The following is a 57,671-nucleotide window of genomic DNA, read 5'->3' as shown; positions in this document are numbered from 1 at the left end:
CAGCCGGCGCGCTTGACTACGAGTCGAGTCCAGCGGCGCACGGCGACAGGCTAGCACGTCACGAGAGGCGCAGCCGAGAACCTTGCTCACGGACGTGCGCGGCGGAACCGCAGCCGAGGTCCAGCTGCCGCTGCCGCTCGGCCACGAACGCCCGGCCGAGGCCGGTGCGATCCGAAGTGGACAGTGTGCGCCGGAGCTCGTTCAGCAACCCGCGTTCCTCCGCGCGGATATGCGCGTCCACCGAATTCTCCAGCGCTGCCAACGCCTTCTCGGAGTCAGCGGATTCCAGAACGGCCAGCAGCTCGTCCGCGAGCCCGCTCTCCGTCGCATCGGGACGGACGATCCGCTCCGTCGCGGTCGCATGGGCGACCAAGGACGCCGAGAGCTCCGCGATCAGCGCCGGACGGTCGGCCTCGTCGTTGCGGAGGTCGCGGAACAGCTGTTCGATCCGGCGGTGATCGGCCAGGACGACCTCCACCAGGTCGGAGCCCGGGGGAGCGGCCGTCGGGCCGGGACGCATCCAGCCGAACGTCAGCTCCACGGCCTGACGCCAGTGCGAGTATTCACTGTCGCGGCGGGCGGGGTCCATCGTCGGCAGCCACTGCCCGGCGCGGTGCCAGTTCCGCCGCAGACCCTCCAGGTCCGGCCAGTACCCGACCGACAATCCGGCCGCGTACGCCGCGCCCAGCGACACCGTCTCGGCGACCATCGGGCGCACCACCGGCACGTCGAGGACGTCGGCGACGAACTGCATCAGCAGGTTGTCGGCGGTCATCCCGCCGTCCACCTTGAGCGTCGAGAGCGCGAGCCCGGAGTCGGCGTTCATCGCGTCGACCACCTCGCGGGTCTGCCAGCCCGTCGCCTCCAGGACGGCCCTGGCCAGATGCCCCCTGGTGATGTACGACGTCAGCCCGGCGATCACGCCGCGCGCCTCGCTGTGCCAATGCGGCGCGAACAGACCGGAGAAGGCGGGCACGATGTAGCAGCCGCCGTTGTCCTCGACCGTCCTCGCCAGCGTCTCGATCTCGGGCGCGCTGCCGATCAGTTCGAGCCCGTCGCGGAACCACTGCACCAGCGAGCCGGTGACCGCGATCGACCCTTCGAGCGCGTACACGGCGGGCTCGTCGCCGATCTTGAACCCGACGGTGGTCAGCATGCCGTGCGCCGAGAGCACCGGCGTCGGTCCGGTGTTGAGCAGCAGGAAGCTGCCGGTTCCGTACGTGCACTTCGCCTCGCCGGGCGCGAAGCAGGTCTGGCCGAACAGCGCCGCCTGCTGATCGCCGAGCGCCGCAGCGATCCGGATGCCGGGGACCACCCGCGACGTCGTCCCGTACACCTCGGTCGACGGGCGGATCTCCGGCAGCATCGCGCGCGGGACGTCGAAGAACTCCAGCAGTTCGTCGTCCCACGACAGCGTGCGCAGGTTCATCAGCATGGTGCGTGAGGCGTTGGTGACGTCGGTGACGTGGACGCCGCCCTCGGGGCCGCCGGTCAGGTTCCAGATCAGCCAGCTCTCCACCGTCCCGAACAGGACGTCGCCGCGTTCGGCGCGTTCCCGCAGGCCAGGGGTGCGTTCCAGCATCCACCGGATCCGCGGCGCGGAGAAGTACGTGGCCAGCGGCAGCCCGCACAGCCGCCGGACGCGGTCGGCGCCCGGCTCGCGGGCGAGGTGTTCGAGCATCGCGTCGGTGCGGGTGTCCTGCCAGACGATCGCTCGCCCGACCGGGTTGCCGGTGTGCCGGTCCCACAGCACCGTCGTCTCGCGCTGGTTCGCGATGCCGAGCCCGACCACCTGGCCGGCTTCGACACCGGCGTCGGCCAGCGCCTGCGGCACGATCCGGCCGACGTTGCGCCAGATCTCCGTCGCGTCGTGTTCGACCCAGCCCGGCCGCGGGAAATGCTGCTGGTGTTCGCGCTGCGCGACCGACACCAGCCTGCCGCGCGCGTCGAACAGGATGCACCGCGTCGAGGTGGTGCCCTGGTCGATCGACATCACGTAGCGCTGGACCACGCGCGCACCTCCATCACCATCGGGACGCGCCGAGATCGCGGGAGACCGCCCGTGCCGCGTCGCGCACGTGACCGAGCAGCCGCGGGATCGGGCTGCCGTCGGCTTCACAGATCCGTTCCGCCGCGCCGGAGACCCCGATCGCGCCGACCACGATGCCGCCGTGGCCGCGGATCGGCGCGGCTATCCCGGCCTCGCCGGTGATCATCTCGCCGTTCTCGCTCGCCCAGCCCGCCTCGCGCACCTTGCCGCAGGCGCGTTTGATCGCGGTCTGGGTGACCAGGGTCCGGCGGGTGTAGGCCTCCGGTCCGCCGGTGCGCAACGATGCCACGAGACCGGTGTCGTAGGCCAGAAGGACTTTTCCGAGCGCCGTCGCGTGCAACGGCAGAAGCGTGCCGACGTCGAGCGTCTGCAGGCTGTCGTCGGGCCGGAACACGTGGTGCACCACCAGGACCCGGCCCTCCAGCGGCGCGCCGATGCGGACGGCCTCGCCGCTGCGCGCGGCCAGCGCGTCGGCCCAGTTGATCGCGCGGGAGCGGAGTTCGTTGACGTCGAGGTAGCTCGTGCCGAGGTGCAGGAGCGCCGCGCCCAGTTGGTATTTCCCGGTGTCGCGGTCTTGTTCGACAAAGCCGACCCCTTGCAGGGTACGGAGGATCCCGTGTGCCGTTCCCTTGGCGAGTTCGAGGGAATCGGCGATCTCGCCGACCCCGAGACGGCCGGAACCGCGCGCCAGCAACCGCAGGATCGCGGCGGCGCGCTCGATGGACTGGATCGGACCGGGCACGGCCCAACCGTAGCCCGACCGGCCCTGATTCGACAATGTCGAACATCGTCTCCGGGCGTTCGACAATGCCGACCGGTGTCCGTTGACCCCGCGTTTCCACGAACTTAACTTCGGCCTCAACAGGGCAACGGTGTCCTTTGTGGAGGAAGCAATGGTGCGAAACCTCAAGGCTCGCGGACTGGCGGGCGAACTGGCGGCGGAGTTCGTCGGGACGATGATCCTCATCCTGTTCGGCTGCGGGGTGGTGGCCCAAGTCGTCGCCGCGGGCATCGGGGACCACGACAGCATCGCGTGGGCGTGGGGAATCGGTGTCACGCTGGGTGTCTACGTGGCTTCACGGATCAGCGGCGCGCATCTGAACCCCGCCATCACCGTGGCGCTCGCGGTGTTCAAGGGCTTCTCGTGGCGCAAGGTCGCCCCGTATGCCTTGGCGCAGACCGCCGGCGCGTTCCTCGCCGCGCTGCTGGTGCGCTGGAACTACACCGAGGTGCTCAACGCCGCGGACCCCGGCCTGACGATCAAGACGCAGGGCGTCTTCTCCACTCTTCCGGGTAACGGAACCCTGCCGGTGGGTGACTGGGGCGCCTTCCGGGACCAGATCATCGGTACCGCGATCCTGGCACTGGTGATCTTCGCCATCACCGACCTGCGCAACACCGCGCCCGCCGCGAACCTCGCCCCCGTCGTCGTCGGCTTCCTGGTGGTCGCGATCGGCATGGCCTGGGGCACCAACGCCGGCTACGCGATCAACCCCGCCCGCGACTTCGGTCCGCGGCTGATGTCCTGGCTCACCGGCTACGACACCGCGTTCACCGATCAATACGGCTATCCGTACTGGTGGATCCCGATCGTGGCGCCGGTGATCGGCGCGGTCATCGGCGGGGCGATCTACAAGTTCTTCATCGAGCGTTACCTGCCCGCCGAACCGGCACCGGAAGCCTTGCCCGCCAAGGACATCGAGCGCGTTTCCTGAAGGAGAGAAACCATGCCTGACTACATCGGCGCCGTCGACCAGGGCACCACCAGCACGCGTTTCATGATCTTCGACCACGGCGGCAACGAGATCGCCCGCCACCAGCTCGAGCACGAGCAGATCCTCCCCAAGCCGGGCTGGGTCGAGCACGACGCCACCGAGATCTGGGAGCGGACCCGCTCGGTCATCGCCACCGCGCTCAACAAGGCGAAGCTGACCGCCGCCGACCTCGCGTCGCTCGGCATCACCAACCAGCGTGAGACCACCGTCGTGTGGAACCGCCGCACTGGGCGGCCGTACTGCAACGCCATCGTGTGGCAGGACACGCGCACCGACCGGATCGCCTCGGCGCTCGAACGCGAGGGCAAGGGCGACGTCATCCGGCGGAAGGCCGGTCTGCCGCCCGCCACCTACTTCTCCGGCGGCAAGCTGCAGTGGATCCTGGAGAACGTCGAGGGCGTCCGCGAAGACGCCGAAAAGGGTGACGCGCTCTTCGGCACCACCGACAGCTGGCTCATCTGGAACCTCACCGGCGGGCCCGACGGCGGCGTGCACGTGACGGATCCGACCAACGCGTCGCGCACCATGCTCATGGACCTGGAAACGCTGGAGTGGGACGACGAACTGCTGTCGTTCTTCGGTGTCCCCAAGCAGATGCTGCCGTCGATCGCGCCGTCGTCGAACAACGGCCGCTTCGGCGTGACCCGCGCGGACGGCCCCCTCGGCGGCGAGGTCGCGATCACCGGCGTGCTCGGTGACCAGCAGGCGGCGACCGTCGGCCAGGTGTGCTTCCGCCCCGGCGAGGCCAAGAACACCTACGGCACCGGCAACTTCCTGCTCCTCAACACCGGGCACGAGGTCGTGCGGTCGAAGCACGGGCTGCTCACGACGCTGGCCTACCAGTTCGGTGACGAGAAGCCGGTGTACGCGCTGGAGGGCTCCATCGCCGTCACGGGTTCCGCCGTGCAGTGGCTGCGCGACCAGCTGGGCATCATCAGCGGCGCGTCCCAGAGCGAGAGCCTCGCGCGTCAGGTCGAGGACAACGGCGGCGTCTACTTCGTCCCCGCGTTCTCCGGGCTTTTCGCCCCGTACTGGCGTTCCGACGCCCGCGGCGCGATCGTCGGCCTCACCCGCGCCACCACCAACGCGCATCTGGCGCGGGCGACCCTCGAAGCGATCTGCTACCAGACCCGCGACGTCGTCGAGGCCATGCAGAACGACTCCGGCGTCACGCTCGACGTGTTGCGTGTGGACGGTGGCGTGACCGCCAACGAACTCTGCATGCAGCTGCAGGCCGACATCCTCGGCGTGCCGGTGTCGAAGCCGGTCGTCGCGGAGACCACCGCGCTCGGCGCAGCTTACGCGGCCGGGCTCGCCGTCGGATTCTGGAAGAGCACCGACGAGCTGGAACAGAACTGGAACGAGGACAAGCGCTGGGAGCCGTCGTGGACGGACGAACAGCGCGCCGAGGGCTACGCGGGCTGGCAGAAGGCCGTCGGCCGCACGCTCGACTGGGTCGAGGTCGAGTGAGCCCGATGAACAGGAGGAACAAGGTGACACCCGTACCGCTTTCCCCGGTCTACCGTGCCGAGACGCTGCGCAAGCTCGCTCGTGAGGAGATCGACGTGCTCGTCGTCGGCGGGGGAGTGACCGGTGCCGGCGTCGCACTCGACGCGGCTTCTCGCGGGCTCTCCGTCGCGCTCGTCGAGGCCCGCGACTTCGCCGCCGGAACGTCGAGCCGGTCGTCGAAGCTGATCCACGGTGGGCTGCGCTATCTGGAGAACCTGGACTTCAAGCTGGTCCGTGAGGCGTTGAAGGAACGCAGCCTGCTCCTGCAGACCCTCGCACCGCACCTGGTCCGGCCCGTGAAGTTCCTGGTGCCGCTCAAGCATCGCGTCTGGGAACGTGGCTACATCGGCGCGGGTGTCACGCTTTACGACACCCTCGGCGGAGCGCGAGCCCTGCCGCGGCACCGGCATCTGTCGAAGCGCGGCGCGGGCAAGGTCGCTCCCGGCCTCGCGGACGACGCCCTGATCGGCGCCATCCAGTACTACGACGCCCAGGTCGACGACGCCCGCCACACGATGACCATCGCGCGGACCGCGGCCGAGCAAGGTGCTTCCGTCCTCACACGGGCGCGGGTGACCTCGCTGATCCGCGACGGCGAACGTGTCGTCGGGGCCAAGGTCGTCGACCGCGAGAGCGGCGCGGAGATCGAGGTCCGGGCGAAGACGGTCGTCGCGGCGACCGGCGTGTGGAGCGACGACATGGCGGAAGCGGCGGGCATCCCCGCGCCGTTCACCGTGCGCGCTTCGAAGGGCATCCACCTGGTGGTGCCGCGCGAGAAGATCGACCTGGACACCGGGCTGATCCTGCGCACCGAGAAGAGCGTGCTGTTCGTCATCCCGTGGGGACGGCACTGGATCGTCGGCACCACCGACACCGAATGGGACCTCGACCGCGAGCACCCGGCGGCCAGCCAGGCGGACGTCGACTACGTGCTCGACCACCTCAACGCCGTCCTTCGCACGCCAATCACCGCCGATGACATCGAAGGCGTGTACGCGGGACTTCGGCCGCTGCTGGCCGCGAAGGCGACGTCAACCACGAAGCTGTCGCGGGAGCATGCCGTCGCGCATCCGGTGCCGGGTCTGGTGATCGTGGCCGGCGGCAAGTACACGACATACCGGGTGATGGCCGCCGACGCGGTCGACGTCGCGGTGGAGGACCTCGGCCGCCCCGCGCCGTCGTCGTGGACCGAGCGGCTGCCGATCGTCGGCGCGACCGGCTATCACGAGATGTGGGGCGCGCGGCATTCGCTCGTGCAGCGCACGGGGTTGCCGATCGCCCGCATCGAGCATCTCCTCCAGCGCTACGGCACCGCGATCGAGGACATCCTGGAGTCGATCTCGGAGCGTCCCGAACTGGGCGAAGCGATCCCGGGCACCGCGGAGTACCTGAAGGCGGAGGTCGTTTACGCGGTCTCGCACGAGGGCGCGCTGCACCTGGAGGACGTCCTGACGCGGCGCACCCGGATCTCCATCGAGGAGCGGGATCGCGGCGTGACCGCGGCGCCGGTGGTGGCGGAGCTGATGGCGCCGCTGCTGGGCTGGGACTCGCACAAGCAGGAGCGCGAGGTGGCCAACTACCTCGCGCGTGTCGAGGCGGAACGGTCCGCGCAGGCCCAGCCGGACGACGAGGCGGCGAACGCCAGCCGTCTCGCGGCTCCGGCGCTGCTGCCCAGCTGATCGCGGGCTTGAAGCGCGTGAAGGCCCCCTTCCCTCGGCTCAGCCGCGGGAAGGGGGCCTTCACGTCTACTTGAGCCAGTCGAGATAGCGGGTCTCGGCGATACGGGCGCCGTCCTTAGTGGTGAGCACGTCACCCTTGACGGCGGCGAACATGCCCGCCGTGTCGTCGACGGTCACCGGACGCGTGTCCCCCTTGGCGGACAAGGTGATCCGGCCCAGCTCGGCCAGCGGGTAGACGTCCGGGCCGCCGACGTCGAGGGTGCCGTTCAACGGCTTCCCCGCCGAGACCTCGGAAACCGCGGCGGCGACGTCGGCCGCGGCGATCGGCTGGATCGGCGTGCTGGGCAGGCGGACGGCGGTCTCGTCCGAGGTCCAGGACAACACCGCGTCGACGAATTCCATGAACTGGGTGGCGCGGACGATCGAGTAGGGGACACCGCTCTGCTTGAGGATGTCCTCCTGCAGGGTCTTCGCCCGGTAGTAGTCGAGCTGCGGCACCTGGTCGACGCCGACGATCGACAGGATCACGAAATGCCCGGTGCCCGCCTTCTTCGCGGCCGCCACGAGGTTGTCCATCGACGTCCGGAAGAACGCGGGGGAGGCGTCGTCGAAAGTCGGCGAGTTCGTGAGGTTGACGACCACGTCGGCGCCGTCGAGCGCGCTGTCCAGGCCCTGGCCGGTGAGCAGGTCGACCCCGGTGGACGGCGAATGCGGCACCGCCTCGTGCCCGGCCTCGTTCAGGTTGCGCACGACCTGCGAGCCGATCAGTCCGGTCCCGCCGATGATCGCGAATTTCATGACCCAGTGCCCTTCGTCGGTGGCGCCCGCAAACCCGGACACCGAATGTCCGAGATATTACTCGGATAGATTGTGTCCGAGTCAAGAGGCGGGTTAGAGTCATCCGGGTGAAGATGTCCGGTGGGGTCGAGTGGGCCCTGCACTGCTGTGTCGTGTTGACCTCCGTCGACGAGCCCGCGCCCGCCGCGCGCCTGGCGCAGCTACACGACGTCTCGCCGAGCTACCTCGCGAAGCAGCTCCAGGCGCTTTCCCGGGCCGATCTCATCCGGTCGGTGCAGGGGAAGGCCGGCGGCTACGTCCTCACCAGGCCGCCTTCGGAGATCACGGTGCTCGACGTCGTCGAGGCCATCGACGGACCCGGCCCGGCCTTCGTCTGCACCGAGATCCGGCAGCGCGGCCCGATGGCGACGCCGCCCGAGGCGTGCACGACACCGTGCGCCATCAGCCGTGCGATGGCGAACGCCGAGGTTCAGTGGCGGGCGGCGTTGCGTGCCGTCACCATCGCGGATCTGGCCGACGACGTCCGGGGCGACTACGGTCCGGGCGCGCTCGCGGGGATCGGCGCGTGGTTCAAGGCCGCCGAGGGGTAGCGAGGTCGCGGGTCCGGGGCATCAGCGCGGTCGCGATCATGGTCGCCACCACCAGCACGGCCGCGAGTGCGAACGCCCGCACCACGGAATGACCGTGCAGGAAGACGGTGCCGAACACCGCGATGCCCAGCGTCGCACCGATTTGCTGCACCGCGTTCAGCAGGCCCGCCGCGGAGCCGGTCTCTTGTGGACGGACGACGGACAGCGCCGCGGTGAAGAACGGCACCGTGAACAGCCCCAGGCCGAGTCCGCCGATCCCGAGTGCGATCGGCAGTGTGCCACCGAGAGCCAGCAGGATTCCCGCGAGAAGCAGTGCCAGTCCGGCGAAGGCGACACGCGATCCGTGCCGGGGAACGAGCCATTTGCCCGCCACCCACGAGGAAATCGCCAGCCCGCCCGACCACGGCAGCAGTGTCAGCCCGGACGCGAGTACGCCGAGACCCTCGTCGAGTTGCTGGTGCAGGACCACCACGAGCATCAGCCCGTTCATCACGGCGAAGAACAGGGTCGACGCCGCCAGTGCCGCGGGGAAACCGCGGTGTTCGAACAGACTCGGCTCGACCAGCGGATGACGTCGGTTCCGCTGATGGAACCCGAACAGCACGAGCACCGCGGCGCCCGCGCCGAAGAGCGCCCAGTTCCACCTGTCGAGCAACGGGTACACCACGAGTCCCATGCCGAGCGAAGCGAGCAAGGTGCCCTGCACATCCAGCCGGACCGGATGCTCGGCGCGGTCTTCCGGCAGCAGCCGTCCCGCCATGAGCACCGCGAGCGAGATCGGCACGTTCACCAGGAACGCCGCCCGCCACGACACCAGATCCGTCAGCAGGGCGCCGAGCAACGGCCCGCTCACGGCGGACAGGCCGACCACCGGCCCGTTCCAGCCCAGCGCCGACGCCAGCGCCGGACCGGAGAACATGGCCTTGATCAACCCGAAGGTCTGCGGGATCACCAGCGCCGCCGCCATACCCTGGACCGCTCGCGCGCCGATGAGCACGCCCGTGCCCGGTGCGAGCGCGCAGCACAATGAGGCCAGAGCGAACATCGCGACACCGCACAGGAACACGCGGCGGCGGCCCAGAAGGTCGCCGAGTCTGCCGCCGGTGATGAGGAGCATCGCGAACGGCAGCGTGTACGCGGCGCCGAACCAGGGGATGGCGGAAGCGGGGCCGCCGAGGTCGGCGTGGATCGCCGGGCCGGCGACCTGGGTGATCGTCGCGTCCAGCACGTTCATCGCCTCCGCCGCGAGCAGTGTGGCGAGCGGAACCGATCCGGTCTTCGTCAGTTGCATGAACAGGATCGTGCGGCGAAGATGACTTTTGTTCCCTGAACCCTGGATCGAATGGACGAAATATTCCATGCTCGACGACATCGACCGCGCTTTGATCCACGCGCTGCAGATCGACGCCCGTGCGCCGTTCAGCCGGATCGGGGCGGTCCTCGGTGTCTCGACCCAGACCGCCGCCCGGCGCTATCAGCGGCTCCGGGCCGAATCCGGGTTACGCGTGGTGGGCCTGCCCGATCCCGACCGGACGGGGCTGACGCAGTGGCTCGTCCGGCTGAGCGCGCAGCCTGCCGCCGCACGGACGCTCGCTCGTTCGCTGGCCCGGCGGCCGGACACGTCGTGGGTCAAGCTCACCTCCGGCGGCACGGAGATCGTGGCGATCGCGCACACGCCGCGGCACGCGCAGAGCGCCATGCTGTTGCACGACATCCCGCGCGCCGCGAGCGTCACGGCGGTTTCCGCGCATTTCATCCTGCACACCTACCTCGGCGGCCCGACGGCGTGGCGCGGCCGGGTCGCCGCGCTGACCGAGGAGCAGCAGGAAGCGTTGCGGCCGCCGGAATCCGTCGGCGAGGAGAGCCCGCTGACGGCGGCTGATCACGCGTTGATCGCCGCCCTCCGCCACGACGGCCGGGCGAGTGTCGCGGACCTGGCCGCGGCGGCGGGCCTCGCCCCGGCGACGGCAGCACGCCGCCTGGCGGATCTGCGCGCGCGAGGCGCGCTCTTCTTCGACGTCGAGATCAGCGCGGCCTTGTACGGCGTGACCACCCAGGCGTTCCTGTGGATGGCCGTCGCGCCGGCGGATCTCGACGAGGTGGCGACGACGCTGGCCACTCACGAGGAGCTGGCCGTCGTCGTCGCCACGACCGGGCCCACCAACCTGGCCGCGCAGGCGTTGTGCCCGGATCCCGCCGCACTGCACCACTACCTCACGCACCGGCTGGGCGCGTTGCGGGCGATCCACACGGTGCACACCGCGCCGGTGCTGGAAATCGTGAAGGCGGTCGGGCCACTCACGGCCTGAATCGGTCGGCGTGCTCGGCGACCCACTGCGCGAACGTGCGGGCGGGCCGTCCGGTCACCTTCTCGATCGTGTCGACGACAGTGCGCGCCTCCACGGGCGGATCGCTGTGCCAGCCGACGACGTACTCGGCGTCCGCGACCGAGACGCCTTCGGCCAGCAGCCGGTCGATCGCCTGTTGCCGTGTGATCGGCTCCAGCGTGATGTCACGGCCGACCGCGGAGCCCAGGATCGCGATCCGTTCGCTCGTGGTCAGGGCCTGCGGCCCGGTGAGGTTGTAGACCTTGCCCGAATGCCCGTCCTCCACGAGTGCGGTGGCGGCGACGGCGCCGATGTCGCCCTCGTGCACCACGGCGCTCGGAAGGTCGAACGGCTCCCGGATCACACCCTCGGCGCGGACCGAGTCGACCCAGGTCAGGGCGTTGGACATGAACTCCTGCGGCTCCAGGCGCGTCCATTCCACCCCGGATTCGGTCATGGCCTGTTCCGTCGGCCCGACGTAACCGCCCCACACGATGGTCATCCGGCGCACGCCCGCGTCCACGGCGCGCTTGACCAGATCGGCGCCTACGCCGGCGAGTCCCGCCGTGACGGTGATGTGCAGCTTGGTGACGCCTGCCAAGGCCTCGGTCAAGGTCTCGGGCGCGGTGTGGGTGCCTTCCACGAGTTCGACACCCGCCGGAAGCCGGGCTTCGGCGGGGTTCCTGGTGAGTGCCCGGACGCGTTCCCCGCGGCGGAGGAGTTCGGCCACCACGTGGCGGCCGGTGTTCCCGGTTGCTCCGGTTACCAAGACGGTCATGAGTGATTCCCTTCGTTTTCCGTGAAGGTAAAAGCTCAAGTAATGTGGAGGTCAAGCGGACCGATCAGGAATCGAGAAGCATCGGTGCCCACGCGATCCCTAGCGTCTTCGCCACAGGCAAAACGACTCCAGGAGGTTCTCGTGAGCAAGCGGATCCGGACGTTCCACCGGTGGACGTCGCTCGTCTTCGTCGCCACCGTCGTCGTCTGCTTCGTCGTGGTGGCGCAGGGCGACCCGGCGCAGTGGGTGCTCTACGCGCCGCTGCCGCCGCTCTTCCTGCTGATGTTCAGCGGGCTGTACCTGTTCGCGCTGCCGTACACCGCCAAGCGGCGCAATCGGCGGCGGGTGGCCGGGTGACTCTTAGTTCACGGCAAAAATTAACAGGCGGCTTATCGCCCGGAAACCCTTGACGTCGCCGCCGGGTCCGGTGAGGATCGGCCGGTCCCCGCCTCCCGCAGAATGGACCAGACCATGGCAAGACGTGCTCGCGCGCGCCGAAGTCCGCTGATCGCCTTGATGAGTCTCACCCTGCTCGGCGGGGCCGTGGTGGCCACGCCCGCCGCCGCCGCCGAGCAGCCGGTGATCGGGAAACCCGCGCTCGACCGGGACGGCTGCGCCCGCATCGAGAAGAGCCTGCCGACGCTCGCCGACTGGCCGAAGGTCGAGAGCCGGTTCAAGGGCAAGGCCGGCGACGAACAGCGGATCGCCAGGATCCTCGCGGGAATGACCTTGGAGGAGAAGGTCGGGCAGATGACGCAGCCCGAGATCGCCGCGATCACCCCGGACGAGGTCCGGCAGTACTCGATCGGCTCGGTCCTCAACGGCGGCGGCTCGTGGCCGAACAAGGACAAGCACGCCTCCCAGCAGGACTGGCTGAAACTCGCGGATTCCTATTGGGACGCCGCGAAGGGCAGCAGGACGACGATCCCGGTGATCTGGGGCATCGACGCCGTGCACGGCAACAACAACGTGTACGGGGCCACCGTCTTCCCGCACAACATCGGGCTCGGCGCGGCGCACGACCCGTGCCTGGTGCGCGACATCTCCGCGGCGACGGCCCGGCAGATCCGCGCCACCGGCCAGGACTGGGCCTTCGCGCCGACGCTGGCCGTCGTGAAGGACGACCGCTGGGGACGCACCTACGAAGGGTTCTCCGAGGACCCGCGGATCACCAGGGCCTACGGCTACGAGGCGATCAACGGTCTCCAGGACGGCTCGACCAAACGCATCGGCTACAACGGCGTGATCGGCACCGCCAAGCACTTCATCGGTGACGGCGGCACCCTCAAGGGCCAGGATCAGGGCGTCAACCCGTCGTCCGAGGCCGAGATGATCAACGTCCACGGCCAGGGCTACTACGGCGCGCTCGCCGCGGGCTCCCAGACGGTGATGGTGTCGTTCAACAGCTGGACCAACACCGAGCTGGGCATCGACGAGGGCAAGCTGCACGGCAGCGACAAGGCGCTGAACCAGATCCTCAAGGGCAAGATGGGCTTCGACGGCCTCGTCGTGTCCGACTGGAACGGTATCGGCCAGGTTCCGGGCTGTACCAACGCTTCCTGCCCGCAGGCGATCAACGCCGGCATCGACATCGTGATGGTGCCGAACGACTGGAAGGCGTTCATCACCAACACCGTCGCCCAGGTGAATTCCGGCCAGATCCCGGTCTCGCGGATCGACGACGCGGTGACCCGCATCCTGCGCGTCAAGCTGCGCTCCGGGCTTTTCGAGTCGCAGAAGCCGTCGGACCGGTCCTACGCCAACTCCGACGAAGCGCTCGAGGAGACCTGGCTGGCACGCGACGCGGTCCGCTCCTCGCAGACGCTGCTGAAGAACAACGGCAACGTGCTGCCGCTCAAGCCGAAGTCGAAGGTGCTCGTGGTCGGCAAGAGCGCGGACAGCATCCAGAACCAGACCGGCGGCTGGACGCTGAGCTGGCAGGGGACCGGCAACACCAACGCCGACTTCCCGAACGCCACGTCGATCCTCGCCGGGCTCAAGCAGCAGCTCGGCGACGTCAACGTCACCTTCGACGAGAAGGGCGACACCGACCCGAAGGGCTACGACGCGGTCATCGCCGTCATCGGCGAGACCCCGTACGCGGAAGGCGTCGGCGACCTGACGCGCAAGAAGCTGGAGGCGTCGAAGCTCTACCCCGAGGACCTGGCCGTGCTGGACAAGGTCCGAGGAAAGGGCGCTCCGGTCGTCACCGTCTACGTCGGCGGCCGCCCGCTGTACATGAACAAGGAGATCAACCGCTCCGACGCGTTCGTCGCGGCCTGGCTGCCGGGCACCGAAGGCGGCGGCGTCGCGGATGTCCTGGTCAAGGGCGGTTTCAAGGGCACGCTCCCGTACTCGTGGCCGAAGAGCGCGTGCCAGACGCCGCTGAACGCGGGTTCGGCGGACTACGACCCGCTGTTCAAACTCGGCTACGGGCTCAAGACAGGGCAGCGCGTCACGGTCGGGCAGCTCGACGAGACGGCCGGGCCGGTGACGTGTGGCTCGACCGGTGGCGGCGGTACCGCGACCGAGGATCTCGAGGTGTTCAACCGCACCGATGTCGCGCCGTACAAGGGTTTCATCGGTTCCGCGGAGAACTGGGGCGGTACCGAGATCGGCCCCGACGGCACCGCTTCGCACGCCGAGATCAACGTCGTGCAGTCGGACGTGAACGTGCAGCAGGACGGGCTCAAGTCGACCTGGACCGGCACCGGCCCGGCGCAGATCTACTTCCAGAACCCGGCCGGTACCAACGATCTGCGCGGTTACCTCAACGCCGACGCGGCGCTGGAGTTCGACACGGTCGTGCACGAGGCGCCGGCGAATCGGACGGTGATCAGCATGCATTGCGTCTACCCGTGCTTCTCCGAGGTGAACGCGACCAAGCTGTTCACCGATCTCGCGGGCGCGCCGAAGTCGACGGTGAAGATCCCGGTGTCGTGCTTCGCGAACGGGCTGGATCTGGAGAACGTCAACACGCCGTTCCTGGTGTACACGGACGGCCGGTTCTCGGCTTCGTTCGCGAACGTGCGGTGGGTGCCCAAGGGGGCGCAAGATCCAGACGCGAGGCCCTGCTCGAGTCTGAACTGAAGTACGTGAAGGCCCCCTGAGTGGTACGGACGCTTTCGCTCACGCCCTTGCAGTACGTGAAGGCCCCCTTCCCTCGGCTCAGCCGAGGGAAGGGGGCCTTCACGCGCCGCCGCTGTGACTGCTGGGGCTGGTGTTGTTGCTGAGGCTGCGGTTTGGCGATCGAGAGGTCCGTGAAGGCCCCCTTCCCTACCTTCAGGGTAGGCAAGGAGGCCTTCACGGACCTACGAGACAGGGCATCAGGTGGTCGCCGGAGGTGACCAGGTCAGCCGCGGATCCGTCTGCACGAAGCTGCCCAGCAGGTGATCGATCCGCGTCAGCGCGTCGAGGTCCAGCACCACCCCGGCCGCCTTCGCGTTCTCGGTCACCTGGGCGGCGGTGCTCGCGCCCATCACCACCGAAGCGACGGTGTTGTGCTGCAACGTCCACGCGAGCGCCAGCTGGGCCATGGTCAGTCCGGCCTCGTCGGCGACGCCGCGCAGCATGCCGACGCGTTCGAGGAGGTCCGGCAGGAGCAGCGGCCGCGTCTCGACCGCCTTCGCGCCCCGTGAGCCCGGCGGGACCTCGCCCGGCCGGTACTTGCCGGTCAGCACGCCCTGCGCGAGGGGGACCGACGCGAACTGGCCGATGCCGGACCGTTCGCACACCGGCATCACCTGGGCCTCGGCGACCCGCCAGAGCATCGAGTAATGCGGCTGGTTCGCCACCAGCGGGACGCCGTGCCGTTCGGCGATCGGCCGCGCTTCCAGCAGCTGTTCCGCCGTCCATTCCGCAGTGCCGGCGTAGAGGATCTTCCCCTGCCGCACCAGATCCGACAGCGCGAGGAACGTCTCCTCCAACGGCGTGCGGTAGTCGAACCGCAGCAACTGGTAGACGTCGATGTAGTCGGTGCGGAGTCGCCGCAGCGAGCCGTTCACCGAGGTCACCAGGTGCTTGCGGCTGAGGCCCGCGTCGTTGGCACCCGGGCCTTCCGGCCAGAAGACACCGGTACACAGGACGAGATCGTCGCGACGCGCGTGGCTCAGCGCCGCGGCGAGGTTCTCTTCGGCGGCACCGCCGTCCCAGGCGGCCGCGGTGTGGAAGGTCGTGACGCCCGCGTCGAGCGCGGCCTGCACGCATTCCGCGCCGTCGGGGTGGGTGAGCCAGTTGCCGTACGAGATCTCGCTGACGGACAGCCCGCTCGCGCCGAGCCTGCGGTATTCCATGGTCACCTCTTCCGCGCGCCGGTTTCGAGGATGGTGCGGTCGATCCATTCGTCGAGCCCGGCCGCCTTGCGGGCGTAGGTCTCCCGCACCGACTCGTGCGGCAGGATGAGGAACTCCTCCGACGCCAGCCCGTGCACGACGGACTCCGCGACGTCCTCCGGTTCCAGCAGCGGCGCGGCGGCGGCGATCGCGAGCGCGGCGGGATGACCGGCGGCGATGCCGGGCTCCAGCAGCGCGGTCCGCACGCCGAGCGGGCACAGCGCGCTGACCCGCACCCCGCGCGGCCGGTAGGTGATGGCCAGCCATTCGGCGAGCCCGACGGCCGCGTGCTTGGTCACCGAGTACGGCGCGTCGCCGGGAGTGCCCAGCAGGCCCGCGCCCGACGCCGTGATCAGCAGATATCCGTGGCCACGGCTCAGCATCGAGGGGAGCGCGACCTGCGCGGCGTGCACATGCTGCATGACGTTGATCGCCCACGACCGCGTCCACTGCTCGTCCGCGGCGTGTACACCCGTCCCGAACGCGGCACCGGCGTTGGAGCAGAAGAGGTCCACCGGGCCGAACGCCGTGCGGGCCTCGGTCACCAGCATCTTCAAGTCCTCTTTGGACGACGCGTCGGCGCGGCGCGCGATCGCGGTGCCGCCCGCGGCGGTGATCCCGGCGACGACCTCGTCCGCGGCCTCGAGATCGAGATCGGAGACCACCACCCCGGCCGCGCCCTCGGCGGCGAACCGCCTGGCCATGGCGGCGCCGATACCGTGTGCCGCGCCGGTCAGCACGACGACCCGTCCTGTCACTTCCACATGCGCTCCATGGTTATCGATTCTGCGTTCAATGACAATTCTTCTGTTTTGTCATGCCGGTGAGCAATGATTTCTTCAAATCGCCGACGGCCGTGATAAAAGTGCAGGTCAGAGGCTCGTTCCGGACGTGTCGACATATTTGTTTCCGGCGCCGGACTTTAGCATGCGTTCCCTTGTTTTCCGAGTTTTCGCACGAGAGTATTGCGCTCTCTGCGGCAAGTAGGTTATTTCTTGGGAATCCCGCTGAAAGATCGCCGAACCCGGCGAGGTTCGACCAGCCCCAGCCGAACAGGAGGACCGCCGGTGAGTCATGCGACGGCGCGCACGCGGGTACTCGGCGTCAACCCGCTCGGACGGCCCGATCCGGGGCTGGCGGCCGCCGTCGCCAGGGGCGGCGGCCTCGGGATCGTCGAGATCGGGTCCACAGTAGACGGACGCTTCCCGTTCGGTGTCCGGATCCCGGCCGGTCGCACCGTTCGGGACGAAGAAGTGCGGGAAAGCGGCGCGGGGCTCGTGCTGCTGGCCGAGGGGGCGGTCTGGCGGGGCAGGGCCGGCCTCCCCGTGCTGGCCGAGGTGACCGGTGTCGACCAGGCCGTCCGCATGCTCGACGCCGGTGCCTCCGGTCTAGTGGCGAAGGGAGCCGAAGCCGGCGGCTCCGATCTCACCACGTTCGTCCTGCTGCAGCGGTTGCTGGAGCGGTTCGGCGAGGACGTCCCCGTGTGGGCGTACGGGGGCATCGGGCCGCGCACGGCGGTGGCCGCGATCGCGGGCGGCGCGGCGGGCGTGGTGCTCGACGGGCTCGGCCTGTTCCCCGACGCCGACGTGCCCGAGGCGGCCCGGAACGAGCTCGCCAGGGCGGACGACGGGCTCAGCGCGTTGTTCGCGAAACGCTTCGAGGACGCGGAAAGCGCTGTCCGTGCGGTTGTGCGCTCGCTCGCGGCGCCGTCGGCGATTTCCTCGGACCAGGGCGCACGCCTGCGCCGCACGTTGGGGACCCGGCTGCCGGTCGTGCAGGGGCCGATGACGCGGGTGAGCGACCAGCCCGGTTTCGCCGCCGCGGTCGCCGCGCACGACGGCTTCCCGTTCGTCGCGGTGGCCACCGCGAACGGCGCCAAAACCGCCGAACTGCTCGCCCGCACCGCCGAAGCGCTCGGTGAACGGCCGTGGGGAGCGGGCATCCTCGGGTTCGTCCCGGAGGCCCTGCGCGCCGAGCAGCTCGCGGCGATCCGGGCCGCGCGCCCGAGCTGCGTGCTGATCGCGGGCGGGAAACCCGCGCAGGCCAAGGCGCTGGAGGCCGAGGGCATCGCGACGTTCCTCCACGTGCCGTCGCCGATCCTGCTGCGTCAGTTCCTCGACGCCGGGATCCGCCGGTTCGTCTTCGAGGGCGCCGAATGCGGTGGGCATATCGGCCCGCGGTCGAGTTTCGTGCTGTGGGAGCAGCAGCTGGACGTCTTGCGCGAACACGGCGCCGACGACGTCGAGGTCCTGTTCGCGGGCGGGATCCATGACGCCCGCTCCGCCGCCATGGTCTCGGCGATGGCGGAGCCCCTGAGCGGCGGCGTCGGCGTCCTGATGGGCACCGCGTACCTGTTCACCGAAGAAGCCGTGACCCACGGCGCCATCACCGAGACCTTCCAGGACCGGGTGCTCGACGCCGGGTCCACGGTCACCCTCGAAACCGCGCCCGGCCACCTCACCCGCTGCCTGCCCAGCCCGTACACCGACGAGTTCGCCGCGCTGAAGGCAGGGCTCCGCGAGGACGGCGTCCCGCCACAGGAGGCGTGGCAACGGCTGGAGGAACTGAACACCGGGCGGCTGCGGATCGCCAGCAAGGGCATCCGGCGGGAAGGCGACGCGCTCGTCGAGGTCGACACGCTCGGCCAGCTCGCCGAGGGGATGTACATGGCGGGACAGGTGACCGTCCTGCGCGAGGATCGCACCGACATCGCCGCCCTGCACCGGGAAGTCACCGAAGGCGCGGCGGAACTGCTCGCCGCCCGCACCCCCGCCGAAGAGTCCGTTGTGGACAGTGACATCGCGATCGTCGGGATGGCGTGCGTGTTCCCCGGGGCACCCGATCTCCCGGCCTTCTGGTCCAACGTCCTGCACGGCGCGGACGCCGTCGCCGAGGTGCCGGATCAGCGCTGGGACAAGGAGGTCTACGCCGACCAGTCGACGTCGAAATGGGGCGGCTTCCTGCCGCCGGTGGACTTCGACCCGCTCGCGTACGGCATCCCGCCCAAGTCGATGGGCAGTATCGACCCGGCCCAGCTGGTCTCCCTGCAGACGGCGCGGCGGGCTCTCGAAGACGCGGGCTACGGCGAAGGTGGCTTCGACCGCGAGCGCACCAGCGTCATCTTCGGCGCCGAGGCCGGGGGAGACCTGGCCAACGCCGGTGTCCTGCGCGCGCTGCTTCCCAGCTACCTCGAAGACGTCCCGGAGGAGCTCCTCACGCAGTTGCCGGAACTGACCGAGGACTCGTTCCCCGGCACGCTCGCCAACGTCATCTCCGGCCGGATCGCCAACCGGCTCGACCTCGGCGGTACCAACTACACCGTGGACGCCGCGTGCGGCTCGTCGCTGGCCGCGCTCGACCTCGCGGTGAAGGAACTCCGGGCGGGCACGAGCTCGATGGTTCTGTGCGGCGCCGTCGACCTGCACAACGGGGTCAACGACTACCTCATGTTCACCTCGGCCGGTGCGCTGTCGCCGACCGGGCGATGCCGTCCGTTCGACGCGTCGGCGGACGGGATCGCGCTCGGCGAGGGCGTCGCGTGCCTCGTGCTCAAGCGGCGGTCCGACGCCGAACGCGACGGCGACCGGGTGTATGCCGTGGTCAAGGGTGTCGGCGCCGCCAGCGACGGCAAGGCGCTCGGCCTCACCGCGCCGCGTCCCGAGGGGCAGCGGCGGGCCCTGGCGCGGGCCTATCGCGACGCCGGGGTGTCCCCGGCGGACGTCTCGCTGGTGGAGGCGCACGGCACCGGCACGGTCGTCGGCGACGCCACGGAACTGACCACGCTCACCGAGTTCTTCCTCGCCGCGGGTGCCGGGCCGGGAACCTGCGCGCTGGGTTCGGTGAAGAGCCAGATCGGGCACACGAAATGCGCCGCGGGGCTGGCGGGCCTGATGAAGGCGGCGCTGGCGCTGTGGCACGAGGTCGTGCCGCCCACGCTGCATCTGAGCAGGCCGAATCCCGCCTGGGACGCCGAGAGCAGTCCCTTCACCTTCTCCACCGGAGCCCGGCCGACGCCGGTGCCGCGCGGCCGCGAGTTCGCCGGAGTGAGCGCGTTCGGGTTCGGTGGGACCAACTTCCACGCGGTGCTCGCCGCCCCGGGGATCCCGCCGGCCCGGCGGCACGGCCCGCGTGACTGGGACGCCGAGCTGGTCCTGCTTCGCGGCGCCGACGTGGAGGCCGCTCGTGCCGCGCTGCGGGATCTGCTGGCGGCCAACGAAGGTCGTCCGCTGCGGGAGATCGCCGCCCTCGCCGCCGAACGAGGCGGATCCGACCCCGTGCGGCTCGCGATCGTCGCGAGCGATCTCGCGGAGCTGCGTGAGGCCGCCGCGAACGGTGGGATCGTCGCGGACGACACCGAAGCCGGTGCGGTCGCGTTCTTGTTCCCCGGTCAAGGCAGCCAGCGGACGGGGATGCTGGCGGAACTGTTCGTGCACTTCCCCGAACTGGCGGACGTCCTGGGGCTCGCTCCCGACGTCGCCGCGACCACGTTCCCGCCGCGCGCCTTCACCGAGGAAGCCCGCACCGCGCAGGACGAGGCGCTCAAGGACACGCGGGTCGCGCAACCCGCGCTCGGACTCGTCGAATCGGCGGTCTGCCGGTTGCTCGCCGACCTCGGCGTCCGGCCGGATCTGCTGGCGGGGCACAGCTATGGCGAACTGACCGCGCTGTCGGTGGCAGGCGCGTTCGACACCGCGACGTTGGTGGCGCTCAGCCGGGCCAGGGCCCGCTCCATCGCCGAAGTGGCGGGCGCCGACCCAGGCGCGATGGCCGCGGTCAAGGCGTCCCGTGAGGAACTGGCCGCCGCCCTCGACCACCCGGATGTCGTACTGGCCAACCACAACGCACCCGGCCAGACCGTCCTTTCCGGACCGACGGCCGCCATCGAGGAGGCGGTCCGCGAACTGCGGGCACAGGGGATCGGCGCCAAACGGATCCCGGTCGCGTGCGCCTTCCACAGTCCGCTGGTGGCCGGGGCGAGCGACGTGTTCGCCGTCGACCTCGACAACGCCGAGATCGGTGAGCCGGGGGCGCCGGTGTGGTCGAACCGCACCGCGCGGCCGTACGAAGCCGGGGCCGTGCGCACCGAACTCGCCGCGCAGATCGGCTCGCCGGTGCGCTTCGTGGAGCTGATCGAGGACATGTACGCGGCGGGCGCGCGCACGTTCGTCGAGGTGGGCCCCGGGCAGGTGCTTTCCCGGCTGGCCAAGGAGATCCTCGGCGACCGGCCGCATACCGTGATCGCCTGCGACCCCGGCGGCCCGGGGTTGCGCGGGTTCCTCACCGCGCTCGCGCGCTTGGCGGTCACTGGCGTCGATGTGCGTACCGAACGGCTCTTCAGCGGCCGTGTCCGCGTCGGTCCGCTTCCGAAACCCGTCTGGACCGTGGACGGCCAGACCGTCCGCGCGCCCGGCGGCGAGGTCCCCGCCCACGGGCTCGTGCCCGCCCGACGAATCCCGAGGTCCACCATGAACCAGCCCGCGCCCGGTCGTGACCAGGCCGTCGTCGAATTCCTCCGCACCAGCCGCGAACTGCTGGCGGCGCAACGGGACGTGATGCTGGGATACCTCGGCACCGCGCCGCTCGCCCCCGCTCCGGTACAGGCGCCGGTCGTGCCCGCGTTGCTGCCGCCGGTCGAAGCCCCGGTCGTCGTGCCCGAGCCGGAACCGGTCGCGGAGGCCCCTGTCACGGACGTCCTCGCCACCGTGATCGGCGCGATCAGCGAACGCACCGGCTATCCGGCCGAGATGATCGACGCCGATCTGGATCTGGAAGCGGATCTCTCCATCGACTCGATCAAACGCACCGAGATCGCGGGCTCGCTGCTCGCGAAACTCGGCCTCTCCGGCCGGGTACACGACGACGCCCAGGATCAGCTCAGCCGCGACCGGACGGCGAGCGCGCTGGCCGCGCGGCTGCGGAAGTGGCTCGAACCGGCCGTTCCGGTCACCGTGGTGGCGACTCCCGATGAGGCCCCCACGGGAACCGCGCCAGGCCGGTACCTGCTCGATCGCGTGTCCGCGCCGCTCGGCACGCCCGACCTCGCCAAGGTGGCGGGCAAAACGGTTTCGGTGAGTTTCGAGCCCGGCCAGGAGGAACTGGCCGAGTCGGTCCGCGCGGTGTTCGCCGAGGCGGGTGCCCTGCCCGCCGACCAGGAGGCCGATGTCCTCGTCGTGCTGAATCCCTTGTCGGACGCCGAAGAACCCGTCGCGGCGCAGGTGTTCGGCCTCGTCAAGAGCGCCAAGGGCGCGGTGGTCGTGGTGGCGGAGACGGGTGCCGGGCACACCGCCGGGCTGCGCGGTCTGGTCCGCGCCGCCGCGCGGGAACGGAGTGAGCCGACCAGGCTGGTCGAGCTGCAGTCCACTGTGGACCTCGGGAGGATCGTGCTGGAGGAGGCGATCGCCGACGGGCCGTCCGCCGTACGCTACGACACGGCGGGACGCGCGGCGTTCGAGCCGTCCGCGGGTTCACTCGGTTCCGTCGCGTATGCGGGCGCGGGGCCCGGCGGCGGAGAGGTCAAGGCGCTCGGCCTCGACGCGGATTCCGTGCTGCTGCTGATCGGCGGCGCCCGCGGGATCACCGCGCGGGCGGCGGTCGCGCTGGCGGCGAGCGGATGCCGGATCGAGCTGGCGGGCCGCACCCCGTGGCCCGCCGAACCGGGCGACGAGGACCTGCCCGGTGACGCGCCGGCCATGCGTTCGGAGCTGGCCGCGCGGGGCGGTTCGCTGGCGGATATCGAACGCCGGGTGCGTACCGTGCTGGCCCAGCGTGAGATCGCGCGGACGCTCGACCAGATCGCCGCGGCGGGCGGTACGGCGGCGTACCGGTCGCTCGACGTGCGCGACGCCGCCGCCGTCCGGCAGGTGGTCAAGGATCTGCACACCCGCTACGGCCGCATCGACGGCGTCGTCCACGCGGCGGGGGTGATCGACGACAAACTGATGGCCGATAAGGACGAACAGTCGTTCCGCATGGTCTACGGGACCAAAGTGGACGGTGCGCGGGCGCTGCTCGACGCGCTGGAGCATTTCGGCGTGCGACCCGGTTTCGTGACCTTCTTCGGCAGCATCGCGGCGGTGCTGGGAAACCGGGGCCAGACCGACTACGCGGCGGCGAACGACGCGCTCGAAACCCTCGGTGGGCAATGGGCGGAACGCACCGGCTGCCGGGCGCTGACCGTCCATTGGGGACCGTGGGCGCCCTCGGACGATCACACGGGCATGGTGTCACCGGAACTCGCGCGTGAATACGAACGCCGCGAAGTGGCGCTGATCGATCCGGACGAAGGCACCGCCGCGCTCCTGCGCGAGCTGGCCTACGGCCCGGCTGACGTCCGCTCGGTGCTGTACACGGCGTCGCTGTGGTGAACCAGGAGCCGGTCGCGATCGTCGGGATGGGTGTCTTCCTTCCCGGCTCGTCCACTGTGGACGAATATTGGCAGAACATCGTTTCGGGTACCGACGCGATCACCGAGATCCCGCCGCACCGCTGGGATCCGAGCTTCCACGACGGCGACGGCCGCACGCCGGACCGCACCTACGGCAGGCGCGGCGGATTCGTCGCCGACAGCCTGGACTTCGACGCGACGGCGCTCGGTATCGCGCCGAGCACGGTCGCCGGGATGGAGCCGGACCAGCTGGTCGCGCTGGCCGTGGCGGCCGCCGCGGTCGACGACGCCGGCGGTCTCCGGCGGCTGGGCGACCTCGAACGCGTGGGCGTCATCCTGGGCAGGGGCGGCTATCTCTCGCCGGGGCTCCAGCGGTTCGACCAGCGGGTCCGGTCGGTCCGCCAGATCACCGGCGCCGTCCGGGATCTCCTGCCGTCGGCGCGTCCGGAGATGCTGGACAGGCTCCGGGACGCGTTGCTGGAACCGCTCGGCGAGTTCCGGCCGGACACCGCGATCGGGCTGGTGCCGAATCTCGCCGCGTCGCGGGTCGCCAACCGGCTCGACTTCGGCGGGCCCGCGTACACGGTGGACGCCGCCTGCGCGTCTTCGCTGCTCGCCGTGGACCAGGCGATCGGCGAACTCGCCCGCCGCCGCTGTGACGTCGTGCTGGCCGGAGGCGTGCACCACTGCCACGACGACACGCTCTGGTCGATGTTCACGCAGCTCGGTGCCCTCTCGCCGAGCCAGCGGATCAGCCCGTTCTCGCGCGATGCTGACGGTCTCCTGATCGGCGAGGGCACCGCGATGGTCGTGCTGAAACGGTTCTACGACGCGCGTCGCGACGGCGACCGGGTCTACGCGGTGCTGCGCGGCTCGGGGACGTCGAGCGACGGGAAGGGCGCGAGCCTGCTCAGCCCGGCCGTCGCCGGTCAGACGCTGGCCCTGCGGCGCGCGTGGGCCTCGGCGGGCCTCGACCCCACCGCTCCCGGCGCGCTCGGTCTGCTGGAGGCGCACGGGACCGCGACCCCGACCGGGGACGCCGCCGAACTGGCCACCCTCGCCGAGGTGTTCGGCCCGCCGGACGGTCCTCGTGCGGCGATCGGCGCGGTGAAGGCGATGATCGGGCACACCATGCCGACCGCCGGCGCCGCCGGTCTGGTCAAGGTGGCGCTCGCACTGCATCACGCGGTCCTGCCACCGACGCTGAACTGCGCCGACCCGAGTCCGCTGCTGGACAAGACCCGTTTCCGCACCTTGTCCGACGCCGAGCGGTGGCGGTCGGGTGACGTGCCGCGCCGGGCGGCGGTCAACGCCTTCGGTTTCGGCGGGGTCAACGCGCACGTGGTGCTGGAAGAGGCCGACCCGGCGCCTTCGCGGCCGAGGCGGGCCAAGGTGACCGGGGAACCCGAGCGGGTCCTCCTGCTCGCGGCGCCCACGCTCGACGGATTGCGCATCCTGCTCGATCGCCCGGAACCGGAATCCGGCGGGCACGGCCCGTGCCGGATGGGGATCGTCGGGCCGACCGGGAAACGGCTCGAAGTCGCGCGGAGGGTGCTGGCGAAGATCGCGGCGGAGGGCGGTTCCTGGCACGGGCCCAACGACATCTGGTGCACCACGGCGCCCTTGCTGGAGCAGGCCGGGGCGAAGACCGCGTTCGTCTACCCGGGGCTGGAAGCGGACGCGGAACCGCGCTGCGCCGACGTCGCCCGGCATTTCGGCCTGGAGCGGCCCGAATGGTCGACGGCGAGCGTGCTCGCCCGCGCCTCCAGTGTGTCCCAGGTCGGGTTGCTGCTCGACACCGCGCTGCGGCGGCTCGCGATCAAACCGGATCTGCTCGCCGGGCACAGCGTCGGCGAATGGACCGCGATGCAGGCGGCGGGGATGTACCCCGGACAGTCCACAGAGGACATGTTGAACCGGTACTGGCCGCAGGGATTCACCCTGCCGGACGCCGAGTTCCTCGTGCTCGGCTGTTCGGCGGAGCAGGCCGAGGCGCTGCTCACCGCCGAGCCGGAGCTGATGATCTCCCACGAGAACGCGCCGCGGCAGACGATCGTCTGCGGTGACCCGGCCGCCGCGGCGCGGCTCGCCAAACTGTGCGCCCAGCACGGTGTCGTCGCCAGGACGCTGCCGTTCCGGTCCGGTTTCCACACCCCGTTGATGCGGTCGCGGCTCGGCCCGTTCACCCGGCTCGCCGCGGAACTGGACCTGAAGCCGCCGCGCGTCCCGGTGTGGTCGGCGACCACGGCCCGGCCGTATCCCGCGGATCCGGTCGAGGTCCGGGAGCTTTACCTGGCCCACCTGGTGCGCAAGGTCCGGTTCCGGGAGCTCGTCGACGCGCTCTACGCCGACGGCGCCCGGGTCTTCGTGCAGGCGGGTGCCGGTCAGCTGGGTTCGTTCGTGTCGGACACGCTGGGCTCGCGGCCGCATCTGGTCATCCCGGCGTCCTCCGGTACGAGGGCGGGCCTCGCCCAGTTGCGCCGGGTCGCGACCGCGGTCTGGGTGGAGGGCGGGCGGCCCGCGTTCGACGCGCTGGAGCCGCGCCGGACCCGGATCGACACGGCGGGCACGCTGCTCTCGGTCGAGGGCGACGTCAAGGGCATGTTCGCAGGCGCCGGTGACCTGCCCGAACTGGCCGACGGGATCCCGGACGCGATCGTCGCGGAGTTCACCGCGCTGCTCGCCGAGACCCGGGAAGCCGCGGCGAGTGTCGCCAACGCGGCGGCACGACGGACGGTCGAGTCCACTGTGGACGTCTCGCTCGCGACGATGCCGTATCTGGTCGATCACCGGTTCTTCCGTCAGCGCGAGGACTGGCCGGAGGAGGCGGACTTCCGTCCCACCGTGCCCGCGACGACACTGGTGGACCTGGCCTGCCGGGAAGCGGAACGGGCCTGGCCGGGCACGGTCGCGACCGGGGTGAGCAACGCGGCGTTCTCCCGCTGGCTGATCGCCGCCCCGGCGGTGCGCGTACCGCTTTCGATGACCCGCGAGGGCGATCGGATCAGTGTCCAAATCGGACCGCACGCCAGTATGGACGTCCACCTGGCGCAGAGGCATCCCACGGCCCCGCGGCTGTCTCCGCCACCGGGGCCGGAAACGGCGCCTCCGCTGAGCGCCGCCGAGATCTACACCCGCCGCGAGATGTTCCACGGCCCCGCGTACCAGGGGCTCGACAAACTGATCGGGCTCGGCGAGCGGCACATCCGCGGCGACCTCGTCGTACCGCCGGCGCCCGGCGCGCTGCTGGACAACGTCGGCCAGCTGCTGGGCTGCTGGCTGATGGCGACCAAGGCGGACGCGCTGCTGGCGTTCCCGACGTCGATGGGCCGGGTCACCTGGTTCGCGCAGGAACCGGCGCCGGGCACCAAGCTGCGCTGTGTCGTCAGGGTCCGGCTGCCGCGGCCGGACGTGCTGGAGATGGACGCGGAACTGGTGCTGGACGGCGCCGTGCTGGCCAGGATCGAACAGTGGCGGGACATCCGGTTCCCGTGCGACCGGCCCGCCCACCGCGTCTACGCCTTCCCGGACCGAAATCGGCTTTCCGAGGATCACCACGGCGGCTGGACGGTGGTCACGGACCGGTGGCCGAGCCCGGCCGCACGGGACATCTACGCCGGCGTCTACCTCGGGACCGAGGAACGCGCCGAGTTCGCCGCCTGCGCGCCGCGACGGCAGCGCGGCTGGCTGCTGGAACGGATCGCGATCAAGGACGCGGTCCGGGCGAAGCTCGGCCTGGACGGCGTGTACCCGGCGGAACTCCGCGTGAGCACCGACGGGACCAAGGTGACCGGGCAGCACGGCCTGGTCGTGCCGCCGCTGGCGGTGGCCGTCGCGTCGGCGGGCGAGGTCGCGGTCGCGCTGGTGCGGGAAGAGTCCGCGACGCCTCCCCGGATCGCGGTCCGGGCCGAAGGCGAGCTGGCGGGGCTGGCCGAGGAGATCGGTATCGGGGCGGAATTCGCCGGAATCCCCGGGCACGTGGTGGCCTGGAACCGCGGGTAAGAATCAGGAGTAGAGCAATGACCATCGAACAGCAGAGTCCGGCGTCGGTCTTCGGCACCGTGGCCGAGTTGCTGAAGGAACTGGTCGGGGACACCGACGTCCTCGGCATCGAGATCACCCCGCAGACCACCTTCCACGAGGATCTCCAGCTGGAGAGCATCGATCTGGTGACCTTCGCGAGCATCCTCGCCGAGTTCTTCGGCGCGGACGTCAACCTCGCGGAGTTCTTGGCGGAGAAGGATCTCGACGACGTGATCGAGCTGCGGGTCGGCGACATCGCCGACTACGTGGCCGCCCGCCTCGCCGAACGGGGCTGAGCCGGTGCCGACCATGACCGTCAACGGGCTGCGCACCAACGTGCAGCTCGTCCCCGGCGGGGGCACGGAGACCGTGGTGTTCCTGCACGGGATGGGCACCGACAGCCTCGCGAGCTTCTACCTCACGCTGGCCCCGCCGGTCGCCGCCGCCGGGGTGGACGTGATCAGCTACGACCTTCGCGGACACGGCAAGACCGAACGCCCCGAACGCGGGTACACGATCGCGGATTTCGTCGCCGATCTCGACGACCTGCTCGACCAGCTCGACCTCGATCGGCCCGTGCACCTGGTCGGCAACAGTTTCGGCGGCACCCTCGCCTACAGCTACGCCGTCGCGAAACCGGAGCGGGTGCGCAGCATCGTGTGCATCGAGTCGGAGCCGGCCACCGAACTGTGGGCGGACAAGATGTCACAGATCCTCGAACACACCGTGCGGTTCTTGAAGGTCGAGGAGAGCTTCGACTGGATCGAGGCCAATTACAGCGCGCATCACCGGCGACTGGCGAGAATGGCCGCCGAGCGGATCATGTCGACGTCGATGGCCGAGGAGGTCCCGCTCGGTCCCTTGCTGACGCTGGACCAGGTCGCGGGGATCGGCTGCCCCGTACTGTCCATTTTGGGCAGTCACGGCTACCAGGCCGACGATCTCACCGCGCTCACCTCGTTGCTGCCCCGCGGCGAGCTGCACGTGTTCGAGGGCCAAGGGCATTCGGTGCTCGTCGAGCAGCACCGCGAGGTCCGGGAGCTGCTGCTGAACTGGATCGACCGGCACGGGAGGCCACGCGGATGAGCCGGTTCCTGCTGGTCGTCCCGCCGCTCACCGGACATGTGGCGCCGTTGCGCGCGGTGGCCGCCGAGCTGGTGGGCCGCGGTCACGACGTCGCCTGGTGCGGTCCGGAACCCACGACGTCCGAACTGACCAGGGCGGGCCGGGTGTACGCGGCGGGGGACGCGCTGGAGTTCGCCGTCGAGCGACGTCCCGAGGGCCTGCGCGGGTTCGCGGCGCTGAAGTATCTGTGGGAGCAGTACCTGGTTCCGCTGGCGGACGCGATGGTCCCGGGTGTCGAGAAGGCGGTGGAGGCCTTCCGGCCCGATGTCGTGCTCGCCGACCAGCAGGCCTTCGCGGGCGCCCTCGTGGCGAGCCGCCGCTGCCTGCCGTGGGTGACGTCGGCGTCGACGTCCACCGAACTCGGCGATCCGCTGGGCGCGATGCCGAAGATCGCCGCCTGGGTCGACGGATTGCAGGAGGGCCTGCGCGCCCGGCACAAGGTGTCGTGCGGGGACCTGCGGTTCTCGCCGGACCTCATCCTCGCGTTCACCACCGTGTCCCTGACGGGCCCGATCGCCGACGTCGGCGCGGTCCGCTTCGTCGGTCCCGCGCTGGCTCCCGCGCCGCCGGTGGGTTTCTCGTGGGACCGGCTCGACGGCCGTCCGCTCGTCATCGCCACCCTCGGCACCGCCAACGCCGCCCTGGGCCGCCGATTCCTGTCCGAATGCGTCGAGGCCCTCGCCGGGATGCCGGAAGTCCAGGGCCTCGTCGTCGACCCGACCGGCGAACTGCTCAGCGACGAGGTGCTGGTCGTCAAGCGGATCCCGCAGGCGGAAGTGGTGCGGAAAGCCGCGGCGGTGATCTGTCACGGCGGGCACAACACCGTCAGCGAGACCCTGGCCTCCGGCCTGCCGCTGGTCATCGCGCCGATCCGGGACGACCAGTCGATGCTGGCTCAGCAGGTCGAAGCGGCCGGTGCCGGGCTGCGTCTGCGCTTCGACCGCGCGAAGGCGCCCGACATCCGCCGCACGGTCACCGAAGTGCTGACCGATCCCGCCTACGCCGCGGCGGCCGCGCGGGTGCGGGCCTCGTTCGCGGCGGCCGGGGGAGTCGTGGCCGCCGCGGACCACCTCGAGTCCCTGCCGCACTGACGCCTACCCGGATCATGCGTGTCTGGAGCCGGAACTCGCGTGATTGAAGCCGGAACACCGAGTTCCGCCTCCAATCACGCGAGTTCCGTCTTCGATCACGCGAGTTGCGGGCTCAGGCCATCGGGGTGACGTCGCGCGGGGTCCGGAAGGTGCGGGCCGCGATCCATCCACCGGCGGCCGCGGCGACGGCGGCGATCGCCAGCGACACCGGGATCGACCAGCCCGACGGCCGTCCCAGCGCGAGTGCCCGCGTCGCGTCGATCGCGTAGGTGAGCGGGTTGAGCGCCGAGACCACCCGCAGCCAGGACGGCATCGTCTCCAGCGGCATGTACGCGCTGGACGAGAACATCAGCGGGAACATCACCACGAACGACGCCATCTGCAGGGTTTCGGCCTTGCGCAGCCAGGTGGTGATGGCGACGAAGATCCAGCTCAGGCACCAGCCGACGACGAGCGTGAGCAGCAGCGCCGCGGTGATCCCGAAAACGCCGCCGGTCGGCCGGAAACCCAGCAGCACCACGCTGGCGAGCGTGGTCACCAGCAGTTGCACGCCGAGCCGGGCGGAATCCGAAATGGTGCGCGCCACCAGGACGGCGGAAAGGCTGATGGGCATGCACCGGAGACGTCCGGTGAAACCGCTGTAGATCTCCGCGAGCAGGCCGGCGCCCGAACTCATCGCCGTGGTCATCGCGATGTTCACCAGCGTCGCCGGGACGAGGAAGTTTACGTATCCCTCGTACGCCGCGACCCCGGGCAGCGTGCTGACCCCGGTGAAGACCTGGCTGAACAGCAGGAGCAGCACGATCGGTTGCAGCAGCCCGAAGAACACCAGCCTGCGGTCGCCGAACGCCGTCTTCAGCGAGCGGACCGCGAGCACCCGGACCTGGGTGGTGAACGTGCTCGGCGGCCAGGTCGCCGGATCGGTCAGCACCGGCTGCGACGGTGCGCGGTGCCGGGCCTCGGTCATGGCGCGGCCGCCGGATTCCGGTGCAGCGAAAGGTAGACGTCGTCGAGGGTCGGCTCGGCGACGGTGAGGTCCTTCATGGGCGCGCCCGCCGCGTCGAGCGCGCGGACCAGCACGGTGATGTCGGCGGGCCCGGACAGCGCGACACCGACCACCAGCCCAGAGGCCGACGTCGTGCAGCCCATGCCGAGCCGGTGCAGCGCGGCCAGCGCCCGGCGGGCGGCCAGGTCGGTGCCGAAGGTCAGCGTCGCGGTCCTTTCCCCGAGCCGCGCCTTCAGTTCCGACGGCCGCCCGGACACCGTGACGTGCCCCAGCCCCAGCACGATGACGTGATCCGCCAGTCTGTCCGCCTCCTCGAGGTACTGCGTGGTGAGCACGACGGTGGTGCCGCGCGCGGCGAGCCGTTCGACGCCGTCCCAGAGCCCGGCCCGGCTGAGCGGATCGAGCCCGGTGGTCGGTTCGTCGAGGAAGAGGACGTCGGGGGAGCCGACCAGTCCGGCGGCCAGATCGAGCCGCCGCCGCATCCCGCCGGAATACGTCCGCGCGGGACGGTCCGCCGCGTCGTCGAGGCCGAACATGGCGAGCAGTTCGGCCGCGCGGGCCCTGGCCTGCCGCCGGTTCGCGCCCAGCAGCCTGGCGACGAGTTCGAGGTTGCCGCGGCCGGAGAGCGCGTCGTCGACCGCCGCGAACTGGCCGGTGACACCGATCCGCCGCCGGACGTGATGCCCGGCGCGCACGACGTCGAAACCGCACACCTTCGCGCTTCCGCCGGTCGGCTTGACGCGGGTGCTGAGGATGTCGATCAACGTCGTCTTGCCCGCGCCGTTGTGGCCGAGCACCGCGAGCACGGTGCCGCGGCCGACCCGGAGACTGACGCCGGCGAGGGCCGTCACTTCACCGTAGTGCTTGGCGAGGCCGGTCACCTCGATGGCAGCCTGCTCCATTCGCCGAACGTAGCGGGGTTTTCGGTGCGGCCGCAATGAAAGCAAGAGGACTCAGGACGTGCGTGACAATTCCACGACCACGGCGGCTGGCGGGGGTGACAAAAGTGATCACCTGCGGTCTCAAGAGCGGAAAAGGACGGTTAGAACCGTCATTGACACTCACGAGACACAACGCAAAACAGTTACCGCCATAACAACCTTGGCCCCTCACTGCCACGCCATTGTCGAATTACTTGTCTCGCCGATCTTCCGCCAGTAGCGTGCAGCCAGAGTTGGCCGTTCGGCCGGAGAAGTAGAAGTGAGGAAGCCCGAATGTCAGTGCTGACCGGGCGCGTTCCGCGCGCCTTCCCGCGCCCGGCGATGCCGGGACCGGAGGCGCTTTCCTCGGCTTCCGTCGACGGATGCGGAGCCTGACGATGGCCAATCCAGTCGCCCTGCTCGCCCGCGCGCCGGAGAAGGCCGCCGCGGGGTTGCGCGAATTCGGCCGTATGTGCGCCATGGGGATCGACGTCGTCCTCGCGATGTTCCGCCGCCCCGTGCAGGTTCGCGAGTTCATCCAGCAGTTCTGGTTCATCGCGAGTGTGTCGATCACCCCCGCGATCCTCGTGTCGATTCCGTTCGGTGCGGTCATCTCGCTGCAACTGGGGTCGCTCACGAGCCAGATCGGCGCGCAGCAGTTCAACGGCGCCGCGAGCGTTCTCGCGGTGGTGCAGCAGGCCAGCCCGATCGTGACCACGCTGATCATCGCGGGCGCGGGCGGGTCGGCGATCTGCGCGGACCTCGGCGCCCGCTCCATCCGCGAGGAGATCGACGCGATGGAGGTGCTCGGCGTCTCGCCGATCCACCGGCTGATCGTGCCCCGCGTGCAGGCGGCCATCGGTGTTTCGGTGCTGCTGAACGGTTTGGTCAGCGTCGTCGGCGTGCTCGGCGGCTATTTCTTCAATGTCATCGTGCAAGGCGGCACCCCGGGTGCGTACCTCGCGAGCTTCAACGCGCTGGCCCAGCTGCCCGACCTCGTCGTCAGCTCGATCAAGGCGTTCATCTTCGGTTTCCTCGCCGGTGTCGTCGCGGCCTACCGGGGACTGAATCCCAGAGGCGGCCCCAAGGGGGTCGGCGACGTCGTCAACCAGTCGGTGGTGATCACGTTCCTGCTCCTGTTCTTCGTCAACACGATCCTGACCGCGCTGTACCTGCAGCTCGTCCCCGCGAAGGGAACCTGATCCCGTGACCAGCGTCCCCGAACGGGCCCGCGAGGCGTTCAAACGCCCCGGCAACAGTCTTTTCGAGCTGGGCGACCAGTTGCTGTTCTACATCCGCGCGCTCGCGGCGATCCCGATGGCCGTCACCCGCTATTTCCGCGAAGTGGTGCGCCTCCTCGCCGAAGTGACCTTCGGCAGCGGAGCGCTCGCGGTCATCGGCGGCACCGTCGGGGTGATGGTCGGTCTGTGCGTGTTCACCGGGATCACGGTGGGGTTGCAGGGTTTCAGCGCGCTGAACCAGATCAACATCTCCGCGATGACCGGCTTCCTCACCGCGTACTTCAACACCCGCGAGATCGCGCCGCTCTCGGCCGGGCTCGCGTTGTCCGCCACCGTCGGCGCCGGATTCACCGCGCAACTGGGCGCCATGCGGATCTCCGAAGAGATCGACGCGCTCGAAGTGATGGCCGTGCGCAGCATGCCCTATCTGGTCACCACCCGGATCGTGGCCGGGTTCATCGCGATCATCCCGCTCTACGTGATCGGCCTGCTGATCTCGTATCTGGGCTCGCGGGTGACGACGGTGGTCTTCTTCGGACAGTCCGGCGGAACCTACGACCACTACTTCTCCCTGTTCTTGCCTCCCGAAGACGTGTTGTGGTCGTTCGGCAAGGTGCTCGTGTTCAGCGTCGGAGTCATCCTCACGCATTGCTTCTACGGGTATCGCGCCGCCGGCGGCCCGGCCGGTGTCGGGGTCGCGGTCGGCCGCGCGGTGCGGACGTCGATCGTGCTGATCAGCGTGCTCGATCTCTTTCTCAGCCTGGCGATCTGGGGCGCGACGACGACGGTGAAGGTCTCCGGATGAGCGCGCGGGCACGGACGCAGGCGGCGGGGGTGATCTTCCTCGTCATCCTGGTGCTACTCGGTTGGCTCGCCGTCGCGATCTTCAACAAGGACTTCGATCGGGCGGAAATGGTCACGCTCAAGGCCGATCGCGTCGGCAACCAGCTGGCCCCGCCCGCCGAGGTCAAGGTCCGGGGTGTCCCGTTCGGCGAAGTCAGAGCGGTCCGGGGTACCGCGGAAGGCGCGGAGATCGATCTGGCGATCGACCCGGCGAAGATCGATCAGCTGCCGCGCAACGTCTCCGCCCGGCTGCTGCCGAAGACGGTGTTCGGCGAGCGCTACGTCAACCTCGTGCTCCCGGAGCGGCCCGCCGGCGGATCGCTGCGGGACGGCGACGTCATCGGGCAGGACCGGTCGGCCAACGCGATCGAACTGGAACGCGTGCTCGGCGATCTGCTGCCCCTGCTGCGGGCGGTGCAGCCGCAGAAGCTGAACAGTTCGCTGGGCGCGATCTCGCTCGCACTCGACAACCGCGGGAAGTCCTTGGGGGACAGCATCGTCCAGCTCAACGACCTTCTCAACCAGGTGAACCCGCTCATGCCTCAGTTCAAGGCCGACATCAGTGGCCTCGCCGACGTGGCGGATCTGTACACCGGCGCGGCGCCGGACATCCTCAAGGCCCTCTCGGATCTCTCGACGACCGCGAAGACCATTGTGGACACTCGCGCGGACCTCGACAAGCTGTACACGAGCGTCACCACCGCGAGCGGCGACATGAACAAGTTCCTCGTGCAGAACAAGGACAACATCATCGGTGTCAGTGTGAAGAGCAGGCCGACCCTGGAACTGCTGTCCCGGTACTCACCCGAGTTCCCCTGCCTGTTCGACGCGGTCAACCGGCTCAAGCCGGTGATGGAGAAGGCCTTGGGCAAGGGCACCGGTGAACCGGGACTGCACGTGACGCTTTCCGTCCACGACCCGCGCGACAAGTACGTGCCGGGCCGGGACGATCCACGGTTCGACCAGAAGGGCGGGCCGCGCTGTTATGGCGGCGGCGGGTCTTCGGCGGCGGTCGCGTTCGCCGCCGATGGGGACCTCGGTCCGGCCAATTCGAAGGGGGAGCGGGGGCTGGTCGCCGAGATCCTGGCGCCGTCGCTCGGGATGAAGCCGGCCGAGGTCCCGGACTGGAGCAGTGTGCTCGTGGGCCCGGCGTTGCGCGGTACGGAGGTGACCGTCCGATGAGGAGTCTCGCGGGCCCGGCGATCAAGGGCCTGATCTTCTTCGTGATCACCGCGGTGGCGACGGGGATCCTGGCCATCACCATCGCCAACTCGGGGGTCGGCACGACGGTCGGCTACACCGCGCGGTTCACCGACGCGACGTCGGTCAACCCCGGTGACGAGGTCCGGATGTCGGGTGTCCGCATCGGCCAGGTCGATTCGGTCGGCGTGGTCGAGCGGCGGCTGGCGGACGTGCGGTTCTCGGTCGAGAACAAGCGCCGTCTCACGGCCGGGGCCACGGTCACCATCCGGTACCGCAACCTCGTCGGCCAGCGGTATCTCTCGATCGACCCGGGCCCGGACGGTCCGGCCGCGCTGGACGAAGGCGCGCTGATCCCGCCGGAGCGGACCCATCCCGCGCTCGATCTCACCGCGTTGTTCAACGGGTTCAAACCGCTGTTCCAGGCGCTTTCGCCGAGCGACGTCAACCAGTTGTCGTTCGAGATCGTCCAGGTGCTGCAGGGCGAGGGGAGCACCATCGACAGCCTCATCGAGCACACCGCGTCGCTCACGAACACCTTGGCGGGCAAGGACCAGGTGATCGGCCAGGTGATCGGGAACCTCAACACGGTGCTCGACACGCTCAATTCGCAAGGCGACCAGTTCGACAAGCTCGTCGACGTCACGGCGCAGCTGGTCTCCGGGCTCGCCGGCGACGCGAAACCGATCGGACAGGCCATCGGCGGGCTCGGTGAGCTCACCACGGCCACCGCGGATCTGCTCCAGGACGGCCGCAAGCCGTTGAAGGACAGCATCAACACTCTCGGCGACCTGTCGAAGAATCTCGCGGACAACACCCCCGTGTTCGAGCAGTTCTTGGCGAACCTGCCCAAGAAGCTGGACCGGATGGGCGCGATGGTCTCGTACGGTTCCTGGTTCAACTTCTACCTGTGTTCGGTGAAGTCGGACGCGCCGCCCGCGCCCGGCGGCCCGCCGGTCGGTATCCCGCCGACCCAGGGACGGTGCCGATGAAAGCCCCGAGGATCAAACCGTTCCGCAGCCGCAACCCCATCGTCGTCGGCGCCATCACGGCCCTGCTGATGACCGTCACGGGTTCGGCGGTGTTCTTCTCCGACGATCTCCCGCTGATCGGCGGCGGGACCACGTACGCGGCGGAATTCACCGAAGCGGCCGGGCTCAAACGCAACGACGAGGTCCGGGTCGCCGGGGTGAAGGTCGGCGAGGTCTCCGACGTCCTGCTGGACGGCGCCAAGGTCAAGGTCCTGTTCCGGGTCAAGGACACCTGGGTCGGCAACCGCACCACCGCGGCGATCAAGATCAAAACCCTGCTGGGGCAGAAGAATCTCGTCCTCGATCCGGTCGGCAACGCGGAACTGGGCCCGGACGAGCCGATCCCGGTGCAGCGCACCAGCTCGCCCTACGACGTCACCACGGTCTTCAACGACCTCGCGAACACGGTGGGCGCGATCGACACCGATCAGCTGGCGAAGGCGTTCGGCACCCTGTCGGAAACCCTCGGCGCTTCCACCCCGCAGGACGTCCGGACCGCTTTCGACGGCATCACCGCGCTGTCCAAGACGCTCGCTTCCCGGGACCAGGAACTGGTGAAACTGTTCGCGAACACGAACAAGGTGTCCAAGACCCTCGGTGACCGCTCGCAGCAGATCGAGGCGCTGATCCGCGACGGCAACACGCTGCTCACGGAGCTGAACGCGCGCAAGGACGCGATCGCGAAACTGTTCAGCGGGGTGAAGAACCTGTCGATCCAGCTCAAGGGGCTGGTGGCGGACAACCAGAAGACCCTCGGGCCCGCGCTCGACCAGCTCGATCGCGTCGCCACCGTGCTGCTGCGCAACCAGGACAAGCTCAACGAGAGCCTGCGGCTGGCCGGTCCCTTCTACCGGCTGCTCGGCAACGCGGTCGGCAACGGCCGGTGGATCGACACCTACATCTGCGGGCTCGTCCCGACCGGTGGCACGCCGGGCAGCTGCATGCCTTCGAGGCAGGGAGGACGCTGATGGGACGCCACTTCACGCTGACGGATCTCGGCGCCCACGCCCGGCGGCGGGCCTGGCTGCGGCGGCTCGCGGTCGCCGTCGTCGCGGGCCTGCTGGTGACGGCGGCCTGGCCGCTGCTCACCCGGCAGGCCGACCGCGTCGTGACCGGATTCTTCACCGCGACCGTCGGCGTGTACCCGAACACCGAGGTGCGGGTGCTCGGCGTCCCGATCGGTTCGGTCACCAAGGTCGAACCGCGCGGCACGAACGTCGAAGTGACCATGACGGTGCGGGCGGGAGTCAAGCTGCCCGCGGACGTCGGTGCCGTCGTGATCACGCCGAGCCTGGTCGCCGACCGGTACGTGCAGCTCACCCCGGTGTACCTCGGCGGACCGGAGCTGGGCGGCGACGCGCGGATCCCGCCCGAGCGCACCGTGACCCCGGTCGAGGTCGACGAGCTCCTGGGCAGTCTCAACCAGCTGATGACCGCGCTGGGACCGAAGGGCGCCAACCGGGACGGCGCCGTCAGCGACGTCCTCACCAAGGCCGCGACCTACCTCGACGGCAACGGCGGCAAGCTCGGCGAGGCGATCAAGAACCTCGGCGAGTTCGCCAGGACGGCGAGCGACTCCAAGAACGACCTGTTCACTTCGGTCGACAACATCAGCAAGTTCACCGCGATGCTCGCCGCGAACGACGGCAAGGTGAAACAGGCGATCCAGCAGATCTCCTCGCTCAGCAAGATCCTGGCCGATCAGCGGGACCAGTTCTCCGGCGCGATGACCGAACTCACCGAGGCGCTCAGCGTGGTGCAGGGCTTCATCAAGGACAACCGGGGCAAGGTCAAGTCCGATGTGGACAAACTCGCCGAGATCACCAAACTCCTCACCCAGCAGAAGGCGTCGCTGAGCGAGGCGCTCGACGCCGCGCCGAACGCGCTGGCGAACGTGCTCGGCGCGTACAACCAGGGCGCGGGAACGCTGGACGGGCGAGGGAACATCACCGAATTCTCGGGGGCGAAATGAAGATCCGGATCGCTGCCGTGCTCGTCCTCGTACTGGCCGCCACCGGCTGCAGCGACGGTGTCGACGTCTACGACATCCCGCTTCCGGGCGGGGCCGCGCTGGGGCAGCACCCGATCCACGTCACGGCGAGTTTCACCAACGTGCTGGACCTCGTGCCCCAGTCCGGGGTGAAGGTCAACGACGTCCCGGTCGGCCAGGTGTGGACCGTCGATCTGGCGCCGGACGGCCGCAGCGCGGTGGTCGGCCTGCTGATCAACGGGGACGTGAACCTGCCGGCCAACGCCGTCGCGCGGCTGCGGCAGGCGAGCATCCTCGGCGAGAAGTTCGTCGAGCTCGCGCCGCCGCCCGAGGGCACGCCGAGCGGACGGCTGGCCGACGGCGCGGTGATCCCGCTGGCCAGTTCTTCGCTGACCCCGGAGATCGAGGAGGTCTTCGGTGCGCTTTCCCTGCTGCTCAACGGCGGTGGGGTCGCGCAGGTGCAGAACATCACCCGTGAACTCAACGCCGCGCTCGGCGGCAAGGAGAGCGCGGCACGCAGCCTGCTGTCCAATTTGGACGTGTTCGTCCGCGGGCTCGACGAACACAAGGCGGAGATCACCCGCGCCATCGAGAGCGTCAACAAGCTCGCGGCGACGCTGAACGCGAACACCGAAGAGATCAAGGCGACGCTGAACGGGCTCACCCCCGGGATCGAGGTCCTGAATCAGCAGCGTCAGGCGCTGGTCGGGATGCTGAAGTCGTTGGACGGGCTCACTTCGGTCGCGGTCGAGACAGTGAATCGCAGCAAGGACGACCTCGTCGCCGACCTCAAGGCGCTCGAACCGTTGCTGCGGAAACTGGCCGAGTCCGGGGACAAACTGCCGAAGGCGATGGAGATGATCTTCACCTTCCCGTTCCCCGACGCCGCGCTCGAAGCCATCCGCGGTGACTACCTGAACACGTTCCTGACCTTCAAGAACAATGGTGGCCGCTGATGTTGACCAAGTTCGTCCGCGTGCAGCTGGTGGTCTTCGTGACCATCGCGGTCCTCGGCGTCGCGTATGTCGGCGCGACGTACGCGGGGCTGGACAAACTGGTTCTCGATCGCGGGTACACCGTCAAAGTGCGGCTCGCGACGGGCGGCGGCATCTTCAGCAACGCCGAGGTCACCTACCGGGGCGTGCCGATCGGCCGGGTCGGAGACCTGCGGCTGACCGCCTCCGGGATGGAGGTGGACCTCGAAATCGAGCCGGGCGGCCCTGAGGTGCCCGCGGACACCGAAGCCGTCGTCGCCAACCGATCCGCCGTCGGCGAGCAGTACGTCGACCTGCGGCCGCGCCGCGACAACGGAGCCATGCTGCGAGACGGTTCGGTGATCGCCGAGGCGGATACGAAGGTCCCGCTGCCGGTGGACGTCGTCCTGTCCAGTGTGGACTCTTTCGCGAACTCGGTGCCGAAGCCCGCGCTGCGGACCGTGGTCGACGAGCTGTACAACGCGACTTCCGACGCCGGCCCGGCGCTGGACCAGCTCGTCGGCAGGGGGATCGAGTTCGTGCAGGCGGCGAGCGCGCACGTCGGCCCGCTGACCAGGTTCGTGACCGACGCGCAGACCGTGCTCGACACCCAGGTCTCGCAGGCGGACGCGATCCGCTCGTTCGGTGCGAACGCGAAACTGCTCGCCGCGACGTTAAAGAGCTCCGACGGCGATCTGCGCCGCCTGATCCCGGCCGTCCCGGCCGCCGCGAACGAGGTCAGCACGCTGCTGCGGGAAACAGGTCCCAGCCTCGGCATCCTGCTGGCGAACCTGCTGACCACCGCGGACGTCCTGGAAACGCGTCAGGACGGCATCGAGCAACTGCTGGTCACCGCGCCGAAAGCGGTCGCCGCCGGACACGCGATCATGGGGCCGGACGGCGCGCACGTCGGCCTCTCACTGACGTTCTTCGACCCGCCGCCGTGCGTCACCGGTTACGGGACCGGCTATCGCGACGGACTCGACACTTCGCCGCGTCCGCTGAACACCGCGGCGCGCTGTGCCCTGCCGAAGGGCAACCCGACGAACGTGCGCGGCTCGCAGAACGTGCCCAGGAGGTGAAGGCCATGACTCGGATCGCCGCATTTCTCGCCGCCGTCGCCACCGCGGCCGCGGCCTGGTTCGGCTACTCGTGGTGGGACGCGAGCCGCGACGACGGTGTCGCGCGGGCCACGGTCCGCGACGAAGCCTTGCAGGTGGGCAGGCAATCGGTCGCCGCACTGACCACTTTGGACTATCGACAGGCGGAACAGGGCTACCAGAACTGGCTGAACCTGTCCGGTGGCGCGTTGCACGAAGAGCTCGCGCGGGACAGGGAAGGCGGCCTCGGCCGGATCGGCCAGGCGAAGACCGTCACCACCGGCCGGGTCGTCGACGCCGCGGTGACCGAAGTGGACAGTGGCGGCGGGACGGCCGAGGTGATCGCTTCGGTCGAACTCGAGGTGCGGCCCGAAGGCGGCGAAGCCGTGACGAAACACAACCGGTTCCGCGCCGGCCTGAACCGGACGCCGGACGGGTGGCGCGTCACGTCACTCGGCCAGGTGCCGGTGACCGACACCGGAAAGCCCTGACGGAGGACGCGATGACCACGAAACGAGCCGACAAACCGGCGCGGCGCGCGGTGAAGGTGGCCGGGAAGATGGGCGGAAGCACCCGGGTTCTTGAACCTCCTGTCGAGGAGACCCCTGTCGATGCTCCCACCGCTGCTCCCGTCGCCGCTCCCACGCGGCGGCGGGGCGCGGTGGTGTTCGGCGCCGTCGCGGTGGTGATGGCGGGCCTCGCGGGGTGGTTCGCCATCGAGGCGCGGGACGCGACGGCACCGCTGGCGCACAACACCGCGCTGACCGATGTCGCCACCACCGCGGAGGTGAGCGATCAGATCGGCAAGGCACTCGGCACGGTCTTCTCCTACCGCTACGACGATCCCGCCATGAGCGAGCAAGCCGCGAAGGCGGTTCTCACCGGGCCGGCGCTGGGGCAGTACGACCAGCTGTTCGCGCAGGTGCGGGGGCTCGCGGCGGAGCAGAAGCTGGTCGTGACCTCGACCGCGGTGGTCTCGGGTGTCAAGGTCCTCGACGGGGATCGGGCTTCGCTGCTGGTGTTCCTGGACCAGACCGGTGTTCGGGGGGACGGGCAGCGGAGTACGGGGGCGGCTCAGTTGAGCGTGAATGCGGAACGGGTCGAGGGGAAGTGGCGGGTGACCGCTTTGGCGGCTGCCTGAGGTCGGGGAGCCACCTCGGTGAGGGGTGTGTGGAAATAGGGACATTCAACGTCCCTATTTCCACACACCCCTCACTCAACGCAACCAAGGTCCCCCAGCCGCTCCCGTGAGTGACATCCCCGTCCTGCCGGCATCCGGCGGCCGGGTGTCGTGGCTGGCTGGAGGGGTTGCGAAAGCCACTTTCGCAACGTCGGTCGCGGCCGGGCTCGCGGCCACTCAGCGATCTCGTCGCGAAAGCCACCTTCGCGACGTTAGATGTCCCGAAAGTGGCCTTCGCGACACCGGAACCTCGCGGAACCTGAGACGTCAGCGCGTGAAGGCCCCCTTGCCTCGGCTCAGCCGAGGCAAGGGGGCCTTCACGCGCAAACCGTCAAGAAGGAGCAGCCCGCAAAGCCAGGATCATCTCGAACCGCCGCTCAGGATCCCGCAGCCCGTCCGCGAACAGCGCCTCCAGTTCTTGGGCGCGAGAACGCACCGTCTGCGGATGCACCGCCAGCCGTTCCGCCACCTCGCGCACGTTCCCGCAGGTCTCCAGCCACGCCAGCAGCGTCCCGGCCAGCCGCGAATGCTGCTTACCGGTCAACCCGGCCAGCGGCCCGAGCCGTTCCCGGACGAGCTCGGCGGCCAGGAACGGCTCCTTGAGCAGCCACAGGCGCGAAAGATGGTCGACACACCACGTCACGGGCTCATCCACGAGCGCGCCGGAGTCGACGAGTCGCAGGGCCTCTCGGGCGGCCCGCAAGGAACGGGCGGCGAAGACGGGCGGGACCGCGGGGCCGATCGCGGCCCGCGTGCTCGTCAAAGCTTCGGCGAATCGCTCCCGTTCGTCCGGTTCCGGAGCGGGCAGCAGCAGGCAGGGTGAGGTGCTTTCGAAGTCGGTGAGCGCGGCCGGCGGCGCCTCGTCCGGCGGCTGGTCGAGGGCGACGGCGACGAGCAGGTCCGGCAGTTGCCAGCGGGCCAGGTCGGCGGCGTGTTTGACGACTTCGGGAGGCGACGGGGGTTCGGCGAGCAGGAGCTCCATGAGCCGGTGCCGCCGGCGCTCCAGTGCGCCGGCGGCCTTTTCCCGTGCCTCCGCGTGACCCTCGACCGACAGCGCCGAAAGTTCGTCGATGTAGGCGAAGATGGCCTCCGCGAGCAGGCACAGCGTCGCGGAAGGCACCCCGGCGCGGCGTCCGATTTCGGCCATCCGGCGCCAGGTCACCCTGGCGCCCACCCGGTAGGCCGCCTGGAGGACGTCGACGTTGCGGCCCTGATGGAACTCCTGGACGCCCAGGCTCACGAACACGCTCCGCCGGTCCTCCGACGGCGCCTCGGGGTTTCCGAGGCGTTCCAGGAACTGCACGAACGCCATCTGCACGCCGGTCTTGAGCGCCTTCCCGAACGCTCCGTCCAGTGGCCGCGCGTACTCGGGGATGGTCCGCTGGATCTCGCGGACCACCTCCCCGGCCGTATCGCCCAGCCCCGGCCGGAACACGGTCGCCAGTTCTCTCGGCAGCAGCGCCCAGAGCTGGACCGGACGCCCGCTCGGCCCACCCGGCCGGGCGGGCGTGAGCAGCGGTCCGTACGTCGCCTCGACCCCGCTGCGGGCGTCCTGCGGTCGGGTCACCTCGTCACCTCGTTGTGAGTGGGAAACGCTGAGCTGGTCAGTCGTCGGCGAGCAGGGCCTCCGCGCGCAGGGCGATCTCCATGTCGAGCCGGTCGTCGGCGTTGTTCAACCGGTCGCCGAAGAGATCGATGAGCTGGTGCATGCGGTACCGGACGGTCTGCGGGTGGACCTTGAGCTTCTTCGCGATCTCCGGAGCGCTGCCCCGGGACTGGAGCCAGATCAGCAACGTCTCCCCGAGCCGCGCCCGCTGTTTGGGCGTGAGGTCGTCGAACGGCGCGAGGCTGCGCGTGCACAGCTCACGGACCAGGAACTCGTCGGCGAGCAGCCACAGGGTGGACAGGTGATCGCTGTACCGCGTGACCGGATTGTCCGGCAGGACCCCGCGCTGGACCAGCCGCAGAGTGCGGCGCGCCCACAGCAGGGACCGCGGCGCTTCGGTGAGCCGCACGGCCGGGCCGATCACCGCGCGCCAGCCGGGAAGCCGTTCGGCGAGATCCTTCAGGTGCTTGTCCGGGTCGCCGGTCACCAAACAGGGCTTCGGACCTTCGAAGTCGACCAGGACGTCGGCGTCCAGATCGGCGCTGTCGGGGTCCAGCGGGCCGAGCCGTCGTTCCAGTGCGACCACCGTGACTTCGGTGGGCAGTGCCCACTGCGCGTTCGCGGCGTGCGACGCGATCGACTGCGGGGAGGACGGGGGATCGGAGAGCATCAGTTCGAGCAACCGGCGCCTGCGTCTCGCCCTGGTGCCCGCGGCCCGTTCCTGAGCGGCCGTGTAGCCCTCGATGGACAGTGCGGAAATCTCGTCCACGTAAGCGAAAATCGCTTCGGCCGCGGTGCACAGGAGATCGGCGTCCGCTCCGATCGCCTGCCCGAATTCCGAAACGTGCCGCCACGCGACACGGCCGCCGACGCGGTAGGCCGTCTGCAGGCAGTCGAGACTGCGGCCCTCGCTGAATTCGACCTTCCCGAGGTTGCGGAACACCGCCGACCACTTGTCGAGCGGCGCCGTCCCCTGACCGACGGTATCGAGGCAGTGCAGGATCGCCTGCCGGATACCCTGCGTGATCATCTGTCCGAACGCGCCTTCCAACGGCTGCGCGTATTCGGGAACGGCTCGTTGCACCTCCTGCAGGATCGCTCGTGCCAAGGGGTCGGCCCGCGGCCGGAACCGCTCGCCCAGGTCTCTGGGCAGTGACGCCCACAGTCCATTCGCACCGGTGCTGCGCACAGGTCGGTTCTCCACTGGGGTTCTCGGTGCCGGCGTGAAGGCGCGCGGTCGCTGGACCGGACCCGGTGGCTGGCGGTGCGGGGTGGCGGGGTGGCGCACGTCGGGGTCGGGTCGTGCGGTCCGCAGATCGTGCCGCGAGAATCCGGTATCCAAGTCGGTCATGTTTTTATCCTTGCTGGCAACAAAATCAGCCTCTTCAACGGTGAAGCCGATCCAGATTTTGTGGCTCACGCAACATAAAATCCGGCCGAGAGGACTGTCAACGGCTGGCGGGAGCTTGATCGGCCACCTGGATGGACTACACCCGAACGGGTGGTCGGATCCGGCGGCGAGTGACATTTAGGCGGGCTTGAGATGGCGTCCGGATGACAACTTTTCCGGGACGTTTTCGGGCGCTTCCGCCGCCTCGCTGGCGCGGATGAGCACCTCGACGACCTCGTCCAGGCTCAGCCTGGCGGGCGCGGTCGCGGAGAGGAAGCGTTCGAGCTCGCCGGCGAACCGGGCCGGGTCGGCCACATGTGGAAAGTGTTTCGCATTTTCGAACACGGTCAATCGGCTGTCCGGCAGCACTTCGGCGGTCTTCCGGCCGTGCGCGACCGGGATGAGCGGATCGTGCGCTCCCCAGACGACGAGCGTCGGCACCTCCTTGGCGAGATAGAGCTTGTCGATCGCGCTCGCGCGCTGGCCGCGGAGGTCGATCAGGCTGCGGGCGATGAACAGGAACGCGCGCCGCCTCCCCGGATCGGCCAGTGACGCAAGGTGACGGGTCAGCTCGCGGGTCTCGGGGGAAAGTTTCCCGCCGAGGGACCGGCAGGCCGCGGCGAGCCCGCGCGCGATCGCGACGGTGGCGGGGTTGACCGCCAGGGAAAGCGTCGCGTTGGCGCCTGGTAGCGCCGTCGCGCGCAGCACCGGGGTCACCTGCGGGCCGAGCCCGGCACTGCCCACGAGAACCAGCCGGGCGCACATCTCGGGGAATTGGTAGGCGAACTGCATCGCGATCCCGCCGCCGAGTGAGTGCCCGACGATGGTGGCGTGCCGGTTCCCGGTGAGCGCGAGGACGTCGCGCACCGCGCTGGCCATCGCGCCGAGGCCGTAGTCGGCCCGCGGGGCGGCCGAATCGCCGTGTCCGGGAAGGTCCGGGACGAGGACGCGGCGCCCGAACCCGCTTCGCTCGAAGTGGTCGAGCAACGGGACCCAGGTCTCGCCGCTGCCCGAGATCCCGTGCAACAGCACGAGCGGCTCGCCCGACGCGTCCTTTGTGGACGGAACGTATTCCCGCAGCCGGATTTCCCGGCCGTGCAGGGTCAGTGTGCGCGCTTGGAGGGCCATGTCCCGCCTTTCCGTTGTCAGGCGTCAAAATAACGTGTGGAACGCCGGGTTCGTCAGCGTGTCGCCCGACACGTCCGGCGATTGCGACCCGGATGACAAGAATGGCGGGACCGACCCCGAGGCGGATGCCAAAAGCGGGGACGACGGCCTATTGCGCATCGACATTTTCCCACCGTCCCGGTATTCAGGAAAGCGTCGGTAAACACCCGTCACCACGGGGAGAAACGCGATGGCCTGCCGGGCTGACTTCCACGTCGACCAGCCGAGGGTGAAGCACGCCCGCCGCGGCCTCCGCTGGGTGCTCCCCACCGTGCGGCCACCGGAACGGCGAGTGCGGCGCATCAGGTCCCTTCGTCGCGCCGGTGAGCGCGCATGAGGCGTTGCGCGCGCAGGGCGAGCTGCATGTTCAACCGGTCGTCGGCGTCCTTGAGGCGATCGCCGAACAGATCCTCCAGCTGACGGAGGCGGTTCCGCACGGTCTGCGGGTGCACGCCGAGCCGCTGCGCGATCTCCGGTGCCCCGCCACGGGTTTCCAGCCATGCCAACAGGGTGTCGCTGAGCCGTTCCTGTTGTTTCTCGCTCAGCGAGGTGAACGGGTCGAGGCTCTGCTTGGCGAGTTCGGCGCCGAGGAAGTCTTCGGCGAGCAGCCACAGCGTGGCGAGATGGTCCCGGCACCAGATGACCGGGCCGGGCGCGTCCTCGCCGGTCAGCAGGAGCGCGCGGCGGGCGGTGCGGAGCGCGGCAGGGGCGTCGACGAGCGGTACGACGGGGGAGACCGCCACCCGCCAGCCGTCCAGCGCGTCCTTCAGCGGGGCGAGGTCGGTGTCGGGATCCGCGGTGAGCAGGTACGGCTCCGCGGTGTCGAGGTCGGCCAGCACGGTGTCGTCGAGGAGATGGGCCGGAAAGGCAGGCGCACCCGCGGCGCGCCGCAGCGCGACCATCGCGGCGGCGCGCGGAACCCGCCAGCCCGCGCCGTCGGCCAGGCTGGCGATACTGCACGCCGAGCCTTCCGGCGCCTGGGCGATCAGCTCCAGCAGCCGTCGCCGCCGGAGCGGGATCGCCCCCGCCGCCCTCGCTTCCGCCTGCTGGTAACCCTCGATCGTCGTGGCGCAGAGTTCGTCGACGTAGACGAAGACGGACTCCGCCGCGAGCGCGATGACGTCGAGGCCGACGCCGAGCCCGCGCACGATGGGCCGCATCGCCCGCCATGCCGCCCGCGCGCCGACGGTCACGCTGTCGTGCAACGGTTCCAGGCTCCGGCCCTCGGCGAACTCCATCCGCCCGCGCATGCGGTAGAAGTCGATCCAGCGGTCGTGGGGGAGGTCCGGATCGCCGATGCAATCCACGTAATGCCGCACCGCCCGCTCGCACGACACGACCAGGACGCGGCCGAAGACACCGCGCAGCGGCTGCGAATACGCGGTGACCGACCGTTGCACCTGTTTGACCATGGCGGCCGCGGCGTGCCCGGTATACGGACGCAGTTCTTCGCCGAGCGAACGCGGCAACGTCGCCAGCATGCCGAAACCGCGGTACTCGACCACCAAGACCACCCTTTGATTTTCTTCGAACCGGGGAGAGAAACATGAATCCGTTTGCATAACCACGTCGGATCGACGGGAACGGTGCGGGGCCGTTTGTACTGGATCGGCGGACGGCCTGTACCCCGAATGTGACGTTGAATTTGCAACGGAAAGTCGCGGGGCTCACCGAGGTGACAACGGACGGGCGTTTCGGTGTGACGTCTTTTGACACGGATGTGTCGGCGGTTCTACGCTCCGTGCATTCGAGTGCGCCGGTGGCGCGCGGACGAAAGGGAATTGGTGCCCGTAATCGTCGGCCTACTTCTCAACGGGGGATCGCACACGTGAGCTGGCAGCCCGTCGGCGCCCTGTGGGCACGCCTGCCGAGGGAACTCGGCGACGCCGTCCGCCCGCGTATCCCGGCGATCGCCCGGCACTGCGTCGAAGGCGTGGTGTCCGAGATCGGTGAATGCGCCGAGGTGTTCAGTGACGGCGAGGCCCGCGCGGCGGCCGTTGAGCTGACCAGGCGCAGTATCGAACGCGCCATCGACCGGGTCGGCGTCCCCGAACTGCTGCAGAACGACCTCCTGGCCGATTTCCGCGCACAGGGCCGCATCGCGTTCCATCAAGGACTCAGCCGGGAAGCCGCGCAGGCGGCGTTCAGGGTCTCGAGCCGGGTGCTGTGGCGTTCGATCGCTTCGATCGGCCGCCAGCTCCAGCTGCCCGGTGACGTCCTCTATGGAGCGGCCGAATGCCTCTTCGGCGACGTCGTCGAGGTGACGATGGCGCTGGCCGACGGCTACAACGCCGCACAGGCGGAGGCGACGGGCCCCGCGGAGCAGCGGGCGCGGTTGTTCCGGCTACTGGCCGGCGGCACCGGGTACAGCCAGGCCGACGCGGGCGCGCTCGCCGTCGCCATCGGCTGGCGGATCCCGGAGCGGATCACGGCGGTCGTCTTCACCGCGGCACCGGGGGCGCCCTCGTTCCCGGCCGGTCTGCTGCCCTCGGCGGTGCCCGTCGATCTCGTCTCAGACGTGCCCGGCGCGCTGGTGGCCTGTCCCGAAGCCGACTTGAGCGGTCTGCGGGAGCTGCCGTCCGGCTGGACGGCGACGGTCGGGGTGTCCGTTCCGACCGCGCAGGCCGCCGAGTCGTACCGCATCGCGCGCCGCGCGTCCGAGCTCGCCCAGCGGGGCATGATCACCACGGTCGGCCCGGTGCTGTGGTGCGAGGAGCACATCACCACGCTGCTGTTGCTCGCCGACGAGTTCCTGCTCGACCGCCTGGCGGGCGAGGCGCTGGAACCACTGTCGGGGCTGGCGCCGCGTCAGCACGACGAGCTGTCCGCGACCCTGCTCACGCAGGTGCAGACGCGGGGCAGTGCGCCCGAGATCGCCCGGCAGCTCGCGGTGCACCCGCAGACGGTGCGGGCGCGGCTGCGGCGGCTTTCCGAGCTGTTCGGCGAGCGGCTCGACGATCCTGATCAGCGGCTGCGGATCGAGCTGGCCTTGCGCGCGGAACGGCTGCGGCCCGCCGACGTCTGACGATCCTTGTCCACAAAGGACGCTGGGTCACGTGACTGGATGGACGACACGGGGTCGTGAGTGGCGATTCGGGTTCTAAGCCGAATCGCCACTCACGACCGGTGCGTCAGGCGCAGTTCGACGTAGCCGGAGCGCCCGCGACCCGGTCCTTGAGGAACGCGAGCACGTCGGCGTTCCCGGTGTAGACCGCCGTGATGTGGTCGGTCTCGAAGGTCTTCCAGGTCGTCTTGACCCCGGCGGTGCAGTAGGCCTTGTGCAACGCGTCGGCCTGGGCGAACTGCACGAGCTGGTCCTGGGTGGCGTGATAGAGGAACACCGGGACCTTCGGGGGAGTGGCGCCGAGCTTGTTCTCGTTGAGGCGCTTCACCCATTCCGGGCGCACGTACCCGGCGCTGGTCGTGTAGTCGGCGATCTTGTTGTTCGCGTAGGTGGTGAGCAGCTCGAACGTGCACGCGCTCTTCTGCATCTCGGCCAGCTTCACGCGACCGTTGTCGCTGAGGAACGAGTCCAGTTTCAGTTCGGGGTAGGCGTTGTCCAGGCCGATCAGGGCGTAGGCGAAGACACCGAAACCGAACTTCCCGTCGAGCTGCAGGGTGACCTGGACGAGGTCGGCGGGCACACCGCCGGCGGCGACGCCGACGAGGTTCAGCTCCGGCGCGTAGGTGGGCTGCAGTTCGCCGGCCCAGGCGGCCGCCCCGCCGCCCTGCGAGTACCCGCGGAAGAGCACCTTGGCGTCGGCCGACAGTTTCGACTCCGGCAGGCGTTGCGCGGCGCGGACGACGTCGATCACCGCCGGGCCTTCCGAACGTCCGACCACGTACGTCGTCTTCGGATCCTGGCGGTAGCCCTCGTAGTCGGTGAGGGCGACGGCGTACCCGGCGTCGAGCGCGTCGTCGAGGCCGGACTGCTCGTAGAACGCGCCGATGTCGATCATCTTCGACGGTGTGCAGGTGAACGCGGGACCGTGCGTACCGGCGGCGAACGAGACGATCGGCGCTTTCGCCGGGTCCACGTTCTTCGGCACCAGCACGGTCCCGGTCACCGCGTCCGGCTGCCCGAGGGCGTTCGTCGACAGGTACATGACCTGCCACGCGTTGACGGAATCCTTACGCGGACCGGCTTTCGAGATACGCGAGCGGATGATGTCACCCGGTTTGCCCGCCGGGAGCGGGGACGGCGGGGTGTAGAACGAGTCGTCGGACGCCGCCGGGACGGCGGAGCTCGCCGGGCTTCCGGTCAGCACGGTCAGGAGACCGGCGGACAGGACGATCGCCAGCGCGACGGCGAGTGTCCGGCGGGACGGGCGGGGGAACGGGGTCGGCACGGCCGGGCCTCCAGAACGGGGTGGCTGGTCGGGGGATCAGGCGTTGCCGCCGTAGACCTGGCGGCAGGTCGTGGACTCGGTGAACGCGAGATCCAGTTCCGGGTTGGTGCGCAGATGCTTGATCGGGCCTTCCGGCTCGCTCAGCCCGCTCATCGTGCTGTCCGCGTCGGCGACCACCTTCTGCAGGCTCGCCTGATCGGTGACCTTCGCGTCCTGCATCTGCGTCAGGGTGGCGGACACCTTCGACTTGGTCTCGCCGAGTGTGGTGGTGGCCTTGTCCACGGCGGACTGTCCATCCGGGACCGGCGGCACACCGGCGTTCCGGATCCCGCCCGCCATGTCGTCGAGCGCGGCGGAGAGCGAGTTCAGGAAACTCACCATGGCGGTTTTCGTCGCCTGCGGATTGGCGGGGTCGAACGCCGGCGGCTGGGACAGTTTCGCCGAGCCCGTCGCGACGCCCGAGCACACCTTGTCCACCCATGCGAGCGCGGCCGGGTCGGCGTGCCTGCCCGCGTCGGCCGGGTCGTCCGACCCGCAGGCGCTCAGCAGGACCGCCGCGGCGGTCACGGAGACGGTGGCGAACGCGATTCGCGCTGCCGTGCGGCGCATTCTTTTCATGGTTTCCCCGTCGAATTCGGCGAAAGAGGGCCTGCCGCGGCACGACGAGCGGGATTCCGCGATGGTCGGCGGCGACCGGCTTGCTGAACCGCGAGGTTACTCACGAAAGATTCCGGCAGGCAAGGCGGGTGCGGCCCGGAAAAGGGGGATTGGCATGCGCGAGATAGTTTTTCGGGCCGCGATTGTCACCCTCGTCAGCGGTTTCGCGAACGGCCTCATCCGGCTCTGAACTGGGGAAACCCATGTGTCGCTACTAGGAACACCTCCGGCGCACCGTGCCAGCGTGACAATTTACCGATGGCACGTCAACTTTTCCGGGGAAGCACTTGATAGCGGTGCGGACGCGTCGTTAGTTTACTGTTCGGTTGCGATCCGTCAGACATCGTCGCTACCCGGAGAATTCTCCCGGGCCGATATTCATTGCTCTGGGGAATTGTACGCCGTTTCGTATCATCGTTGATACCACGGAAGGACGATCGTGAGTCACCGTAGAGGAACCAAGAAGGCGGTCGCCGCCGCCGCTGCCGGTGCCGTGGGGCTTGCCACCGCGGTACTCGTGGTCGGGGCACAGTCCAGTGTCGCCGATCCGATCTCGCTCCCGCTCAACTATCACTGCAACCTGCCGCTCGTGGGGTCGCAGTCGCTCAAGGTGGTGATCAACACCGATCTTCCGCTGTCGGTCAAGACCGGTCAGCCGACCGGGACGTTCGACATCAAGGCCGTCTCCACGATCAACGCGGACACGGTCAGCGGGCTCAACCTGATCGGTGCGACCACGCTGGAAGGCCAGGCCATCGCGGCGGCGACCGTGGCGGCGCCGGGGCTCAACCTCCCGGTCAAGGTCCCGAACGACATCGCCAAGCAGAACATCCCCACCTCGGGCGAGATGACGGTCAACGCGGCGGGCAAGACGCCTTCGCTGACCTTCAACCAGCCTGGCGAGGCGAAGATCACCGTGGGCGACCTGCAGTTGAAGGTCACCCCGCGCAAGGCCGACGGTTCGGTCACCGGCATCACGCCGGACGGCACGATCGACGCGCCCTGCACGCAGGATCCCGGCCAGAACAACACCCTGGCCACGATCAAGATCGGTGACGGGGGCGGCGGCACGACCACGCCGACCACGCCCACCACTCCGACCACGCCCACCACCCCCACGACGCCGACCACGCCGACGACTCCGCCCACCTCCACCCCCGGTGGCGGCGGACTCAAGTACGCGTTCGGCATCAAGGGACAGACCGCGCTGAAGTCGCTCGGCAGCACGGCCGCGATCAACGGTGGGTTCGACGCGGACGTGGACCTCGCGTCGAAGACGTTCACCGGTGACCTGAAGCTCGACCCGTCGTCCACCCAGTTCAAGCTGTTCGGGTTCATCGACGGGCGTTCGGAGATCAAGGTCGAACAGGTCGGCAAGCAGACCGGTGAGCTCGTCGGCACCGGGTTCAAGGCGCACATCAAGTTCAACGTGTTCCTGCCGAGCGTGCAGATCTTCGGGATCCCCATCAGCACCGACCCGAAGTGCGGCACGGTCAGCCCGTCCACCAGCGAGATGACCACGGGTCCGGACTTCGACCTGCTCAAGGGCGGGAAGCTCACCGGCACCTACTCGCTGTCCGCGCTGCAGAACTGCGGTCAGCTGAACGACTGGGTCAGCGCGTTCGCCAAGAGCGACGGCAACACGCTGGACCTGAACCTCACCAAGAAGTAAGTCAGGCAGCCGGTCCCCGTCGCCTCCCGCGACGGGGACCGGTGCCGTTTTCGGGAAGGCGACCATGCCCTTTCGTGCCAACGTCCGGATGCTGCTCGCGGCGGGCCTCATCGTGCTGATCACCGCCGGCTGCCTGCTGTTCGTCGCCGTCCGCAGCGCGGCGGCGGGCACGCCTGTCGACAAGAAACTGTCGTTCACCTGCCCGTTCCCGCTGATCGGGCTGCAGAAGCTCGACGTGAACATCAAGGCCGACTTCGAGGTGCCGACGGCGCCCGGCGGCACGCTCACCACCTCCGGGCTGACCATCACCGTGACCGTGCCGGACAAGGCGGCCCGCGGGCTGAACCTCGTCGGCGCCACCACCATCGAAGGCACCGCGGCGGCGGGCGTGACACTGGTCAACGGCGACGCGAACCCGCTTCCCGTGCGTCTCCCGCTGAACGTCGCGAAGACCGATCTGCCGCCGTCCGGCTCGTTCAGCACGGTGGCGACCGGCTCCGTCCCGACCATCACGCTGGCGAAACCGGGCAAGACGACACTCACTGTCGGCGACTTCACCACCCGTCTCACCCCGAAGAAGGCCGATGGTTCCTTCACCGGGCTCGGCTCGTTCACCTCGGACTGCGCGCTCGACCCCGGCCAGGACCCGGTCCTGCTCTCCTTCGAACTCGGCGACAAACCCGCGGGACACCGGTACACGGTCGCCGGGAAGACCGGCGTCAAAGCCCTAGGTGCCGCCGCGCCGCTCACCGGCACGTTCGATCTGAGCCCCACCGCGGCCACCGTGTTCAGCGGCGGCCCGGTGTTCGACAAGGCGCACACCGACTTCCGGCTGTTCGGCTTCCTGCCGGGCTCGGCCGATCTGGAGTTCGTCGCCGACGGACCGCAGGGCGGTGACCTCGCCGGGACCGGTTTCGTCGCGCGGCCCCGGTTCACCACCGTCCTCCCGCTCGTCACGCTCGTCGGCATGCCGGTCAGCACCGGGCCGTCCTGCCGGACGTCGGCCCCGTCGACGGCGGAACTGCGCACCGGTGACGGCTTCACCATGGCGAAAGGCGGCGCGCTCGCCGGCACCTACTCGCTCGCGCCTCTGACCGGCTGCGGCGCGTTCACCTCGTACGTGAGCACCCTCTTCCAGGGAGACGGCAACACCTTCGAACTCGCGCTGACTCCACGCCAGGCATAGTGGTCGCGCTGGTCGTAAGTGGCGCAGCTGAAGTACGTGAAGGCCCCCTTCCTGTACCCAGGCGCAAGGATGGGGGCCTTCATGTACTTGGGGATGGCGTGAAGGACTCCTAGGCGGATTCGTCTTTGTGCGCCCAATGTGGCATTGGAGACACTGAGCGTCTCCGATGCCACATTGGGCGCACCGACTTCAGGGTAGGCAAGGAGGCTTTCATGGACCGGGGCCTTGAACGCCGCTCACGACCACCTGTACCGAAGCCCGACTTGAGACACCTGTTTCCACCACCATCGCAGTAGTCGGCCCGGCGGCGGGTCCGGTTCCCGCCGCCGGTAATCTGCCTCGCGACACCACCAGGACACCTGTTCCACCACCGAGGAACCATCGGTGAAACCTGGGAGTGCCACGAAATGACGATTTCCGCGCCGGAGTCCGCCGTCCGCACGGTGGAGCTGACCGTGTCGGGGATGACCTGCGCCGCCTGTTCGGCGCGGGTGGAACGCGCGCTGAACAAACTCGACGGGGTCCGCGCGTCGGTGAACTACGCGACCGAGCGGGCCACCGTGCAGGTTCCCGAAACGCTGGCCGACGACGTGCTCGTCGAGCGGGTCCGCAAATCCGGCTACACGGCGGAGATCCGCGGCGTCGAGGATCCGGACCTCGGTTTCGCCAAGGTCCGGGATCTCCGGCGACGGCTGGTCGTCGCCGCGTTGCTGGCGATCCCGCTGGGGAACCTCTCGATCACACTCGCCCTGGTGCCGCGGCTGCGGTTCCCCGGCTGGGAGCTGCTGTGCCTCGCGTTGGCCGTGCCCGTGGTGTTCTGGTCCGCGCTGCCGTTCCACCGTGCCACGGTGCGGAACCTCCGGCATCGTTCGTCCAGTATGGACACTCTGGTATCGCTGGGGGTGCTCTCGTCGTTCGCGTGGTCGGCTTGGTCAGCCTTCGCGGGCGGCAGCGAACCCGGCTACTGGATCGGCTTCGGCCCGACCGCGGCCGGCGCAGACGCGATCTATCTCGACGTCGCCGCCGGGGTGACCACCTTCCTGCTGGCGGGCCGGTACTTCGAGAGCCGGTCCCGGCGCAGCGCCGCCGGACTGCTGGCCGCGCTGGACGCCTTGGCCGCCAAGGACGTCCGAGTCCTGCGGGACGGCGCCGAGCGGATGGTCCCGATCGGCGAGCTGACCGTCGGTGACCTGTTCGTGGTCAAGCCGGGGGAGTCCGTGGCCGCCGATGGCGTGGTCCACAACGGACTGTCCACTGTGGATGTCAGCGCGGTGACCGGTGAACCGGTGCCCGCGGAGGTCACCACCGGGGACCGGGTCATCGGCGCTTCGGTGAACCGGGACGGCAGGCTCGTCGTCCGCGCGACCGCGGTCGGCACGCATACCCAGCTGGCCCAGATGACCGCGCTGGCGGAACGCGCCCAGGCCCGCAAGGCCGCGGTGCAGCGTCTGGTCGACCGGATCTGCGCGGTGTTCGTCCCCGCCGTGCTCGGCGTGGCCGCGCTGACGCTCGCGGTCTGGCTGCTCGGCGGGGCGCCCGCGCGCGAAGGGTTCGCGGCGGCCGTCGCCGTCCTCATCATCGCCTGCCCGTGCGCGCTCGGGCTCGCGACGCCGACCGCGCTGATGGCCGGGGTCGGCCGCGGCGCCCAGCTCGGCATCCTCATCAAGGGCCCGGACGCGCTCGAGGCGAGCCGCACGGTGGACACCGTCGTACTGGACAAGACCGGCACCGTCACCACCGGGAAGATGACCGTCACCGCATGCCGTCCCGCCGACGGGTTCACCACCGGCGAGTTGCTGCGGTTCGCCGGGACGGTGGAGGCCGGTTCGGAACACGCCATCGCGGCGGCCGTGGTGACCGCGGCGCGGGCCGGGCTGCCGGACCTGCCCCCGGTCGAACGCTTCACCGCGCTGCCTGGACTCGGCGCGCAGGGCGAGGTCGAGGGGCACGACGTCCTCGTCGGCAACGCGCGGTTGTTCGCCGATCGAGGGATCCCCTGCGACGTCACGGCGGCAGACGGCGCGACGGCGATCCTCGTCGCGGTGGACGGCCGGATCGCCGGGCACCTGGAGGTCCGGGACGTCGTGAAGCCGTCGGCGCGGGCCGCCGTCGACGCCCTGCACGCGCTCGGCCTGCGGACCGTGCTGCTGACCGGCGACAACGAAGCCGCCGCCCGCGTGGTCGCGGACGAGATCGGCGTTTCCGACGTGCGCGCCGGGGTGCTGCCCGCGGAGAAGGCCGCGGTCATCGAGGAACTGCGGGCCGGGGGAGCGCGGGTCGCGATGGTCGGCGACGGGATCAACGACGGTCCGGCGCTGGCCACCGCGGATCTTGGCATGGCGATGGCACACGGCAGCGACATCGCGGTCCGCTCCGCCGACATGGTGCTGGTCCGCGAAGACCTGCGCGTGGTCCCCGACGCCATCCGGCTCGCCGATCGCACGTTGCGGATCATCCGGGGGAACCTGCTCTGGGCGTTCGGGTACAACGTCGCCGCGATCCCGCTGGCCGCGCTGGGCCTGCTGAACCCGCTGATCGCCGGGGCGGCGATGTCGCTGTCCTCGGTGCTCGTCGTGTCCAACAGCCTCCGGCTCAAGGATTTCGGCCGGGCGGACCGACGCGCTGCGTGACACTTGCGGGTGGTTTTGTACCATCGCCCCTCGGGACAAGGGGGCCTTCGTGAAGCCGTTGAACACCGGCGAACCCACCGGCGTGGGGCGCTACCGGGTGTTCGCCGCGCTCGGCGAGGGCGGGATGGGCCGGGTGCTGCTCGGGACCTCGTCCGACGGGCGCCTGGTCGCGATCAAGCAGGTCCATCCCGGTTTCGCGCACGATCCCGGCTTCCGCGAGCGATTCCGCCGGGAGGTCGAAACCTCGCGCCTGGTGTCCGGTGCGTACACGGCGCCGGTCATGGACGCCGACCCGAACGCGCCGACACCGTGGCTGGCCTCGGTGTTCGTGCCGGGACCGGCCTTGTCCGAGGCCGTCTCCGCCGGCGGTCCGCTGCCGCCGATGGCGGTCCGGCATCTCGCCGCGGGGCTCGCGCTGGCGCTCGGCGACATCCATCGGGCCGGGTTGATCCACCGCGACCTGAAGCCGAGCAACGTCATCCTCACCGGCGACGGTCCCCGGGTGATCGACTTCGGCATCGCCCGTGCCGTCGAAGGCGACTCCGAACTCACGCATACCGGCGCCGTCATCGGTTCGCCCGGGTTCATGTCGCCGGAACAGGCCGAGGGCAAACCGCTGACCCCGGCGAGCGACATGTTCTCGTTCGGCGCGCTGCTGGTGATGGCCGCGACGGGGGCGAATCCCTTCACCGGGACGTCCACCCCGCACACCTTGTACAACGTCGTCCACGTCCACCCCGATCTGCGGCATCTCGCGCCCGAGCTGCGGCAGATCGTCGAGCCGTGCCTGGCGAAGAACCCGGCGGACCGGCCGTCCCCGGCCTGGGTGCTGGAGCGGCTGGGCCCGATCCCGCCGGTCACCAGCCCGTGGCCACCGGTGGTGTCGCACCTCATCGCGACGCAACAGGCCGAGGTCCAGCGGTTGCTGAACCCGCCACCGCCGAAACGAGCCCGGCGTGGCCTGTACGCCGGGCTCGCCGCGGCCGGTGTCGTGCTGCTCGTCGGTGGCGTCGTCGCGGCGGTCTCCTTGTCTTCGGACGATCCGCCGCCTGCGGCCGTCGCGCCGAGTTCGCCGCCGCAACCGGACGAGCCGATCGCCACCCCGGTCAACCAGGACCCGCTCGGCCCGGACAACCTGCGCCGGGTCGATCTGTGCAAGGTCCTGAAAGGGCGCGACGTGCCCGGGTTCGGCAAGCTCAGCTCCAAGATCGACATGCAATTCGATTCGTGCACGTACTCTTCGCCCGAGGGAAAGTGGCTGGAGCTCGCGGTCGGCGGTGACCTCGTCGAAGGCGAGGCGGGCGGCGAGCTGGAAGGACTTCCATTGCGGGTCAAGGGATCCGACGACGCGTGCGCGGTCGCCGTCCCGGTCTCCGGCCTGCCGAACACGAAGCTCACCGTCGATATCAACTCGATGTCCACAAAGGACGCCGCGTGTTCGGTGGTGAAGGCGGCGCTCACCGACGCGGTGAAACGGATCCGGTCGGGCGGCCAGGAACGCGAGCTGCCTACCGGGACGCTGGCGCCGCTCGACCCGTGTGCGCTGGTCGGCCCCGTGACGACGGACCGGCTGATCGGCCCGGTCGTCGAAACGATCCGCGAACATCTGCACCAGTGCAGGTACGACGCGGCGGGCAGTGTCCGGCTGAGCCTGGTGAGGGCGTACCCGCCGTCTCAGTCGAAGGATTCGTACTACACGGAGACCGCCACCCTGGATCTCGGCGGTGCCACGGTGTACCTGGCGAAGAAGGACGACGGCGTCGCCCGTTCCACCTGTTCGCTGACCTGGCAGCATCGGTCCGTCAGCGACCGAGACGGCGAGAACGTCGAGCTCACCGTCGGGACCAGTGGTACGAAGATGACCGCCGACGAAGCCTGCGAGAAGGCGAAGGCGTTCGCCGGGGTGCTGCTGCAGAAACTTCCGAAACCCTAGGGCTGGTCAGTGAAACCGTTGAACCCCGGCGAACCCCGGCAGATCGGCCCGTACCGGATCATCGCCGAACTCGGCGAAGGCGGGATGGGCCGCGTCGTGCTCGGCCTCGCTCCGGACGGCAGGCTCGTCGCGGTCA

At 69.7% G+C, this 57,671-nt stretch carries 44 protein-coding genes (1 of these 44 only partly in view); 29 read left to right on the top strand and 15 right to left on the bottom strand.

What is annotated here, in order from left to right:
• Window positions 1–58: 58 nt before the first annotated feature.
• Window positions 59–2,011, bottom strand: a complete 1,953-nt coding sequence (glpK, locus tag AB8M46_RS23610) for a glycerol kinase GlpK (RefSeq protein ID WP_394361598.1) — start codon at window positions 2,009–2,011, stop codon at window positions 59–61.
• A 13-nt stretch (window positions 2,012–2,024) separates the two neighbouring features.
• On the bottom strand, window positions 2,025–2,792 hold the full coding sequence (locus AB8M46_RS23605) for an IclR family transcriptional regulator (RefSeq protein ID WP_016335197.1): 768 nt from the start codon (window positions 2,790–2,792) through the stop codon (window positions 2,025–2,027).
• Between the two features lie 151 nt (window positions 2,793–2,943).
• On the opposite strand from AB8M46_RS23605, the gene AB8M46_RS23600 reads away from it, so the two are divergent.
• Genes AB8M46_RS23600 through glpD form a run of 3 tightly spaced genes read left to right on the top strand, consistent with a single transcriptional unit; the run spans window position 2,944 to window position 7,013 of the window.
• Window positions 2,944–3,765, top strand: coding sequence for an MIP/aquaporin family protein (locus AB8M46_RS23600; protein WP_394361597.1), 822 nt, complete (start codon window positions 2,944–2,946; stop codon window positions 3,763–3,765).
• Between the two features lie 12 nt (window positions 3,766–3,777).
• Complete coding sequence (glpK, locus tag AB8M46_RS23595) at window positions 3,778–5,295, top strand: glycerol kinase GlpK (RefSeq protein WP_360091787.1); 1,518 nt, start codon at window positions 3,778–3,780, stop codon at window positions 5,293–5,295.
• 5 nt (window positions 5,296–5,300) lie between these two features.
• Window positions 5,301–7,013 (top strand): glycerol-3-phosphate dehydrogenase, encoded by a 1,713-nt coding sequence (gene glpD / locus AB8M46_RS23590; RefSeq protein WP_037339522.1) that lies wholly within the window; start codon window positions 5,301–5,303, stop codon window positions 7,011–7,013.
• Between the two features lie 66 nt (window positions 7,014–7,079).
• Here the strand turns inward: glpD and AB8M46_RS23585 are convergent, their stop codons facing one another.
• Entirely contained in the window at window positions 7,080–7,811 is a 732-nt protein-coding gene (locus tag AB8M46_RS23585) for an SDR family oxidoreductase (protein WP_037339519.1), read from the bottom strand.
• A gap of 113 nt (window positions 7,812–7,924) precedes the next feature.
• On the opposite strand from AB8M46_RS23585, the gene AB8M46_RS23580 reads away from it, so the two are divergent.
• The gene (locus tag AB8M46_RS23580) at window positions 7,925–8,401 is read left to right on the top strand and encodes an Rrf2 family transcriptional regulator (RefSeq protein WP_350595312.1); all 477 of its coding nucleotides are present in this window, start codon (window positions 7,925–7,927) and stop codon (window positions 8,399–8,401) included.
• Here AB8M46_RS23580 and AB8M46_RS23575 read toward each other — a convergent pair.
• Complete coding sequence (locus AB8M46_RS23575; RefSeq protein WP_394361596.1) at window positions 8,382–9,692, bottom strand: MFS transporter; 1,311 nt, start codon at window positions 9,690–9,692, stop codon at window positions 8,382–8,384. The genes AB8M46_RS23580 and AB8M46_RS23575 overlap by 20 nt on opposite strands.
• Window positions 9,693–9,759: 67 nt before the next feature.
• Between AB8M46_RS23575 and AB8M46_RS23570 the strand changes: the two genes are divergently transcribed.
• Window positions 9,760–10,710 carry an Lrp/AsnC family transcriptional regulator gene (locus AB8M46_RS23570; protein ID WP_394361595.1) on the top strand — a complete coding sequence of 317 codons (951 nt, stop codon included), beginning with the start codon at window positions 9,760–9,762 and terminating at the stop codon, window positions 10,708–10,710.
• Here the strand turns inward: AB8M46_RS23570 and AB8M46_RS23565 are convergent.
• Window positions 10,700–11,506, bottom strand: coding sequence for an NmrA family NAD(P)-binding protein (locus AB8M46_RS23565; RefSeq protein ID WP_394361594.1), 807 nt, complete (start codon window positions 11,504–11,506; stop codon window positions 10,700–10,702). The two genes, AB8M46_RS23570 and AB8M46_RS23565, sit on opposite strands and share 11 nt — an antisense overlap.
• Window positions 11,507–11,647: 141 nt before the next feature.
• On the opposite strand from AB8M46_RS23565, the gene AB8M46_RS23560 reads away from it, so the two are divergent.
• Window positions 11,648–11,863 carry a hypothetical protein gene (locus tag AB8M46_RS23560; protein WP_394361593.1) on the top strand — a complete coding sequence of 72 codons (216 nt, stop codon included), beginning with the start codon at window positions 11,648–11,650 and terminating at the stop codon, window positions 11,861–11,863.
• A gap of 159 nt (window positions 11,864–12,022) precedes the next feature.
• Window positions 12,023–14,596: a glycoside hydrolase family 3 protein gene (locus AB8M46_RS23555; RefSeq protein WP_394361749.1), complete on the top strand. Its 2,574-nt coding sequence runs from the start codon at window positions 12,023–12,025 to the stop codon at window positions 14,594–14,596.
• A 236-nt stretch (window positions 14,597–14,832) separates the two neighbouring features.
• Here the strand turns inward: AB8M46_RS23555 and AB8M46_RS23550 are convergent, their stop codons facing one another.
• A complete protein-coding gene (locus tag AB8M46_RS23550) occupies window positions 14,833–15,798 on the bottom strand; it encodes an aldo/keto reductase (RefSeq protein WP_394361592.1) in 966 nt (321 codons plus the stop codon).
• Window positions 15,799–15,800: 2 nt separating this feature from the next.
• Window positions 15,801–16,601, bottom strand: coding sequence for an SDR family oxidoreductase (locus AB8M46_RS23545; RefSeq protein ID WP_394361591.1), 801 nt, complete (start codon window positions 16,599–16,601; stop codon window positions 15,801–15,803).
• Between the two features lie 303 nt (window positions 16,602–16,904).
• On the opposite strand from AB8M46_RS23545, the gene AB8M46_RS23540 reads away from it, so the two are divergent.
• Genes AB8M46_RS23540 through AB8M46_RS23520 form a run of 5 tightly spaced genes read left to right on the top strand, consistent with a single transcriptional unit; the run spans window position 16,905 to window position 29,460 of the window.
• A complete protein-coding gene (locus AB8M46_RS23540) occupies window positions 16,905–23,201 on the top strand; it encodes an SDR family NAD(P)-dependent oxidoreductase (protein ID WP_394361590.1) in 6,297 nt (2,098 codons plus the stop codon).
• A complete protein-coding gene (locus AB8M46_RS23535) occupies window positions 23,195–27,223 on the top strand; it encodes a beta-ketoacyl synthase N-terminal-like domain-containing protein (protein WP_394361589.1) in 4,029 nt (1,342 codons plus the stop codon). Before AB8M46_RS23540 ends, AB8M46_RS23535 begins: the two co-directional genes overlap by 7 nt.
• Window positions 27,224–27,240: 17 nt before the next feature.
• Entirely contained in the window at window positions 27,241–27,540 is a 300-nt protein-coding gene (locus AB8M46_RS23530) for a phosphopantetheine-binding protein (protein WP_016335182.1), read from the top strand.
• A 4-nt stretch (window positions 27,541–27,544) separates the two neighbouring features.
• Entirely contained in the window at window positions 27,545–28,330 is a 786-nt protein-coding gene (locus tag AB8M46_RS23525; protein ID WP_038511978.1) for an alpha/beta fold hydrolase, read from the top strand.
• Complete coding sequence (locus tag AB8M46_RS23520; protein ID WP_394361588.1) at window positions 28,327–29,460, top strand: glycosyltransferase; 1,134 nt, start codon at window positions 28,327–28,329, stop codon at window positions 29,458–29,460. The genes AB8M46_RS23525 and AB8M46_RS23520 overlap by 4 nt, the downstream gene beginning before the upstream one ends.
• 112 nt (window positions 29,461–29,572) lie before the next feature.
• Here AB8M46_RS23520 and AB8M46_RS23515 read toward each other — a convergent pair whose 3' ends face one another.
• Window positions 29,573–30,427, bottom strand: coding sequence for an ABC transporter permease (locus tag AB8M46_RS23515; protein WP_378427445.1), 855 nt, complete (start codon window positions 30,425–30,427; stop codon window positions 29,573–29,575).
• Complete coding sequence (locus AB8M46_RS23510) at window positions 30,424–31,368, bottom strand: ATP-binding cassette domain-containing protein (protein ID WP_125736079.1); 945 nt, start codon at window positions 31,366–31,368, stop codon at window positions 30,424–30,426. The genes AB8M46_RS23515 and AB8M46_RS23510 overlap by 4 nt, the downstream gene beginning before the upstream one ends.
• A 416-nt stretch (window positions 31,369–31,784) precedes the next feature.
• On the opposite strand from AB8M46_RS23510, the gene AB8M46_RS23505 reads away from it, so the two are divergent.
• From AB8M46_RS23505 to AB8M46_RS23460, 10 genes are read left to right on the top strand one after another with little or no spacing between them, the layout of a single operon-like run.
• The gene (locus AB8M46_RS23505; protein WP_037340326.1) at window positions 31,785–32,588 is read left to right on the top strand and encodes an ABC transporter permease; all 804 of its coding nucleotides are present in this window, start codon (window positions 31,785–31,787) and stop codon (window positions 32,586–32,588) included.
• A 4-nt stretch (window positions 32,589–32,592) separates the two neighbouring features.
• Window positions 32,593–33,432 (top strand): ABC transporter permease, encoded by an 840-nt coding sequence (locus AB8M46_RS23500; RefSeq protein WP_007033208.1) that lies wholly within the window; start codon window positions 32,593–32,595, stop codon window positions 33,430–33,432.
• Window positions 33,429–34,652 carry an MCE family protein gene (locus AB8M46_RS23495; protein WP_378427443.1) on the top strand — a complete coding sequence of 408 codons (1,224 nt, stop codon included), beginning with the start codon at window positions 33,429–33,431 and terminating at the stop codon, window positions 34,650–34,652. Before AB8M46_RS23500 ends, AB8M46_RS23495 begins: the two co-directional genes overlap by 4 nt.
• Window positions 34,649–35,662 carry an MCE family protein gene (locus AB8M46_RS23490; protein WP_394361587.1) on the top strand — a complete coding sequence of 338 codons (1,014 nt, stop codon included), beginning with the start codon at window positions 34,649–34,651 and terminating at the stop codon, window positions 35,660–35,662. The genes AB8M46_RS23495 and AB8M46_RS23490 overlap by 4 nt, the downstream gene beginning before the upstream one ends.
• Window positions 35,659–36,669 (top strand): MCE family protein, encoded by a 1,011-nt coding sequence (locus AB8M46_RS23485; RefSeq protein WP_394361586.1) that lies wholly within the window; start codon window positions 35,659–35,661, stop codon window positions 36,667–36,669. The genes AB8M46_RS23490 and AB8M46_RS23485 overlap by 4 nt, the downstream gene beginning before the upstream one ends.
• Entirely contained in the window at window positions 36,669–37,673 is a 1,005-nt protein-coding gene (locus AB8M46_RS23480) for an MCE family protein (protein ID WP_125736076.1), read from the top strand. Before AB8M46_RS23485 ends, AB8M46_RS23480 begins: the two co-directional genes overlap by 1 nt.
• Window positions 37,670–38,647: an MCE family protein gene (locus tag AB8M46_RS23475; RefSeq protein WP_394361585.1), complete on the top strand. Its 978-nt coding sequence runs from the start codon at window positions 37,670–37,672 to the stop codon at window positions 38,645–38,647. The genes AB8M46_RS23480 and AB8M46_RS23475 overlap by 4 nt, the downstream gene beginning before the upstream one ends.
• Window positions 38,647–39,747 (top strand): MCE family protein, encoded by a 1,101-nt coding sequence (locus AB8M46_RS23470; RefSeq protein ID WP_394361584.1) that lies wholly within the window; start codon window positions 38,647–38,649, stop codon window positions 39,745–39,747. The genes AB8M46_RS23475 and AB8M46_RS23470 overlap by 1 nt, the downstream gene beginning before the upstream one ends.
• Window positions 39,748–39,752: 5 nt before the next feature.
• Complete coding sequence (locus AB8M46_RS23465) at window positions 39,753–40,256, top strand: hypothetical protein (RefSeq protein WP_125736074.1); 504 nt, start codon at window positions 39,753–39,755, stop codon at window positions 40,254–40,256.
• A gap of 11 nt (window positions 40,257–40,267) precedes the next feature.
• On the top strand, window positions 40,268–40,906 hold the full coding sequence (locus AB8M46_RS23460) for a hypothetical protein (protein ID WP_394361583.1): 639 nt from the start codon (window positions 40,268–40,270) through the stop codon (window positions 40,904–40,906).
• A gap of 370 nt (window positions 40,907–41,276) precedes the next feature.
• On the opposite strand, the gene AB8M46_RS23455 is transcribed toward AB8M46_RS23460, so the two are convergent.
• The 4 genes from AB8M46_RS23455 to AB8M46_RS23440 all read right to left on the bottom strand — a co-directional run bounded on the left by AB8M46_RS23455 (window position 41,277) and on the right by AB8M46_RS23440 (window position 46,622).
• Window positions 41,277–42,512, bottom strand: coding sequence for a PucR family transcriptional regulator (locus tag AB8M46_RS23455; protein WP_394361582.1), 1,236 nt, complete (start codon window positions 42,510–42,512; stop codon window positions 41,277–41,279).
• Between the two features lie 37 nt (window positions 42,513–42,549).
• Complete coding sequence (locus AB8M46_RS23450; protein WP_016335166.1) at window positions 42,550–43,740, bottom strand: helix-turn-helix domain-containing protein; 1,191 nt, start codon at window positions 43,738–43,740, stop codon at window positions 42,550–42,552.
• 339 nt (window positions 43,741–44,079) lie between these two features.
• Window positions 44,080–45,069 carry an alpha/beta fold hydrolase gene (locus tag AB8M46_RS23445; RefSeq protein WP_394361581.1) on the bottom strand — a complete coding sequence of 330 codons (990 nt, stop codon included), beginning with the start codon at window positions 45,067–45,069 and terminating at the stop codon, window positions 44,080–44,082.
• A gap of 341 nt (window positions 45,070–45,410) precedes the next feature.
• Window positions 45,411–46,622, bottom strand: coding sequence for a helix-turn-helix domain-containing protein (locus AB8M46_RS23440; RefSeq protein ID WP_394361580.1), 1,212 nt, complete (start codon window positions 46,620–46,622; stop codon window positions 45,411–45,413).
• A gap of 314 nt (window positions 46,623–46,936) precedes the next feature.
• Between AB8M46_RS23440 and AB8M46_RS23435 the strand changes: the two genes are divergently transcribed.
• On the top strand, window positions 46,937–48,133 hold the full coding sequence (locus tag AB8M46_RS23435) for a CdaR family transcriptional regulator (protein WP_037339460.1): 1,197 nt from the start codon (window positions 46,937–46,939) through the stop codon (window positions 48,131–48,133).
• A gap of 106 nt (window positions 48,134–48,239) precedes the next feature.
• On the opposite strand, the gene AB8M46_RS23430 is transcribed toward AB8M46_RS23435, so the two are convergent.
• Together AB8M46_RS23430 and AB8M46_RS23425 are read right to left on the bottom strand one after the other, a co-directional pair.
• Window positions 48,240–49,457 (bottom strand): lipase family protein, encoded by a 1,218-nt coding sequence (locus AB8M46_RS23430; protein WP_394361579.1) that lies wholly within the window; start codon window positions 49,455–49,457, stop codon window positions 48,240–48,242.
• Window positions 49,458–49,493: 36 nt separating this feature from the next.
• Entirely contained in the window at window positions 49,494–50,024 is a 531-nt protein-coding gene (locus tag AB8M46_RS23425; RefSeq protein ID WP_394361578.1) for a hypothetical protein, read from the bottom strand.
• Window positions 50,025–50,031: 7 nt separating this feature from the next.
• Here AB8M46_RS23425 and AB8M46_RS23420 point away from each other — a divergent pair, with 7 nt between their 5' ends.
• The 6 genes from AB8M46_RS23420 to AB8M46_RS23395 all read left to right on the top strand — a co-directional run.
• Window positions 50,032–50,304: a hypothetical protein gene (locus AB8M46_RS23420; RefSeq protein WP_394361577.1), complete on the top strand. Its 273-nt coding sequence runs from the start codon at window positions 50,032–50,034 to the stop codon at window positions 50,302–50,304.
• Between the two features lie 249 nt (window positions 50,305–50,553).
• On the top strand, window positions 50,554–51,786 hold the full coding sequence (locus AB8M46_RS23415; RefSeq protein WP_037339451.1) for a DUF6801 domain-containing protein: 1,233 nt from the start codon (window positions 50,554–50,556) through the stop codon (window positions 51,784–51,786).
• A gap of 64 nt (window positions 51,787–51,850) precedes the next feature.
• On the top strand, window positions 51,851–52,972 hold the full coding sequence (locus AB8M46_RS23410) for a DUF6801 domain-containing protein (RefSeq protein WP_394361576.1): 1,122 nt from the start codon (window positions 51,851–51,853) through the stop codon (window positions 52,970–52,972).
• A gap of 407 nt (window positions 52,973–53,379) precedes the next feature.
• Entirely contained in the window at window positions 53,380–55,602 is a 2,223-nt protein-coding gene (locus tag AB8M46_RS23405) for a heavy metal translocating P-type ATPase (RefSeq protein WP_394361575.1), read from the top strand.
• A 49-nt stretch (window positions 55,603–55,651) separates the two neighbouring features.
• Entirely contained in the window at window positions 55,652–57,535 is a 1,884-nt protein-coding gene (locus AB8M46_RS23400; RefSeq protein WP_394361574.1) for a serine/threonine-protein kinase, read from the top strand.
• Between the two features lie 9 nt (window positions 57,536–57,544).
• Window positions 57,545–57,671, top strand: partial view of a protein kinase gene (locus AB8M46_RS23395; protein WP_394361573.1) — the 5' end (the start) only. 1,718 nt of this gene lie beyond the right edge of the window; the window shows 127 of its 1,845 coding nt (coding positions 1–127); its start codon is at window positions 57,545–57,547; its stop codon lies off the right edge, out of view.

This window comes from Amycolatopsis sp. SB7-3, from assembly GCF_041021335.1.
Classification (GTDB): Bacteria; Actinomycetota; Actinomycetes; order Mycobacteriales; family Pseudonocardiaceae; genus Amycolatopsis; species Amycolatopsis japonica.
Note: the sequence above shows the minus strand (reverse complement) of the source record. Positions and strands in the feature narration are given on the sequence as shown.

Excerpts from the sequence above, each read along its gene's own strand:
- AB8M46_RS23495 (WP_378427443.1), top strand. The coding sequence starts at position 33,429 with ATGAGCGCGCGGGCACGGACGCAGGCGGCGGGGGTGATCTTCCTCGTC.
- AB8M46_RS23520 (WP_394361588.1), top strand. The coding sequence starts at position 28,327 with ATGAGCCGGTTCCTGCTGGTCGTCCCGCCGCTCACCGGACATGTGGCG.
- AB8M46_RS23510 (WP_125736079.1), bottom strand. The coding sequence starts at position 31,368 with ATGGAGCAGGCTGCCATCGAGGTGACCGGCCTCGCCAAGCACTACGGT.
- AB8M46_RS23405 (WP_394361575.1), top strand. The coding sequence starts at position 53,380 with ATGACGATTTCCGCGCCGGAGTCCGCCGTCCGCACGGTGGAGCTGACC.
- AB8M46_RS23505 (WP_037340326.1), top strand. The coding sequence starts at position 31,785 with ATGGCCAATCCAGTCGCCCTGCTCGCCCGCGCGCCGGAGAAGGCCGCC.
- AB8M46_RS23600 (WP_394361597.1), top strand. The coding sequence starts at position 2,944 with ATGGTGCGAAACCTCAAGGCTCGCGGACTGGCGGGCGAACTGGCGGCG.
- AB8M46_RS23460 (WP_394361583.1), top strand. The coding sequence starts at position 40,268 with ATGACCACGAAACGAGCCGACAAACCGGCGCGGCGCGCGGTGAAGGTG.
- AB8M46_RS23445 (WP_394361581.1), bottom strand. The coding sequence starts at position 45,069 with ATGGCCCTCCAAGCGCGCACACTGACCCTGCACGGCCGGGAAATCCGG.
- AB8M46_RS23465 (WP_125736074.1), top strand. The coding sequence starts at position 39,753 with ATGACTCGGATCGCCGCATTTCTCGCCGCCGTCGCCACCGCGGCCGCG.
- AB8M46_RS23530 (WP_016335182.1), top strand. The coding sequence starts at position 27,241 with ATGACCATCGAACAGCAGAGTCCGGCGTCGGTCTTCGGCACCGTGGCC.
- AB8M46_RS23580 (WP_350595312.1), top strand. The coding sequence starts at position 7,925 with ATGTCCGGTGGGGTCGAGTGGGCCCTGCACTGCTGTGTCGTGTTGACC.
- AB8M46_RS23555 (WP_394361749.1), top strand. The coding sequence starts at position 12,023 with ATGAGTCTCACCCTGCTCGGCGGGGCCGTGGTGGCCACGCCCGCCGCC.
- AB8M46_RS23485 (WP_394361586.1), top strand. The coding sequence starts at position 35,659 with ATGAAAGCCCCGAGGATCAAACCGTTCCGCAGCCGCAACCCCATCGTC.
- AB8M46_RS23585 (WP_037339519.1), bottom strand. The coding sequence starts at position 7,811 with ATGAAATTCGCGATCATCGGCGGGACCGGACTGATCGGCTCGCAGGTC.
- AB8M46_RS23565 (WP_394361594.1), bottom strand. The coding sequence starts at position 11,506 with ATGACCGTCTTGGTAACCGGAGCAACCGGGAACACCGGCCGCCACGTG.
- AB8M46_RS23410 (WP_394361576.1), top strand. The coding sequence starts at position 51,851 with ATGCCCTTTCGTGCCAACGTCCGGATGCTGCTCGCGGCGGGCCTCATC.
- AB8M46_RS23475 (WP_394361585.1), top strand. The coding sequence starts at position 37,670 with ATGAAGATCCGGATCGCTGCCGTGCTCGTCCTCGTACTGGCCGCCACC.
- AB8M46_RS23570 (WP_394361595.1), top strand. The coding sequence starts at position 9,760 with ATGCTCGACGACATCGACCGCGCTTTGATCCACGCGCTGCAGATCGAC.
- AB8M46_RS23470 (WP_394361584.1), top strand. The coding sequence starts at position 38,647 with ATGTTGACCAAGTTCGTCCGCGTGCAGCTGGTGGTCTTCGTGACCATC.
- AB8M46_RS23550 (WP_394361592.1), bottom strand. The coding sequence starts at position 15,798 with ATGGAATACCGCAGGCTCGGCGCGAGCGGGCTGTCCGTCAGCGAGATC.
- AB8M46_RS23480 (WP_125736076.1), top strand. The coding sequence starts at position 36,669 with ATGGGACGCCACTTCACGCTGACGGATCTCGGCGCCCACGCCCGGCGG.
- glpD (WP_037339522.1), top strand. The coding sequence starts at position 5,301 with ATGAACAGGAGGAACAAGGTGACACCCGTACCGCTTTCCCCGGTCTAC.
- glpK (WP_360091787.1), top strand. The coding sequence starts at position 3,778 with ATGCCTGACTACATCGGCGCCGTCGACCAGGGCACCACCAGCACGCGT.
- AB8M46_RS23515 (WP_378427445.1), bottom strand. The coding sequence starts at position 30,427 with ATGACCGAGGCCCGGCACCGCGCACCGTCGCAGCCGGTGCTGACCGAT.
- AB8M46_RS23490 (WP_394361587.1), top strand. The coding sequence starts at position 34,649 with ATGAGGAGTCTCGCGGGCCCGGCGATCAAGGGCCTGATCTTCTTCGTG.
- AB8M46_RS23575 (WP_394361596.1), bottom strand. The coding sequence starts at position 9,692 with ATGCAACTGACGAAGACCGGATCGGTTCCGCTCGCCACACTGCTCGCG.